Raw genomic sequence first — 57,671 nt, 5'->3', positions numbered from 1 at the left:
CCTGCTGCTTTTTCAGGGTGCCGTTGTTCCGGTCCTTGGCTGGGGCCAGCACTTTAAACACGCTGTCATCGCGCCCAAGGGTCCACGCACGCAGGGTCATGCGGCGCTCCCAGTCCGGACGGCTGATGGTCATCTCCACCGTGGAGATGGACGACTCTCCGCGCCAATAATCCATCGCGCCGGAGACCACCTCCTCAGCCGTTGGGCCGTCCTGCCCGCCCGCGCGCTGCGGAGCAAAGCACAGCGCCGCCAGCACCACCGCGCAGGCAAGCAGCGCGCACCGCCAAAAGGCGCGGGACACGCGCCGGAGTGCGGCCCGGTCCCCACCGTCCTCATCATCCATACCGCTTACAGAAAGAAGATAGAGTTTCATGATTCTTTAACGGTATGAAAGTGCGGGAGAAATGTCCACAAGGGATGCACCGCGCGCGAAGCATGCCGCACACAGTCCGCGCAGAGCAGCAGTGCGCCGCACCAACGCACGTCGGCCCAGCCGCGCTGCACATGGCGCGCGGCTGGGCCGACGGAGTCTGTTCATTCCTGCGCCGCATACGGCGCACGGCGCTACATGCTCACGGAGAAGCTCACGCCGAAGTTGCGTTCGGTTCCGGGGTAACCGTCAACGTTCTGGTACCGCTCATCAAAGGCATTGTTGACGTAGACCTTCAGCGTGCCATCGGACAGCCCCTTCCACTCGTCAAACAGTGTATGCTCCACGGCAAAATCGAAGAGGTGGAAGGCGTCGAGATGTTCAGTTCGGGAATTAACAAATTCCTTTCCTGCATCATAAATCACGATTTCCGTTTCTTGCTTGTCCTTAAACTGGTAGTTGGCGAGGAGCGTCGTCTGAGGCGTCAGCGCGTAGGAGAGGCCCGCGTTGACGCGGTGCTTGGCGCGCTGGTCCACGGCTTGCTTTCCTGCGGGTTCGCCGCCAAGGGAATCCATGTCGATATAGGCATACCCCAGCGTGAAGGACAACTCGTCCGTCAGATGCCCACCAAGGACCACCTCCACGCCCTTTTGCTCAATCTCATCAAGGTTAATTTTATAATCCGTCCAAGACGCAGTGTCTGTGCTGCCCCCTCTGTTCATCGCCATATAGTCGTAGATTTTGTAATACGAGAAATCGACTTTCATGGTGATGTCACCGGTCAGGCGGCGCTGGAGCACTAGGTCGTAGCCCATGCCATGTTCGGGATCGAGCCATGCCCCCGCAGGCATCCCCTGTGGGTTCATGTCGCCATGGTAGTCCGGTGCCCGCCAAATGCGGCTGACGCCCACAGACACGCTGGTATCACGCAGGGAGGCGTCCACATCGTCCAGTTCCCACGTCAGGAAGGACTTAGGGGTGAAGCCGTCAAAGGTGCGGTTGATCCAGTCGTCTTTACCCGCAATATAATTGTTACCGTCCTTATCGAGGTTGTCCGTCCACGTCTCCACAGACTCATACCGCGCGCCAAGACTCAGGTGCAGGCGCGGGGTGATATCCCAGTTATGCTCGGCAAAGCCCGCCAGCGTGCGCACACGTTCATGACTGGCGTAGGCGGAGTCCCAGTTCGTGCGGCCATAGCCATCCAGCAATTGGCTCCCTTCTACGCCAACGGTCAGGGTGTTCTCGCCATTGATTTCCAGCACATCCATAAGCTTTACAGCGCGCTGTTCCCACTTGGTATTCCAGGAACCATCTCGCACAGTGCCATTGTCCTTCTCATCATACTTCCGGTCCCGGTTCTCGGTGCGGTGCGAGGCGGCCACGGACACCTCGCCCATGCCCGTAGGCTTCACAAAGTACAGGTCCACGGACTGCGCGATCTTGTCGGACGCGGGATGCTGCCAGTCCTCCATCATCCCTTTATGATACTCAACATGAGGATAATCATCATCAAAATCTGCCTGCGTCGGATCATTGGCCACGGCAAGGTTCCGCTCCGCGTCCACATACAGGTAGCTGAGGGTCAGGAAGCCATCATCCTCAAACAGGTAGCCGCCGCGGCCGTAGAACGTATCAATTTCCGCGTCGGTATGGCGCAGGTAGCCGTCCGTGCTGTAGCGCTGCACGCCAAGGTCGTAGAACACGCTGTCCACACCGCCGTGGCCGTCCAGATGCGTACTGGCGGTGTTAAACGAGCCATAGGACGCGCTGAAGTTCACCTGCGCGTCTTCCAGCTCTTCGCGCGAGGGCACGCGGGGGCGGATGTTCAGCACGCCGCCAAAGCTCTTGGCCGGATACAGCGCGGAGTGCGGACCGGGCAGGATTTCAATATCGCCAATCATCCACAGCGGGATAAGTGCCCCATAGTCCACAATATTGCTGGACTTGCGCCCGCCGCTCTGGCGGATGGTCAGGCCGTTCATGGCCGTTGAAAAACGCGTGGAATCAAAGCCGCGCAGGTAGACACTGTCGTCCTCTGGAACCATGTCCGACTCCTGCCGGAAGTCCACCAGAGGCATCGTCCGCAGCACATCCACCACACTGGCGGGCGTCCCCGGCAAATCGTACTCTTCAATGTCGATGGTTTCGCGGCGCGGCTCCAGCGTCACCGGGCGCGCGCCGCGCTCCATGACGTGAACGGTGCCAATGTCCAGCACCTCGTCCTTTTGCTCCGTGTCCTCAGCCAGCGCCGGAAGGGCGCACAACACCACCAGAGCCGCTGCAACGAGTGCGGCTCTGCATGAAACAGGCACAACCATGAAAGCTCCCCCCTTGCCGCGCCGGGCGCTGCACTGCGCCCGGCGCTCTCTGTACGAATAGGAATATGTTATGAAAAGCGCCCGCTACAGGGCAGACAACGCCGAAATAACGTCCACGCCCGGACGCATCAGCGCGCGCGGCGTCTGGCCGGGGGCAAGGTCGGCGTCCTTTACCCGCGTCACAAGGCCGCGCGCCGCGTCCATGTTGTCCATGAACCACAAATCCGCGTGAAGCTTATCGAGGATGGTGACGCCATAGGGGTCGCCGCCGTAGGCCTTCTTTGCCTCGGCAAAGTCAAAGCCCAGCATGGTGGCGTGCCACGGCGCATCCCCCGTTTTGGTAAACACCACGGAGCACACGGAGGGCAGCGGCTTCGGCCACGCGGCGACCTCCTCGTCCGTGGGATACAGCACAGCGTAAGCGCGCTTGCCGGGTGTGGCGTTCAGCAGTGTGGTCAGGGCGTCTTCCTTGCACCATGGCTTCAGGCTGAGGATGAAGACCTTCGTGTCCGGCCCGGACACAAGGTGCTCGCGAATGTAGGACGCAATGGCGAGGCCAGAGGACACGCCCGGGCACAGGTGGTCGTGCACCTGTACGGCCCGCAGCAGGCTGGAGCCCGCGCCGTGGTCCGCGGCGTTGATGGCGGTGATAATGCGAAACGCGTTGCCGCCAAAGAGCGCCTTGCCTTCCGGCGCGCCCAGTTCCTCCGGATGGGCAAAAAGGTACTCCGCTTTGATGCGGCGCACCTGCACCGTGGTCGCCACAGGGCGCGCCTTGTTCTTGCCAAAGGCCTGCTGCACGTCCTGCGCGGTATACTCCAGGTATGCGCAGCGCCCGCTGCCAGCATCGTAAAAAGCGAACCACAGCGGCGCGTCAAAGCGGCTTTGCACAGTGATAAGCCGCGCCGCGCCAATGCTGGCCCCGGTGGCGCGGGTCACGCCATCAAGGCAGCCCTGCGTATCCAGCCCCTGCGGCAGGGCAAAGCCCGCGTTGGTCATGACAATGGCGGTGCGCTCCTGCCACGGCGCGCCAAGGGTTCCCGCCGCCTGCGCGCTGGCCGCAACGCCAAGGGCGACCGCTTTGTCATACTGCATGGGCTGTTTCGGCCCCGCGTAGGCAATGTGCGCAAGGCACAGCACCAACAGCGCGGCCAGCGCCGCGCCTCTGCCATAGGACGCCAAGACGCCGTCTCGTTCTTGATATCGCATTGCTTCTCCTCCGTATGGTGATGAATCAGGTCAGCAGAAACTGCACGCCAACCTGAAGGCGAACCGGCAACTCAAACAGCCCCGCCGGGGGGCAGGGAAACGGCGCGGCGCGCTCCACAGCGCGGGCCGCGGCCTCATCAAGGGCCTTGGAGCCACTGGTCTGCGCCACGGTCACCGCAGACACAGCCCCGTCCCTATGCAAAACAAACCGCACCACAACCTGCCCCTGCCGCGCCGTGGCCTTGGCCTGTTCGGGATAGACCTTGATGGCATCCACACGCATTTTGAGCAGTTCAAAGTAGTCCCGCTGGCCCATGAATCCCGCCATGGCATCGCTGGCCGTAGCGGCCACGCCAACAGGCCCGGCAAGGGCGGCCATATCGCCCACTGCGCCCGGGGCTGCGGGGATGGTCGGCGCATCGACCGACGCGGTTTTCACCGGCGCAGGCGCGGCCATGGGCGGGGCCATGGCGCGGACGGGCTGCGGCGAGACGGGCGTTGGCGCATCCATCCTGCGGCGCGGGGTGGGGATATCGCGCCCGGAGTCCGAGGGCACGTCCGCCATGTCGATTTCAATGGCGGCAAGGCGCTCCGGTCCGGGGTTCGGCGCGGCCCACAGCCCAAGGCACAGCGCAATGGCAAAGACACCCACAAGGGCGGCAAACAGGCCATCCTCGCGCAGGGCGTCCATCATTGCCCCGCGCCCTTTTCGGTGGCGAGGCACAGCTTGGACGCCCCGGCGGCCTTCACCGTGTCCATGACGTGCACCGCGTTATCCAGCACCAAATCCCTATCCGCGCGGATGATGACGGCCTTGTTCGTGCGCGCGGCAAGGCGGCCCTTCACCTCCGTAAACAGGCTGGCGTCCGGGACAGGGTCGGCGTCCACCCATGTTTTGCCCGCGGCGTCCACATAGACCACCAGCTCGCGCTCCACCTGCGGGGCCGAGGCCTGCGCCTTGGGGAGTTTGACGGTGATGCCCTCGTCCACCATGAAGTTGGTGGTCAGCAAAAAATAGATGAGCAGCAAAAAGACAATGTCGATAATGGACGTCAGGGGCACCTGCACGCCGTAGCGGGGGCGGGAATCAGGACGGACCATCATGCCTCGCGCTCCGGTCCGGTCAGGGTTTGCAGGTAGGCCACTGCCCCGCGCCGCAGTCCGGCCTCGTGCCGGGTGATGCGCGCCATCAGGTAGCTGTGCGCGGCCATGGCGGGCAACGCTACGGCAAGGCCAAGGGCCGTTGTGAGCATGGCTTCCCAGATGCCGCCCGCAAGCACGGCGGCGTTCACCTTGCCGCCCATTTCCTGAATCACCATAAAGGCCTTAATCATGCCAATAACGGTCCCCAGCAGCCCAAGGCTCGGCGCAATGTTGCCAATGGTGGCCAGCAGTTGCGTGCGGCGGGAGAGATGGCGCAATTCGTCGTTGGTGGCGCTCACAAGCACGGTTTCCATCATTTCTCTGTCCGCCGCGCTGACGGGCAGCACCTGCGCCAGCACCCGGCCAAGGGCGCTGTTGTCGCCATCGAGCATGGCGCGCGCCTCACCGCCGCGGCCGTCACGCACAAGGCGTCCCAGGCCGCTTGCCAGCTCCGCCCCGCGCACCCGCACGCGGGAAAACACCACAAGGCGCTCCACAAAAATGGCGCACACCAGCACAAAACACGCAAGAATGGGATAGACGAGAACGCCCCCCTTACCCAGCAGTTCCAACATGATCCCTCCGCGTCGTTGCCGCCGCGCTATCGGCGGCGTCCGTCACGCCAGCCCGGGGCTGGCCTTTGGTCAAATCCGGTTCGCCGTCAAAGTCCATGTCCTGCGACGTGGACACAAGGCGACCCTTGGCATCATAGGTTTCCCACACATCAGGGCGCCCATCGCCGTTGGTGTCCTCCCACACTGCGGCAACAACGCCGCCGTCGTAGGTGAAGACTTCCTCGGGCGAGCCGTCGCCGTCTCTGTCACGCTCGGCGCGCAGGGCTTCGCCGCCGGGGCCGTAGAACCACGTCAGCACGGCGCCGCTGGCTTCGCGCTCGCGGCTTCGCTCCAGCGCGCCCTTCTCGTCAAAGAACTCCGCCATCTGCACCGCACCGTCCGGCTGGCGGTACTCCTTGTGGCGCAGCAGGCCCGCGCGGTAGCACAGGCGGTATTCCGCCACGCCGTCCCCGTCGCCATCCTGCGTCAGCACCATGTCCCAGCCCTCGTGGCCGTAGCGCTGCGTAATCTCAAAACGGCCGTCACCGTCCGCATCGCGCGTCAGGCGGGTCTTGTTGCCACCAGCAAACCACGCCCGAAGGTCCACGCGTCCATTGCCGGACTCGTCGGACTCCATAAACGTCACCTCACCGCCGGTCAGGCGCTGCCATGTATCAATGCGCCCATTGCCGCTGCGGTCATGCTCCACGCGCACGCACTGGCCTGTGGCGTCGTAGGTTTCCTTATGGTCCGGGCGTCCGTCGCCGTCCGCGTCACGCGTGAGGCTGGCGCGCACGCCATCCGCAAACAGCACCACGGTTTCGCGGCGTCCGTCGTGGTCCTCGTCGCGCTCAAGGCGCTGGGGAACGCCTGCGGCGTAGGTCTGCACGGTGTCAAAGCGCCCATCGGCGTTGGTGTCCTGGCGCACCGTGGCGGGGACGCCCTCGGCGTCCAGCAGGCGAACCGTGTCACGCGCGCCGTCGCTGGTGGTGTCGGCCTCCTGCCGCACGGGGCGGCCCTTGGCAAAATATGTCGTCAGGTCCAGACGTCCATCGCCGCTTACGTCCTGCTCCTGCCGTTCGGGCAGACCCCCGCTGTACACGGTGCGGCGCGTCAAAACGCCCTGCGGCGTGCGCTCCTCCTGCAGGACGGGCTGCCCGCCCTCGTACTGGCGGATCATCTCGGCCCAGCCGTCCTCGTCCACATCGTGTTCGCTCCGGCAGACGTTGCCGTCCGCAGCAAAGGTGTACACAGCCTCGGCAATGCCGCTTTGGTCCGCGTCCACACGCCGGGTGTGCAGAACGCCGCCGTCATACTCCTGCCGGCTTTCCCACACGCCGTTTTGGTCCACGTCCACCGTCACGGCGGCGAGCACGCCATGGGCATAGGACTGCACCGTGTCCAGAACGCCGTCCCCGGTGCTGTCGCGACGGATGGTCAGGGGCTGGCCCTTGGCATCAAAGCGGGCGTCGTATTCCACCTGCCCATTTGCGGCGAGGCGCTGCTGGTGCTGGCGTACGCCGCCTGTGTAGGTTTCGGTCCACTCCCACACGCCGTCGCCGTCAGCGTCGCGCTCCACGCGGGCGATAGTGCCGCCCTCGTAGTGCTGGCGCAGTTCAAACCGGCCGTCAGCATCGGCGTCCACCTCAAGGCGCGTCAGGTGCCCGCCCGCATCAAAATGCGCCACGCGGTCCACCACGCCGTCGCCGTCGGTGTCCTTTTCCATCGTCCTTGCCTGCGCGGGGAGGGAAAACCCCGCCAGCAGCAAGACTATCGCGAGAATATGAAACCTTTTTGCACCCATAGACCCACCTCTTGAGTTCAGGTCCGTACTATCTTTTTTGAGTTAGAGCAATTTTTCGCATAATCATTTTTTTTTACTCATCGTAATTTCATATGAAATATAAAAACGTGTCACCCAGGGCTAATTTTCCGCCCCTGACCGGCCTTTGGCGCGGATTCTCCCCCTCTTGCCTCACACACCCCTTGACCTCGACACGCCCTTGCGTATCCAATGCGCGCGAACCTTCTCACCATAAGGACACCGCATGACACAACAGCATTGCGACACCATAGCCAAAAGCCTCGGTCTTTCTCAGGCCGCCATTTCCGCCACGGCGGAGCTTCTGTCCGGCGGGGCCACGGTTCCGTTTATTGCCCGCTACAGAAAGGAGCAGACCAAGGGGCTGGACGAAGTCCAAATCGCCGCCGTGCGCGAGCAGATGGACCGCCTTGCCGAATTGGACAAGCGCCGCGAGTCCATCATGTCCTCCCTCACCGAACGGGACCTGCTGACGGATGACCTGAGGCGCGCCGTGGCGGGCGCGGCCACCATGGCCGAGTTGGAGGACATCTACCTGCCCCACCGCCCCAAGCGCCGCACCCGTGCGGAAATGGCGCGGGAAAAGGGCCTTGCTCCGCTGGCCAAGGCGATTTTGGTGCAAAAGGGGCTGGACCCGGCGGACGGCGCGCGCCGCTTTGTGAATGCGGACAAGGACGTGCCGGACGTGGACGCCGCCCTTGCCGGAGCGCGCGACATCATTGCCGAGGTTGTGGCCGAGGACCGCGCCGCGCGCGAGACCCTGCGCCAGCTCTTTACCCGTCAGGGCGAACTGCGCTCGGCGGTCGTCAAGGCCAAGGCCGAGACGGACACCGCCGCAACCTTCCGCGACTATTTTGACTGGGGCGAGCGCGCGGCCAAAGCGCCGGGACACCGGGTGCTGGCCATCCTGCGCGGGGAAAGCGAAGGCATCTTGCGCGTGAGCCTGCGCCCGGACGAGGACGCCGCCCTCACCCGCCTGAGCCGCCGCTTTGTGCGCGGCAAGGGCGCAGACAGCCAGCAGGTGCTGCTGGCCGTGCAGGATGCCTACAAACGCCTGCTCACCCCCGCCATGGAGAACGAAGCCAAGGCCGCCCTCAAGCTGCGCGCCGATGACGAAGCCATCACCGTCTTCGCGGACAACCTGCGCGAGCTGCTGCTTGCCGCGCCCCTCGGACACAAGCGCGTGCTGGCCCTTGACCCGGGCTACCGCACTGGGGCCAAGCTCGTCTGCCTTGATGAGCAGGGCGCGCTGCTTACGGAGACGAAAATCTTCCCCACCCATGGCGGGCGCAAGGCCGAGGAGGCCGCGCGCACCGTCACGGACCTGTGCAGCCGCTACGCAATACAGGCCATCGCCATCGGCAACGGCACTGCCGGACGCGAGACGGAAGCCTTTGTCCGGGGCCTCACCCTGCCCGGTGCGCCCGAGGTTGTGATGGTCAACGAAGCTGGCGCGTCGGTCTACTCAGCCTCCGCCACTGCGCGCGAGGAATTCCCGGACCATGACGTCACCGTACGCGGGGCGGTCTCCATTGGCCGCCGGCTCATGGACCCGCTGGCCGAGCTTGTCAAAATCGACCCCAAAGCCATTGGCGTTGGGCAGTACCAGCATGACGTGGACCAAAAGAAACTGCGCGCCGCGCTGGACGCCGTGGTGGAGCACTGCGTCAACGCCGTGGGCGTGGACGTGAACAGCGCCAGCGTGGAGCTCTTGTCCCACGTCTCGGGCCTTGGCCCGTCGCTGGCGAAGAACATCGTGACCTACCGGGCGGAGAACGGCCCCTTTGCCTCCCGCGCGCAGCTCAAGAAAGTCCCCCGCCTTGGGCCCAAGGCCTTTGAGCAGTGCGCGGGCTTTCTGCGCGTCACCGGCGGGCGCGAACCGCTGGACGCCAGCGCCGTGCACCCGGAGCGCTACGCCCTTGTCCGCCGCATGGCCGAGGACGCCGGAAGCACCGTCCCGGACCTCCTCGCCAGCGCGGACGCGCGCTCCCGCATTGACATACACGCCTACGTGGACGGCGAGGTGGGCCTCCCCACCCTGCGCGACATCATGAGCGAGCTGGAAAAGCCCGGGCGCGACCCCCGCAGCAGCTTTGAGGTCTTCTCCTTTGCGGACGTGCACGACATCAAGGATCTGGAGCCCGGCATGCATCTGCCCGGCATTGTCACCAACGTCACCACCTTTGGCGCGTTTGTCGATATTGGCGTGCACCGCGACGGCCTTGTGCATATCAGCCAGCTGGCCGACCGCTTTGTGCGCGACCCGGCCGAGGTGGTCCGCGTGCGCCAACAGGTGCGCGTACGCGTCACCGAGGTGGACCGCGAACGCGGCCGCATTGGCCTGAGCATGAAAGACCTTGCTGACGAATAGCACACGCCTTCTCCCCCCCCCCACACTCGCACAGCCCCCCGCCCGCCGGGGGGCTTTTTTTTGGCGCGCCAAAATCCCCACCACCCGCGCCACGCGCCCGCATCCCGGGGCAAACCGCGCGCCAAGGCGCCGCGTACAACTCTGCGCCATACTTGCGCTTCCCGCAGTTTCAGGTATTTTTGATGGAATCGGTCAACCCTCTTGCCCTTGCGGGGAGGCGAGCATGGTGGAGCGCGTGGAGAATGCAGGCCGCATTCTGGCCATACTGGTGCGGGCTGGGCACAGCGTGGACGGCATCGAATTTTTCACGCCCGGGGACTTTTCACAGCAGCTGGCGTCCATGCGGCGCCCGTGCGGCCACGTCATCCCCCCGCACGCGCACAACCCCGTCCAGCGCGAGGTGCTGTTGACGCAAGAGGTCCTCTTTGTCGTCAGCGGCCGGCTGCGGGTGGACTTCTACGACGACGAATGCGCCTACCTCTCCAGCCGCATCCTCACCGCCGGGGACGTTATCCTTCTGGCCTCGGGCGGGCATGGGTTCGAGATGCTGGAGGACACCCAGCTCATTGAAGTCAAACAAGGTCCCTACGCCGGAGACCACGACAAGACGCGCTTTTGCGGTGTGGACCGCGGCCAGACCTTCATCCCTGAAACGGACGAGACGGACTAGGAGACGCCAGTGTCCGACTTTATCCCCGTATGCACCCCGGTTCTCGACGGCAACGAACTGCGCTACGTGACACAGTGCGTGGAAACGGGCTGGATTTCATCCGAGGGCGAATTTGTCCGGCGGCTGGAGGACGGCATGGCGCGCCACTGCGCCCGCCGCCACGGCATTGCCGTCTCCAGCGGCACCGCAGCACTGGAAGCCGCCATGCACGCCCTTGGCATCGGCCCCGGGGACGAAGTGATCCTGCCCACATTTTGCATTATTTCCTGCGCCGGCGCCGTAGTGCGCTGCGGCGCGCGCCCGGTGGTTGTGGACTGCCTGCCGGACACATGGTGCATGGACCCCGCCGCCGTACAGCGCGCCCTAACCGCCAAAACCCGCGCCCTGCTGGCCGTGCACACCTACGGTCTCACCGTGGACATGGCCCCGCTGGTGGACCTTGCCCGGCGTGAGGGCCTTGCCCTTATCGAAGACGCGGCAGAAGCCCACGGGCAAAGCATTGGGGACGCCCCGTGCGGCAGCTTTGGCGACATCAGCATCTTCAGCTTCTACCCCAACAAGCTGGTCACCACCGGCGAAGGGGGCTTGCTCCTTACAGATAGCGACGCCCTTGCCGAGCGCCTGCGCGAGCTGCGCAACCTGTGCTTTCAGCCCGGGCGGCGCTTTGTGCACCACAGGCTGGGGTTTAACTGGCGCATGTCCAACGTGCAGGCGGCCCTTGGCGTGGCCCAGCTGGAACGCCTGCGCCCCCACAGGCAAAAAAAGCGCGCCATCGGCCAGCGCTACGCGGAGCTTTTGGCGGACACGCCCGGCCTCATACTGCCCTGCCCCACGGGCCCCGGATGCACCAACGACTACTGGGTGTTTGGCGTTGTTCTGGATGACGACGTCCCCCTTGCCGCCGATGACGTCATGCGCCGCCTTGGCGAAGCGGGCATCGGCACGCGCCCCTTTTTCTGGCCCATGCACGAACAGCCCGTGTTCCTCAATATGGGCTTCTTCGCCGGGGAATCCCATCCCGTGGCCGAACGCCTTGCCCGGCGGGGCTTCTACATCCCAAACGGCCTCGGCATGACAGAGGACCAGCAACAGCGCGTGGCCCGCGCCGTAAAGGAGGCGCTGCGCCATGCCGCATGACCCCACCGCACCACGCCCCAATGGGTCCGCCATCTTTGACGAATACGCTACGTATTACGATTTGTTGTACCCAGAAAAGAACTCCGAGGCCGAGGCCGCATTCGTGTTGGAGCGCCTTGCCGCCCACGCAGGCCAGCCCGAAACGCTCCTTGAATTTGGCACCGGCAGTGGCCGCCACGCGGAGCACTTTGTCCGGCAGGGGGTGGCCGTCACCGGTGTGGAGCGCAGCCCGCGCATGCTCACGCTGGCCACGGCGCGCAATATGGACGTTACCTGCGCCATGGGCGAGCGCCTGACCTACGTGCAGGAGGACATCCGCACCCTGCGCCTGCCCCGCACCTTTGACGCCGTTGTCGCGCTTTTTCACGTCATCAGCTACATGACCACGCCGCAGGACCTTGCCGCGGCCATGGACGCCGCAAGCAGGCACCTGCGCCCCGGCGGCGCATTTTTGTTCGACTACTGGTACGGCCCCTGCGTCGAGGCCCAGCCCCCGCAAATAACGGAGAAGCATGTGGACGCCGAGGACGTGCGCCTGCACAGGCGCACCACGCCCACCATGGACCCCGCCGCGCACACCGTCACCGTGCACTTTGACCTCACAGTGGAGCGCGAAGGCGCCCCGGCCCGGCACATCAGCGAGGACCACATCATGCGCTATCTGTTCCAGCCCGAGGTCACCGCCGCCATGGACGCGGCAGGGCTGGACCTTGTGGAACAGGGCGAATGGCTCACCCGGCGCGAGCCTTCGCCCGAGACCTTTGGCGTCTACGCCGTGGGGGTGAAGCGGGCATGAAGGGCGCGGTCTGCATTGTTACCCCCTACGCACGTCCTGAGGTGAACCCCACCCTCGTCAATCTGGCCGAGGCCCTTGCCGCACGCTTCTACCGTGTGGACATCCTTGGTCCGGACGGCGATATGCGCGTCAGCCTGCCGGACGGGCTGACCGGCATTGTGGCGGAGCACGGCCCCTGCAACCCCATGGCCCCCTCTCCCGGCGGCCTGCGGGGGCGGCTGGTCCGGCGGCTGCGGCGCACGCGCCGCCCGCGTCAGCTGTGCGCCAGCGACTACAAGGCCATCATCGGCGTGGACCCGCGCGGACTGGAAATGGCCCACCGCCTCAACACCCACGCGCGCCTGCCCCTTGTGTATTTGTCCTTTGAGATCATGTTTGACGACGAGCTCACCCCGGCGGAGCGCCCCCTGCGCCGCGCCGAGCGTGCGGCATGCCGCAACGTGCAGCTGACGCTGGTGCAGGACGCCGGACGCGCCATCCTGCTGGCCGAACAAACAGGTCTGCCCCGTGAGGACATGGTCCTTGTGCCCAACGCGCCCCTGCGCACCCCCCTGCGCGAAACGCGCTGGCTGCGCAGCCGCCTTGGCATCCCGGACGAACGGCGCATCGTGCTGTATGCGGGCAGTCCGTCGAGCTGGGCGGGCCTGCACCTGTGGCAGGACATGCTGGCCACATGGCCCGAAGAATTCCTCTTGGTGGTGCATTGCCGCTCCGGCCTTGGCCCGCGCATGGACGCCCACCTCGGGCGGCTGACCGAGAGCGGACGCCTGCTCCTCTCCCATGGTCCAGTACCACCGGAAGTGCTCCCGCAGGTCTTTGCCTCTGCGGATTTTGGCTTTGCGCCCTACATGGCCACACCGGACGACTGGACCAGCGGCAAGAACATCACCCACATTGGCTTTTCCTCCGGCAAGGTGGGCTGGTACGCCCTGTGCGGCCTGCCCATCCTTGCCAGCGCCCTGCCCGTGTTCATGCGCGAGTTCACGCGCTACGGGTGCGGCCGCATCTACGAGCAGGCCTGCGAGACCGGACGCCTGCTCACGGAAATGGACCGCGACTACGCCTTCCACTCGCAGGAGTCCCAACGCTTTTATGACGAACGCCTCGACCCCGCGCCCGGGCTGGCCGCATTCTGCGACAGGCTGGAGGCACTGCTGGCGCAGGAGGCCGCGTGAGTACGCCCGTCATTTCCGCCGTTCTCGGCTCCTACAACCGGGCGCGCTTTTTGCGGCGCACCATCGCCAGCCTGCGGCGCGAGCTGGCCCCCCACCCGCATGAAATCATCGTGGTGGACGGCGGCTCCACGGACGGGGCCACCCGCTGGCTGTGCAGGCAAAAGGACGTGGTGACCATCGTCCAGCACAACCGCGGCTCGTGGCGGGGCGCGCCCCTGCCGCGCCGCTCGTGGGGGTGGTTTATGAATCTGGCCTTCAAGGCCGCGCACGGACGCTTCGTCCTCATGGTCAGCGACGACGCCCTCCTCGTCCCCGGCAGTGTGGACGCGGCCCTTGCCCGCTACGGCGCCCTGACCGGCGCTGGCCGCCGCGTCGGCGCGCTGGCCTTCTACTGGCGGGACAGCTTCCGAAAGCGCCCCTACATCGTCGGGCATTCCTTTGGGGGCAAAGTCTTTGTGAACCACGGCATGTATCTGCGCGAAGCCTTGGAGGAGGTGGGCTACTGCGACGAGGACGCCTACAGTTTCTATCACGCCGACGGCGACCTGTGCATGCGCCTGTGGGACCGGGGGTGGGAGGTCGCGGACGCGCCGCGCTCCTTTGTGGAGCACTTCCCCCACGCCACCAAGGCCATCCGGCAGGACAATCTGGCCCGCGCGGACGAGGACTGGGCCACCTTTTGCCGCCGCTGGAAGCCAGATGACGCCTCCACCACAGGGGCCATCACCAGCCCCCATGTGGACACTTCGCGCACGGCCCTGCGCTTTCCCGCGCGCGACATTGCGGCGCTGTACGCGCGGCGCGCCATCTCGCGCCTGCGCCGTCTTGCAAAGAAAAGGGAGGCGCCCCATGCGTGACGCCCTGCGCGCCCTGCGCGACTCCTTCCGCGAGCTGACGGGCACTGCCGACGCGGCCACGCGCTTCCGCCAGCTTCAGCGCCGCCTGCATCCCGGCACCATCGCCGCCCATGATGAACTGCTGGACTGGGCCATCGCCGCCGCAGACAAGGACGCCCCCGCGCCGCAAAGCGCCAGCCTCGCCGCAGAGGGCCTTGCCCTACGCGCCAAGGCCCTGCGCCACTTTACCGGACGCCTTGCTGGCAGCCCCTTGCGCGTGCTGGTGCATGTTCCCCCGGCTTCGGTCTCCCCCGCCGGATACTCGGCCTACACCAATCTGGCCCAGAGTCTGGACGTGCTGGGCGTGCCCACACTGACGCAGCCCTTTGGCGCGCCTTGGCAGGAAACGCTGAAGCGCTTTACCCCCAACGCGTTGCTGACCAGCGACCACCACGTCTACCTTGACGACATCGACCGAAGCGCCCTTGCGGACTACCGCCAAAGCGCGCCCCTGCACCTCTTTCTGACCGCCTCGCCCGAGGGCGAAGCCGACGCCCCCCTCAGCCAGCGCCTGACCCGCGCCGAAGAGCTTGGCGTAAGCGGCTACACGTCGTGGCATGCGCGCGAGTCCTTGGACCACGAGGCTTATGCCCCCTTCCATGACCGGGGACTGCCCATCCTGTCCGTGGAGTTTGGCGCCAACATTGTGGACTTCTACCCGGCGCCGGGTATCAGCCGGGACATTGACTACGTGTTTCTGGCCTCGTCCAACCGCTCTAAGTGGGACCGCTACGCCGACTGGCTGGCCCCCATCCTGCGCGAAAGGGCGGGATTCGTGGATGGGCCGGGATGGCGGCATGCGCGGCGGTGCCTGCTCTCCGACGCGCCCCCCGCGGCCCAGCGGAGCATCCTTGCCCGGGCGCGAGTGGGGCTGAACCTGCACCTTGCCTCGCAATTTTCACGGCCAACGGAGCTGAACGAGCGCACCTACATTCTTGCGGCCTGCGGCGTGCCCCAGCTGGTGGACCGCCCCGCCCTGCTCCCGCGCCGCTTTGATGAGGACGCCCTCTTTGTGGCCGACTCCCCGGCGGCCTACCGCGACCTGCTGCGCACCATACTCGCGCGGCCGGACGCGGCGGAAAAGCGCGCCCGCGCGGCCCTGCGCACCGTCTTTGACAGGCACACCACCTTCCACCGCGCCGAAGCCTTTGCCCGAGAGCTTGCCGCCCTTGTCTGCCCAGCCCACACCACCGCCCAAGGAGACGCCCCATGCCCATCCTGCGCCGGATAACAAACCGCCTTGTCCGGGCCGGAACGCAGGCCCTGTTTAGCGCGGTCAACCGTCCGGGCGGGCGCTTTCATCTGGTGAGCCGCCCCACGTGGCACTGGACCATGCCGGACTGGGACACCGTGCACGCCATCGCCCGGCTGGACGACCCGCGCGGGGCGGACCTGATGCGCCTGTACGCCCTGCACGCGAACATCCGCCGCGTACTGGATGCTGGCGTCCCCGGCGCGCTGGCCGAGCTTGGCGTCTACCGCGGCGTCACCGCGCGTCTTTTCCGCCATCTTGCGCCGCAGCGGCGCCTGTATCTTTTTGATACCTTCGAGGGCCTGCCCCAACGCGATATCGACGCCGACCCCGTCAACAAGGCCGGGCGCGAATGCGCCAACACCAGCCTTGATCTGGTAAAACAGCGCGTCGGCGAGGATGGCGTCACCTACTGCCCCGGCTATTTCCCCCAAACGGCCAGCGCCGTACCGGACGAAGAGCGCTTCGCCGTCGTGCATCTGGACTGCGACCTGCTGGAACCAACCCGCGCCGGGCTGGCCTTCTTTACCCCGCGCATGAGCCCGGGGGGCGTCATCATCGTGCACGACTACGCCGGAACCCGCTGGCCGGGCGTGGCCGAGGCCGTGGACGGCTTCTGCGCAGGGCGCCAAGTCCGCCCCGTTATCCTTCCCGACGCTTCCGGAACCTGCATCATCGCCATCCCCGCCGCGCAGGCGGAGTCTGAGCGCGCACGGAGTACCACATGACCACCTCCAATGACGATATCCGCCGCCTTGCAAAGCGCCTCCAACTGGACCCCAACGGCTTTGAATCGAACCTTGCTCTTGGGCTGCTGCACTTCCGGCGCGAGGAATACGCCGACGCCCTCACCCGCCTCTTGAAGGCCATTGACCAGCGCGAAACCCCGGAGCTTGTGCTTTTTGCCGGCGCCCTCGCCCATGAGACGGGGCAGGCGGACACTGCCGGGCGCCTGCTGGAGCGCGCCGTGGCCCTTGCGCCGGAGGACGCCGACGCCCACGCGCACCTTGGCCGCTACCGCGCCGCACAAAGCGACATGCCCGGCGCGCGGGAGCATCTTGAGCGCGCCCTTGCCCTGCGCCCGGACGATGCGGAACTGCACAACGACATTGGCGTGGCCGCCTATTCCCTTGGCGACCTGCCCGCCGCGCGCCGCGCCCTTGAACGCGCCACACAGCTGGCCCCCCAGCAGGATACCTTCCGCGCCAATCTTGGCTACGTGCTGGTGTCCCTTGGCGAGGTGGACGCGGCAACGGCCATTGTCACCGCGCTGGAGGGCGAAGGCGCAGAGGATGAAGCCCACCGCCTGCGTGAAGCCATCGCCACCCCCGGCGCGCCCGCAGCCAGCCCCGGCGAGCCGCCCCTGTCCTCGCGCCTTGGGCGCATCTCGCCCATGAGCATGATTGGCAACTTTGGCGAAGGGGCCGGGGATAAGCGCCCCGCGCTGTCAGTCATCGTCCCCGTCTACAACGAAGCAGGCAACATCACCTCGCTGTATAAAGAGCTGGCCGAGGTGCTGAGCGCCCTGCGCGAAACATGCGAAATCATCTTTATTGATGACGGCAGCACCGACGGCTCCGACACAGTGCTGGCGGCCACGGCGGAGAACGACCCCCGCGTCAAGGTTATTGAATTCCGCCGCAACTACGGGCAAACCGCGGCCCTGTCAGCCGGGTTCAAATACTGCCGGGGGGACATCGTCATCACCCTCGACGGCGACCTGCAAAACGACCCGCACGACATCCCCCGCCTGCTGGAAACCATGGCCGAGGGGTATGACCTCGTGAACGGCTGGCGCAAATACCGCAAGGACGCCGCCCTCACCCGCCGCCTGCCCTCGTGGGTGGCCAACCGCATCATCAACAAACTCATTGAGGGCACGGGCGTGCAACTGCGCGACTACGGCTGCACCCTCAAGGCCTACAAGCGCGGCATTATCAAAAACATCCGCCTCTACGGCGAGATGCACCGCTTCATTCCCGTGTTTGCCGCGTGGCTGGGCGTGCGGGTGGCGGAGATTGAAGTCCATCACCGCCCGCGCATCCATGGCGAGGCCAAGTACGGCCTCTCCCGCGTTTTGCGCGTGGTGCTGGACCTCATCGTGGTGCGGTTCTTTTCGGATTATATGACCCGGCCCATTCATTTCTTTGGCAAAATCGCGTGGCTGACTACCGGGGCGGGCCTTGGGGGCGTGGCGCTTTTGGCGCTACTTAAGGGAACTATAGGGCTTGGCGTGTCGTGGGGGATACTGCTGGTGCTGGCGGCCCTTGCGCTTATTTCGGGGGTTCATATCGTCTTCATGGGCCTTATCGGCGAGCTGCTTATCCGCTCGTACTTTGAGGGCCAGCACAAGGACCAGTTCGTGGTCCGCAGGGTGCGGGGAGAATAGCGTATGTGCGGCATTGCCGGAATACTGCATGCGGACGCCCGCCCGGTGGACGACGCCGTCCTTGACGCCATGACCGACGCCCTCGCCCACCGGGGGCCGGACGGACGCGGCACACGGATTCTGCCCGGTGGCGGCGGCCGCGCCAGCGCGGGCCTCGGGCACCGCCGCCTTGCCATTGTGGACCTGTCCGAACGCGGCGCACAGCCCATGTGCAACGAAGACGGCACCATCTGGCTCACCTTCAACGGCGAAATCTACAACCACCGCTCCATCCGCCCCATCCTTGAGGACCGGGGGCATGAGTTTGCCTCACGCACGGACTCGGAAGTCATCATCCACGCCTACGAGGAATGGGGGAAGGACTGCGTGCGCCGCCTTGACGGCATGTTCGCCTTTGCGGTGTGGGACTGCGCGCGCGGGGAGCTTCTTCTCGCCCGTGACCGATGGGGCAAGAAGCCGCTCCACTACTGGGCGGATAACCAATCGCTGGCCTTTGCTTCCGAGCTTGGCGCACTGCTCCTCGCCCCCCAGATTCCCCGCCGGGTTAACGTGCATTCCCTGTCCCGGTTCCTCCTGCACGAGTACATCCCGGCGCCACACTCCATCATCGAAGGCGCGGCCAAGGTTCCGGCGGGGCATATGCTCCTCTGGTCCGGCGGCGCGCCGCGCATTGAACGCTATTTTGAGCCGCCCTTTGTGGACGCCTACGCGGACCTCTCCCTGCCGGAAGCCACCGCGCGCCTTGAGGGCCTGCTGAAAGCCGCCGTGGAAAAGCGCCTGATGAGTGACGTGCCCCTTGGCATCTTCCTCTCCGGGGGGCTGGACTCCAGCGCCATCACCTCGCTGATGGCCGAATGCCTGCCGCCGCAGGACATCCGCACCTTTTCCATCGGCTTCAAGGAGCAGAGCTTTGACGAGTCCCCCCATGCACGGGCCGTGGCCTCAGCCATAGGCACCCGGCATCACGAGCGTCTGCTCACGCCGCAGGCCATGCTGGACATTCTGCCCGGCGTGCTGGACAGCCTGTCCGAGCCCATGGCCGACCCCAGCATCCTGCCCACGTCGCTGCTCTCCGCCTTCACGCGAGAGCATGTCACCGTGGCCCTTGGCGGCGACGGCGGCGACGAACTCCTCGCCGGGTACGACCCCTTCCGCGCCCTGACCCCGGCGCGGCTTCTGGACGCCCTGCCGCGCGGCCTCATGCGCCTTGCCACGCGCGCGGCCTATGTCGTCCCGGCTTCGGAGCGGAATATGGGACTGGTCTTCAAGGTGCAGCGCTTTTTGCGGGGCATGGGCTACACCGGGTGTCAGCGCCAGCAGGCGTGGCTTTCCGCCTTTCTGCGCGAGGAACAACAGCCCCTGCTGCACCCGGACGCACTGGACGCCGTGGCGGGCTTTGACCCGCTGGATGACCTCGCCGCGGACTGCGGCGCACGCCACTTTGCCAGCGACATCGACATGGCCTCGTATTTCTACCTGCGCTACTACATGGCCGGGCACATCCTCGCCAAAGTGGACCAAGCCTCCATGAGCCATTCGCTGGAGGTACGTGCGCCGTTTTTGGATACGGACCTTGCCGCCTTTGCCTGCGCCCTGCCCCCGCGCCACCGCCTGCGCGGCATGACCAGCAAGGTCATCCTGCGTCGCCTGCTGCGTGACCGTGTACCCCGCAGCATTGCGGCGCGCGGCAAAAAGGGGTTCGGCATTCCGCTGGCCGCATGGCTTCGCGGCCCCCTGCGCCCGCTGGTGGAGGACACCCTTTCCCCCCGCGCCCTCGCGGCGGAGCCACTCTTTAACACCAAGGCCGTCCGCGCCATCGTGGACGAGCACATGTCCGGGCGCCGCGACAGGCGCAAGGAGCTGTGGACCCTTATATGTTTTCAGTCATGGAAGCGCCGCTTCTGCCCCTAGCCGCCCCTGCTCCCTCAGAAAACGCGCGCAGATTCTCCCGCTCGCCCCCTCAAAACACGCAAACAGCCCCGGCTCCCAAATGGGAACCGGGGCTGTCCTTCACAGCGGGCCGCGTGCGGCCTACTCGTCGTCTTCCGTCTTTGCGGAGCGGGTTTTGCCATACTCGACGCGCGCTTCCCAGACCTTTTTGCCAATGCGGCGGCCAAGGTCGGCCTGCCGGGAGCGGATGAGCGCTTCGGCGGCCTCGCGGTTGCCTTCTACCTTGAGCATGGTCGCGGATTCGAGATCCCGCAGATATTTCTCGCACTCCCGGACAAGTCCGGACAGGTCGAGTGTGCCGAGTTCCTCAGGAACCCGCACAGAACGTACTTTGCGCGGCATTGCGTTATCCTCCGATACCATGAAATACGATATGATTACATTTTGTCAACGCCGCGTCTGGTGCCAGCTGGCGCCTCTATGCCGGTTCGCTGGCGGACCGGGGCGCGTCCTGCGCCGCCAGCCGCCGCAAAGCGCGGATGCGGTCCAGCACCGGCGGGTGCGAATAGTTGACGAACACATACGCCGGATGCGGCGTTAAATTCGACAGGTTGGACACGGACAGCGTCTTCAGCGCAGTGACAAGGGCCTCCGGGTCGCCCGTGGTGCGCGCGGCAAAGCGGTCCGCCTCGTACTCATGACGGCGCGACACCGCCTGCGCCACAACGGACAGGACAAGGGACACCGGCGTATACAGCAGCATAAAAAACACCAGCCCGGCATACACCGTCGGCTGGGCCATGCCGAACGCTCCGGCAAGCTCCGCGTCCGTCAGGAAAAAGGACATCAGCCAAAACACCACGCCCGTCTTGATGATGGACACCACAAGAAAGCGGCGCACATGCCCAAGGGAGCTGTGCCCCACCTCGTGCGCCACAATGGCGACAATCTCACGCGGGGTGTGCTTGTCGATGAGGGTGTCGAACAGCGCAATGCGCTTGCGCTTGCCGAAGCCCGTAAAAAAAGCGTTGGATTTGGCCGAGCGACGCGAGCCGTCTATCACGAACAGGCCCGACAACTCAAAGCCTACCTTGTCGATGTAGGATTCAATGGCGTCGCGCAGCTGGCCCGGCCCCAGCGGGGTAAAGGTATTGAACAGCGGCAGGATAAACGTTGGCGCAATGTACTGCAGGCCAACCATCACACAGACCAGCGCGCCCCACGCCCACAGCCACGCCAGCTCGCCCGCCGTGGTAAAGAACCACAACAGCATCGCCAGAATGGGCCCGCCAATGGCGACGGTCAACAGCCATGACTTGGCCCTGTCCATGGCGAACGTCGCAAAGGTTGTGGTATTGAATCCAAAACGTTCTTCAAGGACAAAGGTACGGTACAGGGCAAAAGGAACAAACAGCACCTCATTCAGGGCCAGCAGGATGCCCATGAACACCAGCCCCGTCACAAGAGGCCCCCCGCTCACGGCGCGGGCGACGGCGTCCACCGCCGGAAAGCCCCCAAGCAGGATAAAGGCAACCATGGCCGCCAGCCCAACAGTATCCGCCACCAGCGAATACCGCGACGTGGCGCGTGTATATTCCTGCGACGACGCATAGGCCTTCGCATCAAAAACGTCCGCAAACTCCTGCGGCACCGCGGGGTCCAGCGCGGCGGCATTCAGGCGGGAGACCGTAGTATTCACGGCCCAGCCAAGGACCATGGACCCAATAATGACAATGAGATAAATATTCATGGCAGGCTCTACTCGAATGTTTGACGACAACAAACGGGGATGAAGTGGTACACCCAGTCGCAGTCTTTCGGTTCCACGGTGACATACGGCAATTCCTGAAACCCGGCAACACGCGCCGCGCCTTGTCCGGACTCTCCAGCCTGCGCGAAGCCCGCTCGCGCGGCGAAATCACCGTCCCAGCGGCCCGAAGCGCCGCCATCAAAGATGAGATTGAAGCCATCGGCGTGCCGCACACCGAGGTGGGCCGCATCCTCATGAACAGCGCGCCCTGCGGTTTTGACACGCCCCTCGCGCCGGGAGCCGTCTACGACGTGCATCCCCTCGCCCCGCCCGTGGACGTCACCACGCCCCATCCGCTCCGCCCCACGCCCTTTCCGGGGGTGCGCTTTATCGTGGACGTCAACGTCCGCCAGCTGGGCACACTCCTGCGCCTGCTTGGCTGCGACGCGGCCTTTGACAACGCCTGGGAGGACGACGAAATCGCCCACCGCGCAGAAAAGGAACGCCGCATCGTCCTCACACGCGACCGCGCCCTGCTCCACCGCTCCGCCATCATCTGGGGCCGTCTCATTCGCAGCGCCGCGCCGGACGATCAACTGCTGGAGGTACTCCGCCTTTTTGGCCTCACCGGTCCCTTTTCCCCGTTTACCCGCTGCCTGCGCTGCAACACGCCGCTTGAGCGCGTCCCCAAGGCGGACATCATCCACAGGCTTCAGCCGCTCACCAAAAAACACCATACCACCTTTCACATCTGCCCAACATGTCAGCGCATCTACTGGCCGGGCACCCACAGGGACGCCATGCTGGAGCGGCTGGAACGGTTGGGGATTCGTGTTGACGGGGATGATGGTTGAGGGGAGAGAGGGAGAAAGCAAAGAAAAAGCGGCCGACGCAGAATGCGTCGGCCGCTATGGTATCGAAGTGGCGTCCCCAAAAACGCATCGGCACGATGCTCAATAGCAATTCCTGTACGACACGGGGCCCTCACGCGGACGACGCATCGTCCTCCTCGGGACGAATGTCGACACTCTCCAGCGCCGCGATAAGTTTTCCACCTGCCGTTTTTATATGTGCCCGCATCGCCGCCTGTGCAGCTTGGACGTCATGGGCCACAATGGCGTCTATCACGGCTTGGTGCTCTTCCTCGACGTGTGCAAAGCCCCAATCATACTTCGCTTTTTGTTCCATCCACCGACGCATGGGATGGTGCAACTCAGAAAAGAAGCGCATAAAAATATCGTTATGGCTTGCTACGGCAAGAGCCTTGTGGAAATCGAGGTCTGCCTTGATAAGGCTATGATTATTCTTTTTCGACTGGATAAGCAGGGTCTGCTGTTTTTGGATTTCTGCGATATCAGCATCCGTAGCCCTTTCGGCGGCAAAGCGGACAATGGTCTCTTCAAGCTCCGCACGTGCTTCAACGAGTTCCCGCACTTTTTCCTGCCGCAAGGTAATGAGCGACAATCCCGCAGAGCTTGGAATCTCCGAGGCATCCGTTATTCGAGTTCCTTGCCCTGGGCGGACAGACACAAGACCCAAAATTTCCAAAGCCCCAATGGCCTCGCGAATGGAGCTTCTGCCCACGCCAAACTGCTCCATGAGTTGTGGCTCCGGCGGCAGTTTGTCTCCAGACCGCATTTCCCCACGGGCAATCCGGTCGACCAGCTCTTCTATGATCTGGTCTGAAAGGCTTTTTCGTTTCAGTCTAGGCTGGGTACGCTTCATGCTGCCTACTTTATTCAGTCCGGGTGCCCGGTTAAAAATGACTTCGCTTTCATATCAAGCACGTGCCGGGGGCTACCATATTGACAATTCTGGGAGGAAGCAATATCCACAAGTCAGAACATCAGATGTTCTGACTTTGTTCTTTCAAGCCTCCACATCGTGTGGAACTCATTTGAGCAACAGTTCGCCCCCAAAAGGCACACTCCCGTCAGACGATGGGGATGCCCGGCGCGAGGTGCTTGCAGAAAAAAAGGAGCTGGACGTATGGGCAAAAAAATAGGCTGGATCGGCACCGGTGTCATGGGCGCATCCATGTGCATGCACCTTCTCAGAGCCGGGCATGACGTCTTCGTTTACAACCGCACCCAGTCAAAAGCCGAAGGCCTCGTAGCCGAGGGTGCCACCTGGTGCGACACCCCCGCCGAAGTCGCTCAAAACGCGGACGTCATCTTCACCATTGTCGGATACCCTGCAGATGTTGAGGGAACCATCCTTGGTCCAAACGGTGTTCTCGCCAATGCCGATTCTGGAAAAATTATCATTGATATGACCACATCCGAGCCCGCCTTGGCTCAACGGATTGCCCAAGAGGCCTCAGCCAAAGGTGTTGAAGCGCTGGACGCCCCTGTGTCCGGCGGCGATGTGGGAGCACGCGAAGCAACCTTGGCCATCATGGTCGGCGGAGAACAGGCAACGTTCGAGAAGGTCAAAGGCCTCCTGGATATCATGGGGGACAACGTTCGGTATCGTGGCAAGGCCGGAGCCGGACAGCACACCAAAATGTGCAACCAGATTCTCATCACTGGAAACATCGTCGGTGCCGTGGAATCCTTGTTCTACGCGCATAAGGCAGGCATGGATCTGCATGAGGTCATCGACGTTATTGGTACTGGCGCGGCCGCATCCGCCTGTATCAACGGATTGGGGCGCCGCATAGCCGATGGCGACTACGCCCCCGGTTTTTATATCAAACATTTCGTCAAAGACATGAGAATAGCCTTGGCTGAAGCGGAACGGATGCAAATAAGCCTTCCGGGACTCTCCTTAACCAATCGCTTTTATACCTTTGCTATGGATCTCGGTTACGAAAACCTCGGCATTCAAGCACTGTACAAAATATTCGAAAAAATGGGCAACGAAGAGTGCGCCTGCACATCAGCTTGACCCTCAGCCACAAACTCTTTGTCCCAGCCCCTTAGCCCTCGAATGAGACCAAACAAAAAAGCGGCCGACGCAGAATGCGTCGGCCGCTTTGGTATCGAAGTGGCGTCCCCAAGGGGATTTGAACCCCTGTTATCGGCGTGAGAGGCCGACGTCCTAGGCCAGCTAGACGATGGGGACGCGCTGGCGGTCCGGGTTGTCCGGATGCCGAGTGGTTATGAAGGAGGGGGTGGGGGAAGTCAAGTGGTTTTTCTCCATCCACCGGCAGCACAAGCGCACCGCGCTCTTGGGTCCGGCGGGGCTGACGTTGTTCTCTCTGTCAGGCGTGGACTTTTTCGCCCGTCTGGGGCTTAATATGAAGGATTGGTGTGCTGCAACAAGCAGCCCGACCAACACGCAACGCATAAGCCAAGGAGAGCGCAATGGGGATACGTGTAAAAATGCTGGCTCCCCTCTTGATGGTGGCCTTACTTATGGCAATTTCCGGTTATCTGGTGTTGAGCAGTCAGTTCAACAAACTGGAGAAATCCTTCGTTTCGCTGACGCTCCAAGGCAAAATGGATGACGCACAACAATCCATCGCCCAAATGTCCCACAACGCCCTTCAGCAAGCCGCCCTCTTCAGCCAAATGCCCGCGGTGGTGCGTGCCTTCGAAATTGCCCATCAAGGGAATATGGACGCGCCCAAGGACCCATTTGCGCAACAAGCGCGTGAAGAACTCCGCCGCTCTCTCGCCTCCATACTTAATGGCTACAAATCCATCGTCGGCACCTCCTTTCGCGCGCACTTTCACTTACCGACGGCACGCAGTCTTGTACGCGTCTGGCGCGACAAACAGGCCAAACAAAACGGCCAATGGGTAGACATTTCGGATGATTTGTCCACATTCCGCAACACGGTCATCGACGTCAACACAACAAAGGCCCCTCTTCAAGGCATTGAGCCTGGTCGCGGCGGCTTCACCATTCGCGGCCTTGCGCCCGTCACCTCACCAGACGGCACCCACCTTGGCTCCGTGGAAGTGCTTATTGGTTTTGCCAGCGTTTTGCAGGCTCTTGAATCCTCCAAGCACATCCGCACCCAACTCTATATGGACGCCGCCCTTCTGCCCATCACCACAAGACTCCAGGATCCGGAACGCAACCCCCTGCGCGACGGCAAATACGTTCTCGTCTACGGCAAGGACAACACCGAGGTGCAAAACCTGACAACCGCCGACTTTCTCGCTCAGGGCATGAAAACGACCCACGTCGCGCTCAAGGGCGCGTCCGCCCTCGGGGCCCTTCCTGTCAAAGACTACCGCGGCAACGTTATAGGCTCCATCGTCATGGCCATGGATATTTCGACCCAGCTCGCCATGGTCAGCACCGTTATGTGGGCCATGGCCGGAATTATCGCCATTCTGGTCGCGGTGCCCATCGTCATCATTCTCTTTGTGCTCCAACGCGCAGTCATGCTCCCCGTGCGCGACTGCGCCCACATCGCCACACAGATTGCCTCCGGCAACCTGCAATCCGCCCGCGTCGCGGAACGTTCGGACGAAATGGGAACCATCTTCAGGGCCATGCACACCATGCAAGACAAACTGACCGACACCATCAGCGACGCCCAAGACGTCGCAGCAGACGTCGCCGACGAGTGCAGCACGCTTGCCTCTTCCAGCGAAACTCTGTCGCAAGGGGCAACACGACAAGCCGCCGGACTTCAGGAGGTTTCCGCCAGCATGGAGGAAATGTCCGGCTCGCTCAAGCAATCTGCCGAGATTGCGGGCAAGACAGAGACCATTGCTTCACAGGCCGCCCAAAATGCGCAGACAGGCGGCGATACGGTCAAGCGCACCGTAGAAGCCATGAAGAAAATTGCGGAGGAAATCACCATCATTGAAGACATCGCGAGGCAAACCAACCTGCTCGCCCTCAACGCCGCCATTGAGGCCGCCCGAGCGGGTGAGGCAGGCAAGGGCTTCGCCGTGGTCGCCGCAGAAGTTCGCAAACTCGCCGAACGTTCCGGCACAGCCGCCGCAGGCATCTCCGAGCTGTCCAGCAGTAGCGTCAGCGTCGCGGAAGAGGCCGGGCGGCTCCTCGAACAAATGGTCCCCGACATCCAAAGCACCGCCGACCTCATTCAGGAGATATCTGCCGCCGCCACAGAACAAAGCGCAGGGGTCACTCAAGTCACTGATACGCTCCATGATCTCGACGCCGTCATCCAAGAGAACGCCTCCGCCTCGGAACGACTGGCCACAACCGCCGCTTCTCTTTCGTCCAAAGCCACAATCCTGAAACGCTCCATGAGTTATTTTCATGTGAATGGCGCAAGGAACAACACGCTTGAAGCAGGGCGCGTGGCATCGTTGGAACAAGGGGAGAAGGCTGGCGAATTTGAACGGTATTAAGGTTTTTGGTTGAAGTGGGGTTGTAAGGAGGGGGTGGAGAGGGGAAGAGAGGGAATGCGGAAATCAGGAAGAGAAAGAAGAGGAAGAAGAGAGGAGGACGAGGAAAAGGTCTTGGTGGTGTGGCGTTGTGGTGGCGGGGCCGAGGAAAGGCGGCCTTGGTGGTGTGGAGTTGTGGTGGCGGGGCCGAGAGGTGCTTTCGTCGGTATTTCTGTATGTTGTCGCCGTGTCTCCGACGGCCAAAGGGTGATGGGGGAACCTTGCAGGATTTGTACAACCCGGAACATGGGTAACACTTCTGTCCGGGAACATAGGTAACAGGTTCTGGCGGTACAGGTTGCCCCTAGGGCCTGACTAAGCCTTTTGTGTCTGAATCATTCAGTACTCCTAAAAAGATTGATCCAGCATAGATATTCATACCGCCCTTTTGGTTTGGCAAAAGGCCCACTGTGCATCGGTGCAGGCTTTGACTGATAAATCTGTGATGTCCCCTCCATTGTATGGAGCCGCTTCGCTTCACTCGCCTCAGAATATACTCAGGGGGGTATACGAAATCTGGAAGGATTCTTGGTGGGCGTCTGCTTGATGGCGCATAAAGAGCAGCAGGCGTTCGCATGCCTAAAGCTTCATGACCGCGGCTATGGTTGTAAATCCTCCGCCATGTCTGACACCTGCGTCTTTGGCGGCGAAGAGTGTCTGCTCTACGAAGTTCTCGCTTTAAAGAGCGGTGCATTCGTTCGTGCGCACCATTTTGTTGAGGCTTTCCCGGTTCAATGAATTCCACGGTTATTCCGAGGCGAAGCCACTGGGCGCTAAGGCGCGATATTCCTCCGGCCGCACAGCTCGCAAAGGGAATTCCATTATCCACCCTGATAATTTGAGGTAAGCCGAAGTAGGAAAAAACACGGTCACAGGCTTCTTGTGTTGGGGCCAAGGCTGGTTGGGCAAGTGGATCACAAGCCAAAACGTAACGGCTGTGCAGATCCATTACAGTGAAGGGCCAGCATTTCTTACGATTGGGCAACTCAAACCAACCTTTATAGTCCATTGTCCATACATGATTAGGATGCCTTGCTTCAGTGAGCTTGTTGGGCCAGTTGCGGATAACAACATTACGGCGTCTGCGGGGCTTGCTAAGTCCTTCCTTTTGGAAAATCAAAGCAATCGTACTTGGCGCCGGAGGCCTTAGGCCAAAGCGATCGCTTACTTCAGATGCTATTTTCTTTGGCCCCCAACTTGGATTTGCTTTGCGCAAAGCAATGAGGGCCTCTCGCATCTCGATTGGCGTGCGATGCGGACAATTTCGCGGAGCTCGACTGTGTTCGCTTAAAGCAAATATTCCATGCATTTGTGCGCGATTGAGCCATTTATAGCCAGTTTTTCGGCTAATGCCATATTTTCTACAAAGCCAAGACATGTTCTCAGCTCCTGACCCAGCCTCTACAACAAATCGAATCCGTTCATCCATAGGTCTTACCTCTGTCCAGGGCATACGCTACCTCCAGGCAGACTATGCCTGAAGTGTTACCCATGTTCCCGGACTAATCTGTTACCTATGTACCCGGACTGTACCATTCCCCCCACACCCTCTGGACACCCGCCCCCCTCCGGCCGGAGCCGGATGAATGGAGGTGGTGTGCGCGAGGCAGTCTCGGGCGTGGTTTTCTGGCTGTGGTTGGGCGGGCCGGCCGGGTGCTTTGCGCGGATGTTTGTGGTGGGTTTGTGGAGGAGCGCAGCACGGGCTGGGCCGCTCTGGACGCTTGGAAGCGTCCGAATGCTTTGGTGCTTCTGTGCTTCGCGCGGAGGGATGGTGGTTGTGGAGTGTTGGGACTGTGGGAGGAGAGGGCGATGGATGATGGCGGGCAGGCCGTGTGCTGTACGCGTGTGTTGGTGGTGGGCGTGTGGCGGAGCGCGGCACGGGCTGGGCCGCTCTGGACGCTTGGAAGCGTCCGAATGCTTTGGTGTTTCTGTGCTTCGCGCGGAGGGATGGGGGTTGGGGAGTGTTGGGACTGTGGAGGGGGAGGAATTCTACATGATGGCGGGCTGGCCGGGTGCTGTGCGCGGATGTTCGCGGTGGGCGCGTGGCGGCGTACGGCACGGGCTAGGCCGCTCTGAACGCTTGGAAGCGTTCGAATGCTTTGAGATTCCGTGCTTCGCGCTGGGGAATGGACCCACTTAGTCCGGCGAACTCTTTTACGGAGCGCACATTCCTCACCTCGGCTCCTTCTCTCCGGGAATCATAGAAAAAACAAAGCCGTATTACAGTCGTAATACGGCCCCATCTTTTCCCAAACAGGGATTCTCACCGCCGCGCCCAAGGCGCAACGCCCCCCCCAAAAACTCTTCCCCTCCACACGGACGAGAGCCGTCAGGGGTGACGATCGTCTTTCTCACGGCACCCGGTCTGTGCGCACATGGGATTCTTAAGGGCCCGCGGCCCTTAAGCCTGCGGAGCACAAAACCGTGTGCGCCTCCGCCTCATCCAGCCACGCACCACCGCCCCCGCAACACACCGCCTTTCACCACCACACACCGCACCACACTGCAACACGGCGCAATGCGCCGCCTTACTTCTGCCCCGTGATGCCGTACTTCTTGAGCTTGTACTGCAGAAGCGACTTGGAAACGCCAAGGGCTTCGGCGGCTTTGACTTTGACGAAGTCGTTGCGGGCGAGGGCGCGACGGACGAGGGCGGCCTCAATCTTTTCGAGGGTGTCGCTGAGGTTCAGACGCGAGGGGAGCAGGTCGACGGCGCCTTTGAACTGCGATTCCTCGTCGCGCACTTCTGCGGGGAGGTCGTCCACAGCGATGGTGTCGCCGGAGGTGAGGACGACGCAGCGCTCAATGACGTTTTGCAGCTGGCGCACGTTGCCGGGCCACTCGTAGCCGGAGATGTAGTTGAGGGCTTCGGAGGAGAAGCCCTGCAAATCCTTCTCATTTTCCGAGGCATATTTGTGCAGAAAATGGGCGGCGAGGAGCGGAATGTCCTCGCGGCGCTCGCGCAGGGGGGGCATCTGAATGCGCACAACGTTGAGGCGATAATAGAGATCCTCGCGAAAGGAGCCATCCTGCACGGCTTTGGCAAGGTCGACGTTGGTGGCGGCCACAATGCGGATATCCACTTCTATCTCGGCGGAACCGCCGACGCGCTCGAACTTGCGTTCCTGGAGCACGCGAAGCAGTTTGACCTGTAATTCAGGAGTGAGTTCGCCTATTTCGTCGAGGAACAGGGTGCCGCCGTTGGCGAGCTCGAAACGGCCGCGGCGGCTGGCAACGGCGCCGGAGAAGGAGCCTTTTTCATGGCCGAAAAGCTCGCTTTCCAAAACACCGGGAGCGAGGGCCATGCAGTTGACGGAGACGAAGGGCGCGTCCTTTCGCGGCGAGGCGAAATGGATGGCGCGGGCGACAAGCTCCTTACCGGTGCCGGATTCGCCTTCGATGAGTACGGTGCTGCGTGTGGGCGCGGCTTTGTCCACCATATCCAGCACTTGGTGCATGGCCTTGGACTTGCCGATGATGTTGTGCAGGCCGTAGCGCTCTTCGAGGTTTTCACGCAGCAGGCGGTTGCTGCGGTGCATGTCCGCAAGCTGTGTGGCCTTGGCGATGGAGAGAAGCAGCTCCTCGTTGGAAAAGGGCTTGGTGATGTAGTCGAAGGCGCCGATGCGCATGGCCTCCACGGCGGACTCAATACTGCCAAAGGCGGTCATGATCAGCACGGGAATATGGGGATAATTCCGGTGCACGTGCTCCAGAACCTCGTTGCCGGAGAGCTTGGGCATCTTCATATCTGTAATGAGGACGTCCACTTCGGACTCCTCCAGATAGGTCAGAGCCAGTTCCGGATCGGAGAGCGCGGTGACGTTGTACCCCGCCTCGTCGAGGAGGGCTTCGAGTACGACAAGATAGTTCCGTTCATCGTCGAGTACGAGAATATTATGCGCCATTGTTGCCTGTCACCTTGCTGAACTGAAACGTGAATGAAATCTGTCTGCTGCCGGACGCACTGCGTTAGGCGGCGGGAAAAACGATGACCACCCGGGCTCCGCCGCTTTCGGCGTTTTCAAGCTGGAAGTCGGCGTTGTGGCTGGCCAGAATGTTGGTCACGATGGCCAGCCCGAGTCCGGTGCCGTTGTGCTTGGTGGTGTAGAAGGGGTCTGTGGCCTTCTCCAGCACTTCTTCCGAGAATCCGGGGCCGTTGTCGGTAATGGCGACGCGTACGCCGCGCTGAATGGGACGCGCCACAACGGAGACCTTGCCGCCGTCGGCCACGGCCTGCAGCGCGTTGCCGATGATGTTGTACACGGCGCGGTAGAGCAGGTCCTTGTCGCCGCGTACGAGAAGCCCCTCGGGCACGTCCTTTACCACGGCAACGCCGCGCTCGCGGCATTCGTGCTCCAAAAAGGCCACGGCCTGCCCAAGCACACTGCCGATATCCACCTTTTCCATGCGCGGATTCTTGGGGCGCGCGTAGTCGAGGAAGTCGTTGACGGTCTGGCCGAGGCGGCGGATTTCGTCGTTCATGACCTCCAGCATGCGCTTGGATGAGGAATTTTGTTCGGTGCCGGCCTTTTTGAGCAAAAATTCCGCGCTGGACTGGATGATGCCGAGGGGGTTGCGGATTTCGTGGGCAATGCCCGCCACAACGCGGCCCATGCTGGCGAGCTTTTCGGCTTGGTGGAGTTCGCGCTCCAGCTTTTCACGCTCGGCCACGCGCTGGGCGTTGAGCTCGTCGGCCTTGTGAATCATCGCCAGCAGCACAAGGAACAGGACAAGGGACGACACAATGGCCGTGAAAATAATCAGCCACTGAAAGCTGATGACGGTCTTGTAATCGTCAGTGATATCCTGTGTGAATTCAAGGATGCCCATGGTCTGCCCCGATGGCCCACCCGGAAAGAGACTGCGCTCGGTCCGCAGGGGATAGACCATGCGCAGCACCACGCTCTTGGGCTGCATGTCAAAGTCGAACATGGCCTGCCACGGAGGCACGCGGCTGATGACCTCAAAGCTGTGCTCCAGCTTGTTGAAGGCCTGACGCACAGCGGCCCCGGCCAAATCCCGCCGCCCCACAACGTCCTTGTTCAGGGAGAAGGAGACGACCTCCTCGTTGTCGTAGATGCGGAACTCAAAAACGTGCTGACCGTGGATGGTCTCCTTGATGACGTTCTCAAGCTGTCGGTATTGCTCGGGATTGGAAAGCTCAATATGCCGAAAACGCAGAAGCGTCGGCACGGTGAACCGCTGAAAAACTTGGTGGTTGATGTTTTCGGCGAGCAGATGGGCAAATTCCTGCTGCTTGGTGAGCAGGGTCTGGCGCGCGTAGTTGGCCATGATGACGGACAAAAAGAGCCCAGACGCAAGAATAAGCGCCAGCGAGCCCCATGACAGGAACTTCGCCAGTTTGAACGGCGCGGCGCCGATATCGGTACGTTGGGCGTTCACTCGTTTTCCTCCGCCGGGGTTGCCCCGAATCGCAGGCCTGAACCGTCAGGCCCATACACATAACATGCGTAAAAGCACGGCCACCTGGCCCCACTTACAAGCGCAGACAGATGCGGCCACCATACGCCGCGGCCATACATCCGCACACGCCCCACTCACTTCTGGCGGCAGGCGCGGCCCTGCCACAGGCACAGGCCGCGCCGCACGCCAAAACATCAACGGTCCCGCCGGGGGCCGAAACCACACGCGCCGCCAAGGGGCGCGCCTGCAATCTATTGTCCCGTCAGCACGCGCCCCACGCGGGTGAGGGCGTCCACGACGGTGTCGTCGTCAAGAGCGTAGGAGAAGCGCACGCAGGCGTCGTCGCCAAAGGCCGCACCGGGCACGGCGGCAACACCAGCCTCTTCCAGAAGCAAGGTGCACAGCTCCGTGGAATTCTTGAACCTGTCGCAGTACAGCGCGCTCACGTCCGGGAAGATGTAGAACGCGCCATCCGGACGCGGGCACACAACGCCGGGCCACGATGCCACAACGTCCATGGCCTTGTCGCGGCGGCGGGCAAAGGCGTCGCACATATCCCCAAGCATTTCGCGCGGTCCGGTGAGCGCCGCAAGGGCCGCATGCTGGGCAATGGAGCACACGTTGGACGTGCTTTGGCTCTGCACCTTGGACATGGCCTTGACGAGGTCAGGATGCGCAAGGGTGAAGCCCACGCGCCAGCCCGTCATGGCAAAGCTCTTGGACAGGCCGTTCACCACGGCCACGGATTCGGGATGCTGCTCCCAGAAGGGGGCAAGGCTCACCGGCTCTGCCGGGGCGTACACGAGGCGGTCGTAGATTTCGTCGGAAATGACGAACACCCCGCGGGACACGGCCCACTGCGCAATGGCGGTGAGCTCGGCCTCGGTGTACGCAACGCCCGTGGGATTGGACGGCGAGTTCAAGATGAGCGCGCGCGTGCGGGGCGTGGCCGCCCGGTCCAAATCCTCGGGCGTCAGCTTAAAGCCCTGCGCGGCCGGAGCGCCCACCACAACGGGCACGCCGTCGGCCAGCTCCACCATAGCGGGATAGCTGACCCAGTACGGCCCGGGGATGAGCACCTCGTCGCCGGGATCAAGCAGGCATTGCAGCAGGTTATAGAGCGCCTGCTTGCCGCCGTTGGTCACGATGGTGCTGTCCGCCCCTGCGGACGTTCCGTAGTACGAATTGAAATACTCTGCGACAGCTTCGCGCAGGGCCGGGATGCCCGGAACCTGCGTATAGCGCGTCATCCCGTCGTCCACGGCCTTCTTGGCGGCGTCGCAAATATGCTGCGGCGTCGCGAAGTCCGGTTCCCCAACGGACAGGCTGACAATCTCGCGCCCCTGAGCGCGCAGTTCCATGGCCTTACTGCTCACGGCCAGCGTCGCGGACGGCTTGACCTGTGCAATTTTCTTCGAAAGTCTCATAACCCACCTGTATCACAACAAAAGAGAATACCAACTCCCCTCAGCCGCTGTTCGTCTCCCCGGTTGTAGTGGAATTTCCCATGAAATGAAAGCCGTCAGCCCGCCCCGGGCGCGCCTTGACCTTTGCCATGGCGCGGAGCACAAGGGCCTGTATGCCAACATCACACCCCCCTCTTCTCCCCTTTCCTAAGGACTGCCTCACCGGCCGGTTCATCCGCCGCGTCAAACGCTTTAGCGTGGAGGCGGACGTGGACGGCGCGTCTGTGTGGGCACACACCAACAATTCCGGCAGCATGCTGGGCCTGCTGCGACAGGGGGCGGAGGTTTTGCTGTCCCCTGCGGCCAACCCGAACCGCAAGCTCAAGTACACGCTGGAGACCATGGACTTTCACGGCACACGTGTGGGCGTGAACACCCTGACGCCAAACCGCCTGCTCAAGGCGGCATTCCATGCGGGCGTTTTGCCGGAAACGGCGGGATATACCGAGTTCCGCGCGGAATCGACCATTGGGGACTCGCGCCTTGATGCGCGCCTTGATGGGCCGCAGGGCGCGCTGTACGTGGAGGCCAAAAACGTCACCCTCGTGGAGGACGACGTGGCGGTGTTCCCGGATGCCGTGACCACTCGCGGGCAAAAGCACCTGCGCGAGCTGATGTCCCTTGCCGGGCAAGGCATCCGTGTGGCGTGCTTTTATCTCATCCAGCGCGATGACGCCTCGTGCTTTGGCCCGGCGGACTTCATTGACCCGGAATTTGCGCGGCTGCTGCATATGGCGGCGGAGCGCGGCGTGGAAATTTGGCCCTATGTGGCAACGGTCACCCCGCGCGGGATTGGCCTTGGGCGCCGCCTGCCCTATGTGGGGGACGCCTAACCCTCCGGCATTACAGCTTGGCTTTATAGGCCTCGTACTGCGTACACAGGCCAAGCTCGCACGCGCGGCGCAGGTCCGCCATGCCCTTATCCCGCGCGCCGCCGCCAATGCGCAGCACCCCGCGGTTCACATAGGCTTCGCCCAGCTCCGGCATGCGGGCCACGGCGCGGGTGTAGTCGTTTTCCGCTCCCGCCATGTCGCCTGCCGCTTCGCGGATTCGGGCGCGGTTGTAGTAGTACCGCGCCACGCCCGGCTCAAGGATGATGGCGCGCGTCAGCGCGGCGTCGGCCTGCGCCACACGGCCACAACGCAAGAGTGCCACCCCAAGGTTATTCCACGTCCCGCTCTGGTCCGGCGCGCGGTCCGTTGCGGCGCGCAGGTCGCGGCAGGCGTCGGTATTGAGGGCAAGGGCAAGGTTGGCCCGGCCACGGCTGGCGTACCCCGCCGCTGCATCCGGCGCATGGGTAATGGCGGCGCTGAAATCCTCGGCCGCAAGGCCTGCTTCACCAGCCGCCAGCCACGCCCGGCCTCGGATAAGCAGCGCGGAGGCGCTGTGCGGATTCTGCGTAAGGGCGGCGTCGCACGCATCGCGGCACTCGTCAAAGCGGCGGAGGCCAAACAGGGCAAGAGCGCGGTTGATGTGGTAGCCCGCGACGTTCGGCTGCGCGCGGCACGCGGCGGCGGCGTCATGCAGGGCGGCTTTGGCGCGGCCAAGGCGCAGCAGCAGCGCCGCGCGGGTATTCATATCCCGCGCAGTGGCGTGACCGCTCGCCACAAGGGCGTCAGCGCGCCGCAGGGCCTGCTCAACGTCCCCAAGCATAACGGCGTCCAGCAGGGCCACCCGCTGGGCCATGGGCGCTGACGACTCCTCCCCCACGTGGGACCGCGACGCACACGAACACACCACACAAGCGCACAACACCACGGCGCAACACCGGAACACTCTGCCCATATCATCCCCCATCTGCTCTCGTATCAATTCATTCCACGGGCGTGCGGCTCACCGTCACACGCTGGCTGAGGGCCTTTACCCGCGCCCAAACGCGCGCCTGGCCATCCCCAACGCACAGGACCACAGGCTCCACCAGCCCAGAGGGCTGCGCCACAAGCACCACCCGTCCGGCATCCTGCCGCCCCAAAGTATCTCCCCCGGAAACCGCTGTGCGCGCCCAGAGAATGCGGCGCGGTTCCCGCACGGTTACACGCCCAGCGCGGCGCTGCGGGCTCTCCGGCGCGCCGAGAGGACGGGCCGACACCGTTTGGGCGTCCAAATCCACAACCACCTGCCATGGCTGGCCCGTCAGCATGGCCTGCGTGCGGGCGCGTTGCACCACGGCGGCGCACCGGCGGGCCGTCGCATGCAGCGCCTCCGCGCTACCGCCCCCGCGCCACGGCGCAAAGGCCAGCCCAGCGGCGCAGGACGCGATGACCAGCACCACCAGCACCTCAAGAAGCGTAAAGGCGCTATTCGATGGTCCAGCTGCCGATGTCCGCATCATCGTCCACGCCGCCCCGCTGACCGTCCGCGCCATAAGAAAGCACATCAAAGGGCCCATGCTCGCCCGGGCTGAGGTACACATAGCGCGTACCCCATGGGTCGCGCGGCACCTTGGCGATATAGCCGTCCTTTGGATACTCCCGCGGGACGCGGCCTGTACGCGGCTTGGTCACAAGGGCGTCCAGCCCCTGCTCCGTTGTGGGATAGGCCCCGCTGTCGAGGGCGTACTTGTGCAAGGCGGTGGCGAGGCTTTCCATCTGGAGCTTGGCCTTCACCACGCGCGCCTTGTGCGGCTCGCCCATAAGACGCGGCGTCACCAGCCCGGCCAGCACGCCAAGAATCACTATGACCACCATGAGTTCCAACAGCGTAAAGCCGCCGCGCCCTCTCCGGCGCGGCGGTGTGGTGCGCGATTTCACTGCGCGTCCTCCCTGTGCATGGTTGCGCCGCCCGGTGCGGCGCGGGATAGGGTCGCCGTTACGTAAGCGGCGCGCCCCGACGTGTCTATTTCCAGCGCGGTGAGCGCCCCGCCACTCGCCTGCTCCGCCCGCCACAAACAGCCGAGCACTGCCCCAAGGGGGGCGCCCGCCTCCTGCCCCTTGGGGGCAAAATGCACGGTCATGGCCTGCTGCGCGCCAGCATCAAGCCGCATACCGCTGACGACGCCGGATGCCTTGGCCGCCCACAGCAGGATGTCTCGCAGGCTCTCCTGCGGCCCCGGAACGGCGGCGGAATCCTGCGCCGGCGCCAATGCGCTTTGGGCGGGCCTTGCGGCAATTTCGGCGCGGTACTGCGCGGCCTCGCGCCGCACATGCTGCGTGGTGGCGACGGTGGCGGCGTAGTGAGCGCGCGCCTGCTCCCGCTGCTGGGCCAGCAGGGCCACCCCGGCGCCCGCCGCCAGCAGGGCCGCAGCAATGGCCCACCGGCGCAGCGGCCAGTCCTGCACCGCACGCAGTCCAGCACGCACGCTCATGGCGCGCCCCGCAACTGCGCGGTCAGGCGGTAGCCAGCGCCGCGTCCGTCAGGCGCGGCCTCGCAGCGCACGACGGCAAAATCTGGCGACGCCTCAAGAGCGCGGGCGACATCCTTCGCGCTGGCCGCGCCTTCCACCCGCACCGTGCACCGCACCGCTTCGCCATCACAGAAAAACTGCTCCAGACGCACCTGCGCGCCCGGGACGGCGCACCGCGACAGCGCCACCAGCGCGCCAAGAACGCGCCCCTGCTCCGTCGCCCCTCCCGCGCGCAGGCCCGCACGGCGGGCGCGAAGGATAGCCGCATATTCCTGCGCGCTGCGTCTGCCGGAAAGGCGGGGCAGCGCCTCATGAACGGCGGCGTGCATGGCCTCCACCTGCGCCGCCGCCCCCCGGTGGTGAACGGCAATATCCGCCCCCAGCATTCCGGCAAGGCTGACGCAGGCAAACCCCGCACACGCGGCCACCAAAGTGGGCGACCAGCCGCGCCGCGCCCCGCCGCGGAGCGACGCAAAGCACAATCCCGGTCCACGCTGCCGCGCCACGGCGGCAAGGCCCACCGCCGCGCAAAACATTGACGCATCCGCGCCGTCCCCCTGTTCCGGCACCTTGGGGGGCGGTGCGGGCGAGACTTCAAGCCCGCACAGACGCGCCGCGTCCTCGGCAATGGCCCTCGCGCGGCCTTTATCGCGCCCCGCCCACACAATCCGCGTGGGCGCGCAGATGCCGCGCTCCCGGCACCACACAGCCCACATGGCAATGCGGCGCGGCGCTTCTTGCGGCGGCGCGTCATCACCCACACATTCCGACCGGACAAACACGCCTTCCCCGCCCGCCACGGCCACAAGGTCCACCACCGCGCCCCGCAGGTCCATGACCAGCGCGTCTGCGCCGCCCAGCGCGGCCATCGGCGCAAGGCCAAGCTGCGCCGGCCATATAGAGCATGGCGCAAGCCCCACGCGGCAAAATGCGTCCGCTGTCGCGCGCACGCGCTCCCGGTCCACCGCAGCGGCCAGCACCTTGTGCTGCGCGCCAATGCGCCACGTGCGCCGCCACGCGGTGGCAAGGCCATCAAGAGACGTAGGGAGTTCCTGCTCCAGCGCCAGTTCCACCGCCTGCGCAAGCCGCCCCCCGGCGCGGCGGGGGAAGGAGAGGGGGCGCCACAACATTCCCTCCGCGCCAAGGCCCACGGCGCAGGTGCTCCACGTCATGCCGCGCTCGCGCGCCACGTCCGCAATGCGGGCCGCCACAGCGTCCAGAGGACCGCTGGGGGCCTCCACAAGCGCGGCGGCGCGAACGCGCCCACGCGCGCCGACACAAACCACCGGCACAGGACGCCGGGAAAGGTCCACACACAGTCTGCCGCCCATCATGCCGCGTTTGTTCCTTGCTGTTGCACCGTCCAAACCTGCGACCACACGGCCTGCGAAGGGCCGCCGCCAACGCGCCGCACCGCCATGCGCATGCGCCGCGTCACCCGCCCACAACGGGCCTCGGCGTCCACCACCGCCACCCGCGCCCGTACATCCACGCACCGAACCACCACCGCCGCGAAGGATGCGCCGCCCGGCCCGCCGGGATGCAAGTACCACCCCGGCGTCACGCTACGCCGCGCATTGCGCCGCCCGGCCTCCACGGCCTGCCAAAAGGCTTCACCCCGCTCCGGCGCCGTCACCAGCGCCATGACCACCTCGCGCGGGGCGGTGTTCATATTGATGCGCCCGCCCGTGTCCTCCACCGTCAACAGCCTGCGCGCCTTCTCCGGCGGGAGGACGTCGCCCACCGTCATCCCCGGTCCCACAGGCATCATAAGGGCTTCGGCGAGGGTCTTGAGTGGGCGGTTTGGCGCGCCGGACCCGCCCGGCGCAGTCTCAAACCCTTCACTTTGCCCGGTCCCCCCTCCAGCCATGCACGCGGCGTCGTCCGCGTCTATCCAGTCCCGCATGCGGCCAAGAACCCGCCGCGCCTGCGTTGGAGACAGCGGACGGCCTGCCTCTTGCGCGGCCAACCGCACCAGCCGCGCGAACACCCCGGCAAGGCCGCTTGCCTCCCGCACCTCCTGCGCGCGCAGCCGCGCCAGTGCGTTGAGGGGAAATTTGCCCGTCTCGTCTTGGATGCTCACGCGCAGCGCGCCCGTTGTGTAGCCCGGCACTGCCGCGCCCCCTGCCGCCCCCTGCGCCGCAAAGGGCGACAGATGCAGGCGCTCCGGCGCCGCGCGCTCAAAGGCCGCGCGCCCGGTGGCGATGCCCGCCTCAGCCAGCGCCGTTGCCCCGGCCCTGTCCCGCAGCCACGCGGAACCCGCCTGCTCCACCCGCACGCTGTGGGCGAGTTCCAGCGCCCACCACGAGCCAAGCGCCAGCACCACCAGCACAATGAGCACCACGCCCCCGCGCTGTTCCTGCCCGCGCGCCGTCATGGCCGCCCCCCGCCTGCGGGACGAAGGGCCGCTTCGCGCACCGGCGCGGCAATGGTAAACACCCGCCCATGTCCTTGCCCCGTGGCAAGGCCAAGGCGCACCCGCACGACGCGCAGCCCACGCGCCGCGCCGCCGTCCTCCACGGCAATGTCCATGCTGGTCACCGCGTCAAAGACTTCCGCACGCGCCCATGGGGCGCCAGCACCCCGCCCGCCCGCAGCGCACTCCTGACGGAGAAGTGTGGCGCGGCCGTCCCGGCCCTCACCCGGATGCAGAATGTACCGGACACGCTGCACCGCATCCGGCTCCAGCGCCCTCCCCTCAAGGGGCAGCGCCCGGGTTGTCAGGTCCAGAACGGTCCGCGCCGTCCGGGCGGGCAGCTGCACCTGCCGACCCGCTGCCCGCGGCTCCTCAATCCCGCGGAGCAGGGTCCGCACACCTTCGGCGGACCGTAAATCATCCTCCACAAGCGCAAGGCCCACCCGCGCCGCATGGCGCGCCGCCTGCGCATCACGCGCGTTCTGCGTTCCGCGCATCAGTCCGCGAAGCGCGCCCAGCACGCCAACACTCAGCGCCGCCGCCACAGCCAGCGCCACCAGCATCTCCACCAGCGTAAAACCACGGCCCGCGCGCGCCGAAGCACAAGACGTCATGTCCGGCGCTCCATGGTGCCGTCCTCCGCCCCCCGCAGCACTTTGGCGGTTTCAATGGTGTAGCTGTGCTCGCCACCCTGCCCCCACCGGGCGGTAAGGCGCAGGGCCAACACTCCCGGCGCCTGCCGCCACGTGGTTGTGGTCCACGTTACGCCCGGCGTCGCTGTCTGCGTCTGGTCATCAGCGCCGGGGGCAAAACGGCGACCGGGGGGCAAGGCGCGCCATCGCGCCAGCTGGGCCGCGGCCTCACGCACCACGGCGTCACGCCGGGACAGGGCGGCAACCTCGGCCTGACTGCGCTGCACGCCATGCAGCACGGCCACAAGACCAAGCCCCGCCAGCGCCAACGCCACAAGCGACTCCACCAAGGTAATGCCCCGCTGCGCCGCGCGCCGTGTGCCTTTCACGTTCCCCTCCACGCCTAGGCCGTCCGCGTCACGCGCAGCACTTCGGCAACGCTGGTCTTTCCGGCCACCACATCCCGGCAGGCGGAGCGCGCCAAGGGGCGCATGCCCCCTGCCACAGCGTGGCGGCGCAGGGCGTCGGCGTCGGGCGTCTGCGCCACAAGCCGCCGGAAGGATTCATCCACGCACAGCACCTCCATCACGGCCTTGCGGCCCCGGTAGCCTGTGCCCCGGCATGCCTCGCACCCGCCAGCGCGGTACAGCCCCGCCCCGCCAAAGGGGTGGGACAACCCAAGGTCCCGCAATTCCTCCGCCTGCGGCTCATATGCCTGCGCGCAGGACGGACACAGCCGCCGCACCAGCCGCTGCGCCACAATCCCGCCCAGTACGGACGACAGCAAAAACGGCTCAATGCCCATATCCACAAGGCGCGTCACCGCACTGGCCGCGTCGTTGGTATGCAGCGTGGCAAACACAAGGTGCCCTGTCAGCGCGGCCTGCACCGCAATCTCCGCCGTTTCCCGGTCGCGGATTTCGCCAATAAGGATAACGTCCGGGTCCTGCCGCACAATGGACCGCAGCCCAGCCGCAAAGGTGAGGCCGATGTTCTCCTGCACCTGCATCTGGCCGATGCCGTCCAGTTGATACTCCACCGGGTCTTCAATGGTCAGGATATTTCGCGCTGGCGTATTGATGTGCCGCAGCAGGGCGTAGAGCGTGGTGGTCTTGCCGCTGCCCGTCGGCCCGGTAATAAGCACCACCCCGTGGGACAGCGCCGCCAACCCCGTGATGCGCCGGATGTCCTCCGGCGGGGCGCCCAATTCATCAAGGCAGAGCACCCGCGCGCTCTTCTCCAGCACGCGCAGGACCACGCGTTCGCCATAGCCCGTTGGCAGGGTTGCCACGCGCAGGTCCACCTTGCGCCCCCCAAGGGCGAGGGAGATGCGCCCGTCCTGCGGCAAACGGCGCTGGGCAATGTCCAGCTTGGCTAAAATCTTCATGCGCGAAACCATGGCCGCATGCAGCCCCGCAGCAAGGTGGCACCTGTCATACAGCACGCCATCAAGGCGAAAGCGCACCCGCAGGGACTCCGGAAAAGGCTCAATGTGCACATCGCTCGCCCCCTCGCGGATGGCGCGGGCGATGATGGCGTTCACCAGCCGGATAAACGGCGCGTCGCTGGTTTCATCCAGCAAATCCCTCGCCGACGCCTCAATGTCCGCCTCCGCGTCCAGCCCCGCACCGGCCTCGCCAGCGCCCGGCATGGCAATGCCGCCAATGTCATCGCCGCCCGCCTCGCCGTACGCCGCGCCAAGCAGCGCCACAATGCGCGAGCGCGGCGCCACCGCCACCCGCACATCCGCGCCAAACACCGCCGCCGCGTCCGCGGCCACCAGCAGCCCTTCCGACCCGGCCACAGCCAGCACACGCCCGCCGCCATCGCGGCACAGCGCCGCGCCGTGGTCCTTCATGTACAAATAAGGCACAGCCCCAAGGGCGTCCGTATCCGCCGTAGCATCGGCAAGGTCCGTCACCGGCAGGCCATAGTGCCCGGCAAGAATCTGCGCGGCGTCCATCTCCGCCATATGCCCCCCGCGCACAAGGCCGCGCAGCAGCGCCTCGCCCGCCGCGCCCCCCTCGCGCCGCAGGGCCTGCGCCGCCTGTTGCGGCACCAAGGGATGCGTTTGCAGCATGTCATCAAGAGACTGGTCCAGCATGGAGGGCGGCGCGTTGACCTCGGCCCTTCCCTGCGCTTGGGGCGATGCCTGCGGCGGGGAGCCTTGCCCGGCTTGCCCCTGCGTCTTGTGGGGGTGAAGGGCGCTCATGGTTCCAGCACCGGTTGCGGCAAGGGCGGCGGCGCAATCCATGCCTCGCCAAGGCCGTCATCATCCACACCCACGCGCTCCAGTTCGCGCCGCTTTTCGCGCGCAATGCGCGCGGCGTGCTCCGGGCTGTCGATGATGCGCGGCGTTAAAAAGAGCAAAAGATTCGTGTCGCTCTGCCGGGTGCTTTTGGATTTAAACAGCCACCCAAGCCCCGGCACGTCCCCAAGGCCCGGCACCTGATTACGGTCGCGCGATTCGTCGCGGCTCAGCAGGCCCGCTATGACAATAGTTTGCCCGTCGCGCACCTGCACCGTGGTTTCCACCTCGCGCTTTTTTGTGGTGGGGGCGAGGAGCAATGGCTCGCTTTCGCCAACGGATACCGTCTTGTTCACCACGCGGCTGACCTCCTGATGCAGGCGCAGGCGCAGCATGTCGTGCGTTCCAATCTGCGGGGTGACCGTCAGCTTCACGCCCACGTCCTTGTAGGTAATGCTCTGGGTGGACTCGGTATCCTTGCTCTCCGTGGTCACGCGCTCCACAAAGGGGATGGTATCCACCACATCCACCCGCGCTTCCTCATTATCCAAGGTCAGGAGCTGGGGCGTTGCCAGCACCTTGAAGCCCGTATCCACCTTAGACGCAGAAATGAGCGACTCCACGGAGTTGAAGCGCTGGTCGCCAATGGTGAAGGGAAACAGCACCAGTCCCGCCGAAAATCCGGACGGCATGGAAAACGTCTCGCGCGCGCCATCCACCACGCCGGGCGCGCCCCCGGGGTTGGAGCCGCCAAAGACCAGCGCGTCCGTGCCGTCGATGCGCGTTGTGCCGCCAGCGGACCAATTCACCCCAAAGCTCAGCCCCTTATCCGCGGAGACCTCCATAATCAGCGCCTCCACGTACACCTGCCGCCGCGCCACATCGAGACGGCGGATCATCTGCGACAGCACCGCGAACTCCTCCTGCGGCGCGGCAATGGCAAGGGCGTTGGTCGCCGTATCCGCCACCACACTGATATGCCGCCGCGTGGCGTCTGCGGACGCCTCGCCCGCGCGCTCCTCCATCAGCTTGCGCAGCACCTCCGCCGCGCTCGCCGCGTCCGCATTCTCCAAATACACAAGGTGCACCGTGCCCGTATGCTCCGGCGTTGGCACGTCCATGGCGCGTACCAGCCGCCGCACAAGCTCCACGTCCTCCTGCACGCCCACCACGATGACCGTATTCGTCCGCGCCAGCCCCGCCACCGTGTGCGACACGCTCTCGCCCCGCCTCAGGCGCGCCTCGCGCCGCTCCGCCAGCAGGCGGGTCACCACCTCCGCCGTGGCCGGGGCGCTCCCGTGGCGCATGGCAAACACGCCCACATGCCCATCGCGCGCCGCCGTGTCCGCGCGCCGGACAATGCCCGCAATGCGGTCCACATTGGAGCGGTAATCCGTCACAATCAGCATGTTTCCTGCCGGATAGTCCGTCATCAGCCCAGCCGCAGACACAAGGCCAGAGAGGGCCTTGCGCAAATCCAAACTGCTGGCGTGCGTGAGGGGCAGCACCTGCGTCATCACCGCTTCGCCGCCGTCCGAGGGCCGTAACCCCGCACGGGTCGGTACGCTCATGCTCTGCGCCTCGGCAGAGGGAACAATCTTCGTCACCGCGCCCTGCTCCACCGTGGTAAAGCCGTGCACCTCCAGCACCGACGCAAACACCCCATACGCCTCATCCGCCGTAATCGCGCGCGGAGACAGCACCGTCACCCGCCCCTTCACCCGGCGGTCCACAATAAAATTCCGGCCCGTGACATCACTGATGTACTTAATGAGCGAGCGGATATCCGCGTCCTCAAAATCCATACGCACACCATCAGCCCCAGCGTCCTCGCCGCCGTCCGCCGCCGCAACGCCGCCAACCAGCAGACACACCAGCGCCGCAAGCACCATGGCCCCAACACATGCCCTGCGCGCCCACATCATCGGATGTCCACCACCAAAGCGCGGCGCGCTCCGTTCCGCAACAGCTCCACCTCGAAATGCTCCCGCCCCAGCTCATCCATCAGGCCCAGCGCCTCAGGGAGGCCCGTCACCTGCCGTCCATTCACCGCCGTAATAAAATCACCCTGCCGCAAGCCAAGACGGGCAAAGAAGCCCCCGTCCTGCACCCACTGCACACGAAAGCCCCCGCGGCCCTTCTCGCGCCCCGGGGTCATCGCCGCCTGCCGCAACACCGCAGACGGACTGCACACAATCTTCTGAAATTCTTCCCGCTCCAGCGTGTATGACATAACGTCATACGCAGATTGTTGCCGGTGCGCCGCCGGTTTTCCGGAGCGCTCCGCGCCATCAAACAGTAGCGCCACACGCCGCCCGGCACGCTCCAGCACCGCCCCGCGACGGTACACGGACACAAGCCGCGCCCCGCCAACAGCGCCGCCCACACGCACCGCTGCCTCCTCGCCGCCACACGCAATCACCGCCCGGCACAGCCGCGCATCATGCGACACAATGGTGCCCCGAAGCGACACCCCCGGCCCCGCAAGCGGCAAGGCATCAAGCACACTGTCATCAGGCCGCGCCGCCTGTCCCCGCGAAGGCGCAAGGACGTCACTCCCCGCCGCAACCTCACAGTCCCGCAGGCTTGGCGCCCGCCAGCCCTGGTGCGCGCCCAAGGGCGCACGCACCGGCGCCGCCTCCAGCACAGGAGAGCGCCACATCTGCACAGCTTCGACAAGCCAATACAGACCGGCGCACACAAGCACAAACGCGACAAACCACGACACACAGCGCATCATCATCCTCTCAGCATCGCGAGAGCGCCGCACAACTGGCCAAGACAGCGCAGCAAATACGGACCATCTGTAACGATGTCCCTATTGCCACTACTTGACACCCATTTTTCAGTCAACGCCAAAGGAGACATGGCACAGGGGGCTGCATCAGGGGAGGCGCTTTATGCTGGGAGTGGGTGGGGGCGACACGCGTTGTGTGCTCCGCAGGCTCAAGGGCGTAGCCCTTGAGAATCCCAAATGCGCACAGGCCGGGTGCGTGTGGATAGGACGGTCGTCACCCCTGACATGCTCTCGGCCGTGTGGAGACAAATAAAAACGCCCCCGTCATCTCTGACGGAGGCGTTCTCAGATCGTTTTTTATCGAGTTACAAAGCCGTCTTCTCGCTCACCGGCCTTTGTTTACTTCCCATGATGCGCGTTGTGCCAGCGACAGGCGGTGCCGACGATGTCATCGAGGTTGGTATAGCGCGGGGTCCAGCTGAGTTCGGTTTTGGCGCGGGTGGCGTCCGCCACGAGCATGGGCGGGTCTCCGGCGCGGCGGGGGGCGTTTTCGGCTGGGACGGGGGAGCCGAGGGAGCGTCCCACGGCGTCGACGACTTCACGAACGCTGGCGCCGTGCCCGGTACCGAGGTTGATCATACGGCTTTCGCCACCGTCCAGCAGCACCCCAAGGCCGAGCACGTGGGCGTCGGCAAGGTCGGTGACGTGAATGTAGTCGCGGATGGCCGTGCCGTCGGGGGTGGGGTAGTCCTGCCCAAAAATCTTGATGGGACCACGACGGCCAAGACCGGCCAGCACGGTGAGGGGGATGAGATGGGTTTCGGGATCGTGGTCCTCGCCAATCTCGCCGTCGGGGTCGGCGCCTGCGGCGTTAAAGTAGCGCAGGGCCATGTGCTTTATGCCGTGGGCGTGTTCAAAGTCGCGCAGGACCTGTTCAATCATGAGCTTGGTCCAGCCGTAGGGATTGATGGGGCGCTGGGGGAGCTGCTCGGTCATGGGCATGGTCTCGGGCACGCCGTAGGTCGCGCAGGTACTGGAAAAAATAATGTTGCCGCAATTGTGGTCGCGCATGGCTTCAAGCAGGTTCACGGTACCGTACACGTTGTTGCGGTAGTACTTGCCCGGATCCTCCACGGATTCGCCCACATAGGTGTAGGCGGCGAAATGGATCACCGCGGCGGGGGCGTACTTTGCGAAGGCGGCGTCCAGCGCGGCGCGGTCCTGAATATCACCTATGACGAGGGGGCCCCATTTCACGGCCCATTCGTGCCCATAGACCATATTATCAAACGTGACGGGCGTGTAGCCTGCGGCCTTGAGTTGCTTGCAGGTGTGACTGCCAATGTATCCGGCGCCGCCGGTAACGAGAATATTCGTGCTCATCGCGTGCTCTCTTGCGTGCGTTGAAGGTCCGCGAAAAAAGCCCCGGGCGGGGCGTACTGGTCTAAGGGTACGGTTTCCCGTGGATTTTGTCACCACCGGGAACACGGATGGGCGTCAGCCGGTCAGAAGGCTGCCCATCTCGAAAAGCGGAAGCATGATGGCCAAAACGATGCTGCCAACGATGGAGCCGAGTACGAGAATAAGGACCGGCTCCAACAGCGCCATCCCGCGCGAGAGGGCGCCCTGCACGTCCGCTTCGCAGGCGCGGGCCACGGTGCGGAACATGGCGGCAAGGGCGCCGGACTCCTCCCCAGCGGCAATCATCTGCATGTCGCCAGCGTCGAAAAGCTTTTGGCGGCGTAGCGCTGCGGCCAGCGTTCCCCCGGCGATGACATCTGGACGAACGCTGAGGCTCTTGCGGTGGAGGGCGGCGTTACTCAGGACGCCCTGCGTGATGGTTAAGGCCTGGTGCAGGGGCACCCCATGTTTCAGGAGCAAATAAAGCGTCCGCGCGTAGCGTCCCGCGTCGAAACGCCGCCAGAGCGTGCCGAAGAACGGCGTGCGCAGCACCGCGGAATGAAGGGCGCGGCGGCCAGCCTCGGTGCGCAGCCATAGCCGGAGAGCAAGGGCGACGGCGAGGACGATCCCCAGAAGCCATGGCCACCACGCGCTCAAGGCGTGGCTGAGTGTGACCAGCACCTGCGTCGGTACGGGCAGCGCATGACCAAAGTCCGCAAATATCGCCGTGAGGCGGGGGACAACAAAGGCGAGAAGAAAGACGACCACCCCAGTACCAACGCAGCACAGAAAGGCGGGATAGGTCAGCGCGCTTCGGATGCGGCGGCGCAGGGCGTCGTAGCGGGTGGTTGCCGCCCCGATTTCCCCAAGCACGGTGCCAAGCATTCCGGAGGCCTCTCCGGCGCGGACCATGGCGAGGACCATGGGGGAAAACTGCGGCGGCGTGCGCTGCATGGCCTCGGCAAGTGAGGCCCCGGCCCGAACCTGCTCGCGAATGCTGGCGAGGATGCGCTCCGGGCGCGCGCCAACGCCGTGCTGCAGCATGCTGGTGAGCGCGGCGTCGAGGGGAAGCCCTGCATCCAGCAGCGTGGCAAGGCGAGTGGTCATGGACGCAAAGTCGCGCGGGGCAAGAGGAGAGCGCATCCGGGCGGCAAGGGCCCTGCGCAGTGGAGAGGGCGTGCTCGGTGCGCCACGGCCAACGTCCTCCAGCCACAGGGGAACAAGGTGGCGCTCGCGCAGGATGCGCCCGGCCTCAAAGCGGCTGGCGGCATCCACGGTGTCCTTCAGCACCTTGCCCTCTGGTGTGGCGGCTTCAAATCGAAAGACTGGCATGTGCCTCAAGTTCCTCACTTGCCTGAAGGTCTTCGCGCATCCGGTACAGAAGGTTCTGTATCTCGGCTTGGCAAGAAAGGAAAGGGCCGACGCTACGTTGCGGGGACGGGTGGCCGGGTTTCGGCCTGCCGCTGGGCGCGGGCCTTGGCCTGCTCCATAAAGGCCTCAACGTGCAGACGGTTTGCCGGGGACTCGGTGCCGTCAAAGGCAAGAGTGATGCAGGGAACACCATAATGATGGCTAACGGTGCGCAAAAGCGCTGTGACCACCGTCCCGGGCATGCAGCCAAAGGGCATGACGTTGATGATGCCGTGACACCCGGCATGAATCATATTCACAGCCGCGCCAACGCTGAGCACGGCCTCACCGCGTAGGCTGTCGCTGATGTAGGGCGCGGCGGCACGCAGGGTGGCGGCGGTGTTTGGTTCGTGAATGGTGCGCAGGTGTCCGTCAAAGACGTGCTCAAGGCGGCGCTGAATGCCCCCCTGCACCCGCCGGGTCATCCCGAGGGTGAGCAGGGCCCGCAAGTCGCGTTGGCGGCAGGCGTCCTGCACGGACATGGCGTTGACGTAGGCAATCCATTCGCCGATGGGGGCGAGCCATGGTTCCCCGCCAAGGTCCATAACCTTGCGGCAAATATCCTCGTTGCAAAAGGCGTTGGAGCGGACGTAAATCTCCCCGACGATGCCGATGCGGGGCACCTGCGGGCTATGGCCGCAGTGCAAGGCGGTGAAATCGTCACGCGCGGCGGCAAGGGCGCGCGGCGCGGCATCAAGCGGCCCGCGTAGCGCCTGCCGCAGGCGGCGACAGTGCTCGCGGTGGCAGGCGTCCACCTGTTCGGGCTCTGCCGCGTTAGGGCGCGTCTCGTGCAGGCATTTGGTTAAGAGGTCGTAGGCGACGATGCCGTACCAACAGCGGCGGGCGAGGTCGCGCCCGGCAATGCCCATATCATCATACAGGCGGGCGGATTGCTCCGGGGCGTACAGGGGAACATCCGCGTAGCCGAGGGAATCCAGCACCATGCTTTGGGCGTGGTTGTATTGCCCAAAGCGGCACGGGCCGGTGCCCCCGGGCATGAAAAAGGCCGAGCGCTGGGGCTGAAAGCCCGGCTCGGCGCATTTTGCCAGTACATCACCAAGGGTGGTGGCGTAGGGGTAGCACTCCTTGCCGGAGCACTCCCGCTGCGCGAGGGACACGGCGTCTGGCGTGGTGCGCGGGAGCACTTCGGCCTCGACTCCGCAGGCCCGAAACGCGGATTCCAGTCCGTACGCGCCGTCGGACATCCGCGGCAGGTACACGGTGCGCCCACGTCCTGTATACGCGGCTGGGCGCGGCAGTCGGGGGCGCGTGGCGCGCTGCTCGCGCCCGGCCTTGCGCCGCGCGCCGATGCTGTCCCAAAAGGCCTCCACCCGGGTGATGATGCCTGCGTCCGCGCTGTGCTCGTCAATTTCCAGAAAGAGGGCGGGCGTTCCCGCCAACTCACGTTCGGCCAGTGTGTTGATGAACGCGTCCGGCCCGCAGGAAAAACTGCCAATGCAGATGGGATACAGCCGCGCATCGCCGCGCACGGCGCGAAGCGCGCGCAAAATGCGCTGCCCGGAGCGCCAGTACATGGTGCCCCACGTGTCGCTGACGTCCTCTGCCGGTAAAAAGTCCATGGGGATGGCCGGGATGCCAAGGCCCGCCAGCTTCCGCGGCAGGTCGAGGTTCATGCCGGAATCAAAGGCGTTGTAGGGGCGCCCCACCACCACGGCGGCCTCGGTGTCGAGGTGCTCCAGCACTTCGCGGCCCTTGGCGCGCAGGCGGTCTTCAAACTTACGCTGCGCTGTCCACGCGCGGGAGAGCGCCGTACGGACTTCGCGGCGCGTGACGCGCCATGGCCGGAGCGCGGCGTGCAGTTCACGTTCCACGGCCCGGTCACCGCGCCGCAGGTTAAGGGCAGGGGCCACCACTGCCGCGCGCGGGGCAAGCTGGCGGACCTGAAAGGGATAGCTCTGCGTCAGCGGGCACGAGAGGCCGTCACCGTGCGGGTCGTCCGGTGTGTTCATATTGATGAAGGACGGGACAAACAGCGCCTCGCACCCCTCCCCGGCATCGAACTGCGAGTGCAGCAGATGCAGGGCGTGCCCGAGGGCGGCCTTGACCGGGAAACAGGTGTCAGCAAGGACGGCCTCGGACCCGAGGCGCGTTACTGCCGCGCGTGTTGCAGGAGAGAGGACGGGTTCAAACCCACACTCCCAGAGCAAGGTCGTCACAAAGGGCAGCATGTCGTGCAGGAAGAACGCCTGCGGCACCCCCATGCGCCCGCGCCGCGCCCGTTCGCCTGCTTCACGGAAGAGCCCCTTGCGCCGTGCATGCTCGGCCATGAGGGCGCTGTGGCGGAAGGCAAACAGGTCCTCTCCGGGCGGCTCACTGCTCCGGCGGATGTCGTACTTTTCGCACCGCCCTCCGTAATACAAACTGTCCGCCTCGCCCTCGATGCGCACGGCGCGGATTTCGCAGTGGTTCTCGCATCCCTTGCAGGTAAAGGATTTTTGCTCGTAGCGGCGTTTGCCAAGGTGGAAGCCGCGAAAGGCCGAGGGGCACTCACCTTCGGCGATGGCGTCGCGCGCGGACAGGGCCATGCCGATGGCCCCGGTGACGTCGTGGTGCTGGGGGATAACGATGGGCGTTTCAAGGATGCGCTCAAAGGCGGCGATGACAGCGCGGTTAAAGGCCGTGCCGCCCTGAAAGAAAATCCGCGAGCCAATGCGGCCCTTGCCCACAACGCGGCCCAGATAATTTTCAACGATGGAATAGGCCAGCCCGGCCAGCAGGTCGTCCATGTCCGCGCCCTGCGCAAGGGCGGAGAGCAGGCTATTTTCCATAAACACCGTGCAGCGCTCGCCAAGGCGGCAGGGGGCTTCGGCGCCAAGGGCGCGCTGGGCGAATTCGCCCGTGATATCAATGCCGAGCTTCTCGGCCTGTTCTTCAAGGAAGGAGCCTGTGCCAGCGGCGCAGGCTTTGTTCATGGCAAAGTCGGCAATGACGCCGTCGTCAATGCTGATAAATTTGGAGTCCTGCCCGCCTATTTCGAAGATGGTGTCCACGGCGGGATCAAGAAAAACTGCCGCCCGCGCCTGCGCTGTGATTTCATTGAGCACAACGTCCGCGCCGATAAAGTCCGCAATCATATAGCGCCCGGACCCTGTGGTGCCAACACCGCAGATGCGCACGCGCCCGCCAAGCTCATGCCCAATTTCGCGCAGGCCGCGCCGGACGGCCTCGATGGGGCGGCTGGCCGTACGCAAATAGCGCCGCGCAAGCACGCGTCCTGCCGCGTCCACAACGGCAAGGTTGGTGCTGATGGACCCCACGTCCACACCAAGGTAGCCGTCGCACCCTTCCGGCGGGAGGGGGGCGACATCACAGGTCATGCATTCTGGATGGCGCGCGGCAAATGCGGCGGCATCATCCACAAGTGGAGCGCGTTTGTCGCGTCCGGTGCGGCGGGCTTCGCACCGCTGGCGCAGGGCTGCAAGGACGGCCGTATCCAGCCTTGCCCCGCGCCCTTCGCGCTGACCGATAAGGGCCGCGCCATGCGCGCCCGTGGTGGTGGGCTGCGGCGGCACATGCAGGGCGTCCAGCCCCAAAACTTCCCGCAATGCCCGGCGCATTCCGGCGCTGAGCGCGACGCCGCCCACAAAGGCCACGGGCTGGCGCACCGCCCGGCCACGGACAATGGCGCCCTTGAAGTTGCGTGCTACGGCAAAGCACAGTCCCGCGACAATATCCGGCACGGACGCGCCAACCTGCTGCAGGTGAATCATGTCCGATTTGGCAAAGACGCTACACCGCCCCGCCACACGTGGCGGCTCCGGGCATTCGAGGGCCACGGCGCTAAAATCCTGAATGCTGAGGCCCATACGTTCGGCCTGCTGGTCCAAAAAGGCCCCGGTCCCGGCCGCGCACACGGAGTTGAGGGAAAAGTCGTCCAACACGCCGTCAGCAAGGGTAATAAGTTTGGAATCCTCACCGCCTATTTCAATAATGGTGGCGGTATCCGGCACGGCGGCCAAAACACCTGCCGCATGGGCCGCCAGCTCCGAAATATGTTCGGCTTTCGCCTCGTCGGCCAGCCGCCGGGCGCCGGAGCCCGTCATGGTCAGGGCAAAGCCGCCGTGGGCGTCCAAGGCATCAGCCAAGAGGCGCAGGGCGACTGCTTCCGGCTCTCCCTTATGCCGCTCATAACGCTGGACAAGGGGAGCGCCATCCGCATCAAGGACCACCAGCTTAACACTGACCGACCCGACATCCAGCCCGCCCCAACGCTCCGCCCTCAGTGCCGCTTCGTCATTTTCCGCGCGTTGTGACCGCATGGCTTACTCCGCCGCCGTGGTTGATGGTTCCGCCGCATCCCGCAGACGCCGTAAAAATTCGCGCAGGAATGCCGCATCCATATCGCGGCCTCCAAGGCGGAGCCGCTCCACATGCGCCACACGGTTGCCCCGGGGCGTTGTCACCAGCGTCATGCGGACTTCGTGAGTTTGCGCGCCGGAGCCGAGGGTGCCCTCCCACGTCCCCTCTTCCGTCTGCCGCCACGCGCGTGTGGGCCCCTGTTTGGCGGTGACAGCCTGTTCCAACACCGCGGGGGTCACTGCCGCGCCAGAACCAAGGGACATGCCGAGGAAATCCCCCGTCGCGGAACGCACCACCAGTGGCAACGCGGCGACATCCGCGGGAAGTTCCGCGGCACGTTCTGCAGAGGCTGATGCGCCGGGCGGGGCGGATGTCTCCTGCTCCTCCGGCGCGTGCGGGGCCCCGCGCGGTTGTTCGCGCGTTTGTTCGGGCGGTGGTCCGGACGGTTCGCTTTGCGGGGCGGTTTCGTGGGCGGGGGTGGCCTTCGCATCCACGCGCCCCACGCTCCAGCGCTCAGCCCGGCCGTCCTTGCCGCGAATCGTCACCACGCGCGCCTTTGGCGCCTCGCCAGCGTCGCAGCCGCGGCGCAGGGCCGAGACGTCCTCCCGCAGGCGCGCAAGTTCTTCCAACATTTCCGGGCTGTCAGCGCCGCCTGCGCCCACACCGCCCGAAGCCTGTGCGCGGCCGAGGATGGCGTCTATACGCTGCTCCAGCGAGGCGACACGCTCCATAACGGCGGACTGGGCGGACTCCAATTGCGTCAGGCTGCGTTCAATGCCGCCCAGCACGTCCGCGCCCGTTCCCCGAACCCGCCGGATACCCGGAGCGCGCCCCTTTTCGCGGCATGATGGGAACTGCTCGTACAGGCGCTGGCGGATATGTTCCACAGAAAGGCCCTCGCCAAAGCCCTTGCGGATGGCGCGGCACACGGCAAGGCATTCCGGCGCCAACCCAAGGGGTTTGCCCGCCCGCGCTATGGGCAGACACTCCGGAAACTTGGAGCGGTAGTTCTTTACTGTGGAGACGGAAACGCCTAGAGACTCCGCAATATCGGCATGCGTCAGTACGTCGTCAGGCATCGACACTCCCGGGCTCTTAGGATTACAGGGTTTCCCGATGACGATACGACGTTTTGAGCCCTTGAGCAAGGCGCTATGGAAATCACTTTGCGTCCTTTTCAAATGCCGCTAGCATACACCGCAAAGCACTCACCCAAGACCAACAGGACAGCCGCCGTGACGACACAGGCCAGCCAGTACACCTACGCCGAACGCATCCACAAGGCGCTCCTTTACATTGAACAGCACCTTGCCGAAGACCTCTCCCTGGACGCCATAGCCGAACAGGCCTGCCTGTCGCCGTTCCATTTTCATCGGCTGTTTACAGGCATGGTGGGACAAAGCGTGAAGGCCTATCAGCGCCGCCTGCGCCTTGACCGCGCGGCGTCGTGGCTTCTGTATTCCTCCCGCAGTATTGCGGACATTGCCCTTGAGGCTGGGTACGAATCGCAAGAAGCCTTCACCCGCGCCTTCAAGACGCATTTCGGTACGCCGCCCAAGCGTTTTCGTCTTCATGGTTCCCCTGAACTGCTTGGCCGCGGCGGAAGCCCGCGCGAAACGTTGTGCGCGCATCCAGACTATGCTTTGGACCGCTTTGGCCTCAGCATCACCATCAGGACCATCCCCGACGCCGCTGTGCTTTCGGTCCGGCATGTTGGCTCCTATTACGACTGCGGCTGGGCGTGGGAGACCCTGTGCGGCTGGGCCGGAGCGCAAGGGCTTCTTACTCCGCAAACACGCTTTTTCGGCGTCAGCCACGATGATCCCGCCATCACGCAGGATAATTTTATCCGCTATGACGCCTGCTTGAGCGTCAACGGCGAGGTGCCCCCACCGCCGGCTCCCATCACGCCCATCACCATTCAGGGCGGCGATTACGCCTGCTGCACCTACACCGGGCCATACGACAACCTCCAAGCCGTGTACGCCGCCATCTGCGGGCAGGGCATTCCGCCCCTTGGCCGTGAATTCCGCAACGCCCCCAGTGTGGAGTGCTATCTCAACACCCCGGAGCAGACCGCCCCGGAGGACCTCCGGACCGAGGTTCGCATCCCCCTTGTTGCCCGCTAGGCAAAACAGCAAAAACGGTCAGGATTCCCTCCCCCCGCACGCGCTATAAGGGCAGGACAGCAACACCTACACACCAAGGAGGTTCTCCATGCCTGAAAAAACGTTTTCCCTCGAAGCCTTTGGCGCGACCGCAGAGGTCAAGACCCTTGCCCCCATGCATGTTGCCAAGGTGCGCCACGTTGGCCCGTATGAGGAGTGCGAGCAGGTTTGGACCACGCTTATGGAATGGGCCATCCCTGCCGGTGCCGCGACCGAGGACGCCCTCTACCTTGGCGTCGGGCACGACGACCCCGCCGTCACCCCGCCGAACCAGATTCGTTACGACGCGTGCGTCACCGTGGCCGACTCCATCGCCCCGGCGCCCCCCGTGGAACTGATGGACATCGACGGCGGCGACTATGTGTGCGCCGTGGTTAAAGGCCCGTACTCCGAGCTGAAGCACGTTTACATCGCTCTCATGGATGAAGCGCTGCCCGCCCTTGGCCGGGAGTTCGATCCCAAGCCCTGCGTGGAAATATACCTGAATGACCCCCGTCACGTGCCGCCGCAGGAGCTATTGACGGAGGTTCGCCTTGCCGTGAAGTAACGGCACCACACCCATGAGAAGGGATGATAAAGCCCGCCGCGTGTTGGTCCACGGGGCGGGCTTTTGTGTTGGTGGAGGGGGGAAGTGGGGTGACGAAGGAACGCGCTTCCATGACCGCGAAGGCCGGGGCGTGGCGGACGCGAGGGGTTATTCGCTCCAGTACTCCAGCTTGTCGAGCTCATTCGCGCATGTGATGGTGCCCTGCACTGTGCCTAGCTCTATGCCCAGCGATTGGACCATCCACCCGTCCTGCATCTCTTTCGGGATTGGATACGGCGGGTACAGGCCAAAGGGGTGGGCAGGAACAAAGCCGTGCTTGGGATAGTATTCAATGTGACCGAGCACGAAGACGAAACCGAAGTTCATGTCCTTCAAGTGGTGCAGCCCGGTCTGGATCAACTGGCCGCCTATTCCCTGTCGCTGGGCCTGTGGCAGAACCGCTAGCGGAGCGAGAATCGCCGCGCGGGCGTCATCACTGCCAGAGATCGTAACCTTCGTAAACAGAATGTGCCCCACAGCCCTGTCACCATCGAAGGCCAGCAGCGAACACCGCGGCGCCGCACTGGGATCACGTAAGAGGTTCAGCGTCAGCCGCGCTTCGTCCTCTTGCCCAAACGCCGCCGAATGGATGGCAAAAATAGTTTTGAAATCAGCGTCAGTTGTCGGGCGTATGGTGATGTGTTGCGCGTGCACCTTTTTCTCCGGTGTTGTTTTGTCAGTGAGGGATTTGTTGCCTGTAAGGACGTTAACGCAGGGAGATGGTTGGAAGTCAATATTTGAATTGAGGGTGGAGGAATGGTGAGGCGCCGCGTTGTGGGGCCGAGGAGAAAGCGGCTTTGGTGGTGGGCGGATGGTAGCGGCAAGTGAATGGCGGAGCACGGCACGGTCGAGGCCGCTCTGAACGCTTAGAAGCGTTCGACTGCTTTGGTGTTTCTTTGCTACGCGCGGGGGTGTGGTGGTTGGGGAGGTTTGGGCTGAGGTGGTGAGGTGTGGGGGAAAAAATGAAGAAGGAGGCGGAAAGAGGGGACGGGCGAATGGTTGGGTATTGTGTTGGCGGGGCCGAGAGGTGCTTTCGATGGGATTTCTGTATGTTGTCGCCGTGTCTCCGACGGCCAAAGGGTGTTGGGGGAACCTTGCAGGATTCCCCCCGCACCCTCTGGACACCCGTCCCCCTCCGGCCGGAGCCGGATGGGAGGAGGTGGTGGGTGCGGAGCAGTCTCGGGCATGGTTTCTAGGCTGTGGCTGGGCGGGCTGGCCGGGTGCTTTGCGCGGATGTTCGTGGTGGGCAGATGGTGGAACGCGGCACGGTCTAGGCCGCTCTGGACGCTTGGAAGCGTCCGAAGGCTCTGGGATTCGGTGCTTCGCGCGTGCGGCTGGTGGTTGGGGAGGTTTGGGCTCGGGTGGTTGGGTTTTATTGATCGTGGCAGGCTGACCGGGTGCTGTGCGCAGGTGTTGGCGGTAAGTGAATGGCGGAGCACGGTACGGACTTGGCCGCTCTGGACGCTTAGAAGCGTCCGAATGCTTTGGTATTTCTGTGCTTCGCGCGAGGGTGTGGTGGTTGGGAGTTCTTGGGTTGGGTGGTGAGGTTTTATTGATCGCGGCGGGCTGCTCAACTCGAAATAATGTTGTGGTGCAGATCAAGGATTCTCACCGCTCTTCCAACGCGCCACGGCCCCCAAAAATACTTTTCCCTTCGTACCTGTCTACTCGGGCGAGAGCTTCACAGGGGTGACGGCTGTTATCTCCACTCGCACCCGGCATGTGCGCACTCGGGATTCTCAAGGGCGGAGTCCTTGAGCCGCCGGAGGCAGGAGTGTGTGGCATAGGCAGACAGTGGAGCGCAGGAGATACGTGAGGCGTATGGGTTGCGATGGTGTTGTGTGGGCAGCGCTTGGGGGTTGGGGCTGGGGGGGAGGTTTGGAGTTGGTGAGGGTGGTGGATTTTTGGCGCAAAAAAAGCGCCGACGGCGTGGTGTGCTGTTGGCGCTTTTTGGGCAAAAAAAAGTCCTGGCGACGGGCTACTTTCCCACAGACTCCTCTGCAGTATCATCGCCGATGAGGTGCTTAACTTCCGTGTTCGGAATGGGAACGGGTGTAGCCACCTCTCTCTGGTCGCCAGGACAAATATGTAAATATATGAGTAAAATAGGGAGAGATTTGTGATCAGTTAAGACGCACGACCGATTAGTACTGGTTAGCTCAACACATTGCTGTGCGTACACACCCAGCCTATCAACCTCGTAGTCTTCGAGGGGTCTTTAGGGACAAAAAGTCCAGGGAGACCTAATCTTGAAGCAGGCTTCCCGCTTAGATGCCTTCAGCGGTTATCCTTTCCGAACATAGCTACTCAGCAGTGCCACTGGCGTGACAACTGAAACACCAGAGGTTCGTTCACCCCGGTCCTCTCGTACTAGGGGCAACCCTCCTCAAGTCTCCTACGCCCACAGCAGATAGGGACCAAACTGTCTCACGACGTTTTAAACCCAGCTCGCGTACC

Annotated in this window: 46 protein-coding genes, 1 tRNA gene and 2 rRNA genes (2 of these 49 cut by a window edge); 16 read left to right on the top strand and 33 right to left on the bottom strand. The window is 64.3% G+C overall.

The window, feature by feature from the left end; all coding sequences use genetic code 11:
* The 7 genes from ACYQ2T_RS00260 to ACYQ2T_RS00230 form a co-directional block, all read right to left on the bottom strand.
* Nucleotides 1–373: the beginning of an outer membrane lipoprotein-sorting protein gene (locus tag ACYQ2T_RS00260; RefSeq protein WP_459897517.1), read on the bottom strand. It extends 488 nt beyond the left edge of the window; only the first 373 of its 861 coding nucleotides appear in the window; its start codon is at nt 371–373; the stop codon falls past the left edge of the window.
* 191 nt (nt 374–564) lie between these two features.
* Nucleotides 565–2,691, bottom strand: a complete 2,127-nt coding sequence (locus tag ACYQ2T_RS00255) for a TonB-dependent receptor (RefSeq protein WP_459897516.1) — start codon at nt 2,689–2,691, stop codon at nt 565–567.
* Nucleotides 2,692–2,775: 84 nt separating this feature from the next.
* Complete coding sequence (locus ACYQ2T_RS00250) at nt 2,776–3,900, bottom strand: FmdE family protein (protein ID WP_459897515.1); 1,125 nt, start codon at nt 3,898–3,900, stop codon at nt 2,776–2,778.
* A gap of 25 nt (nt 3,901–3,925) precedes the next feature.
* Nucleotides 3,926–4,594: a TonB family protein gene (locus tag ACYQ2T_RS00245; RefSeq protein ID WP_459897514.1), complete on the bottom strand. Its 669-nt coding sequence runs from the start codon at nt 4,592–4,594 to the stop codon at nt 3,926–3,928.
* Nucleotides 4,591–5,004, bottom strand: coding sequence for an ExbD/TolR family protein (locus ACYQ2T_RS00240; RefSeq protein ID WP_459897513.1), 414 nt, complete (start codon nt 5,002–5,004; stop codon nt 4,591–4,593). Before ACYQ2T_RS00240 ends, ACYQ2T_RS00245 begins: the two co-directional genes overlap by 4 nt.
* Nucleotides 5,001–5,618 carry a MotA/TolQ/ExbB proton channel family protein gene (locus ACYQ2T_RS00235; protein ID WP_459897512.1) on the bottom strand — a complete coding sequence of 206 codons (618 nt, stop codon included), beginning with the start codon at nt 5,616–5,618 and terminating at the stop codon, nt 5,001–5,003. The genes ACYQ2T_RS00240 and ACYQ2T_RS00235 overlap by 4 nt, the downstream gene beginning before the upstream one ends.
* Complete coding sequence (locus tag ACYQ2T_RS00230; protein WP_459897511.1) at nt 5,599–7,323, bottom strand: hypothetical protein; 1,725 nt, start codon at nt 7,321–7,323, stop codon at nt 5,599–5,601. The genes ACYQ2T_RS00235 and ACYQ2T_RS00230 overlap by 20 nt, the downstream gene beginning before the upstream one ends.
* A 322-nt stretch (nt 7,324–7,645) precedes the next feature.
* On the opposite strand from ACYQ2T_RS00230, the gene ACYQ2T_RS00225 reads away from it, so the two are divergent.
* The 10 genes from ACYQ2T_RS00225 to asnB all read left to right on the top strand — a co-directional run bounded on the left by ACYQ2T_RS00225 (nt 7,646) and on the right by asnB (nt 20,016).
* Nucleotides 7,646–9,790 (top strand): Tex family protein, encoded by a 2,145-nt coding sequence (locus ACYQ2T_RS00225; protein WP_459897510.1) that lies wholly within the window; start codon nt 7,646–7,648, stop codon nt 9,788–9,790.
* A 223-nt stretch (nt 9,791–10,013) separates the two neighbouring features.
* Nucleotides 10,014–10,460: a cupin domain-containing protein gene (locus tag ACYQ2T_RS00220; RefSeq protein WP_459897509.1), complete on the top strand. Its 447-nt coding sequence runs from the start codon at nt 10,014–10,016 to the stop codon at nt 10,458–10,460.
* Between the two features lie 9 nt (nt 10,461–10,469).
* Nucleotides 10,470–11,597 carry a DegT/DnrJ/EryC1/StrS family aminotransferase gene (locus tag ACYQ2T_RS00215; protein WP_459897508.1) on the top strand — a complete coding sequence of 376 codons (1,128 nt, stop codon included), beginning with the start codon at nt 10,470–10,472 and terminating at the stop codon, nt 11,595–11,597.
* Nucleotides 11,587–12,393, top strand: a complete 807-nt coding sequence (locus tag ACYQ2T_RS00210; RefSeq protein ID WP_459897507.1) for a class I SAM-dependent DNA methyltransferase — start codon at nt 11,587–11,589, stop codon at nt 12,391–12,393. Before ACYQ2T_RS00215 ends, ACYQ2T_RS00210 begins: the two co-directional genes overlap by 11 nt.
* Nucleotides 12,390–13,568, top strand: a complete 1,179-nt coding sequence (locus ACYQ2T_RS00205) for a glycosyltransferase (RefSeq protein WP_459897506.1) — start codon at nt 12,390–12,392, stop codon at nt 13,566–13,568. Before ACYQ2T_RS00210 ends, ACYQ2T_RS00205 begins: the two co-directional genes overlap by 4 nt.
* Entirely contained in the window at nt 13,565–14,425 is an 861-nt protein-coding gene (locus ACYQ2T_RS00200; RefSeq protein ID WP_459897505.1) for a glycosyltransferase family 2 protein, read from the top strand. Before ACYQ2T_RS00205 ends, ACYQ2T_RS00200 begins: the two co-directional genes overlap by 4 nt.
* Nucleotides 14,418–15,695 (top strand): glycosyltransferase family protein, encoded by a 1,278-nt coding sequence (locus ACYQ2T_RS00195; protein ID WP_459897504.1) that lies wholly within the window; start codon nt 14,418–14,420, stop codon nt 15,693–15,695. The genes ACYQ2T_RS00200 and ACYQ2T_RS00195 overlap by 8 nt, the downstream gene beginning before the upstream one ends.
* On the top strand, nt 15,674–16,444 hold the full coding sequence (locus ACYQ2T_RS00190) for a TylF/MycF/NovP-related O-methyltransferase (RefSeq protein WP_459897503.1): 771 nt from the start codon (nt 15,674–15,676) through the stop codon (nt 16,442–16,444). The genes ACYQ2T_RS00195 and ACYQ2T_RS00190 overlap by 22 nt, the downstream gene beginning before the upstream one ends.
* Complete coding sequence (locus ACYQ2T_RS00185; protein ID WP_459897502.1) at nt 16,441–18,105, top strand: glycosyltransferase; 1,665 nt, start codon at nt 16,441–16,443, stop codon at nt 18,103–18,105. The genes ACYQ2T_RS00190 and ACYQ2T_RS00185 overlap by 4 nt, the downstream gene beginning before the upstream one ends.
* Nucleotides 18,106–18,108: 3 nt before the next feature.
* Nucleotides 18,109–20,016 (top strand): asparagine synthase (glutamine-hydrolyzing), encoded by a 1,908-nt coding sequence (asnB, locus tag ACYQ2T_RS00180; RefSeq protein ID WP_459897501.1) that lies wholly within the window; start codon nt 18,109–18,111, stop codon nt 20,014–20,016.
* Between the two features lie 120 nt (nt 20,017–20,136).
* Here asnB and ACYQ2T_RS00175 read toward each other — a convergent pair whose 3' ends face one another.
* Nucleotides 20,137–20,397: a hypothetical protein gene (locus ACYQ2T_RS00175; RefSeq protein WP_404846178.1), complete on the bottom strand. Its 261-nt coding sequence runs from the start codon at nt 20,395–20,397 to the stop codon at nt 20,137–20,139.
* Between the two features lie 76 nt (nt 20,398–20,473).
* A complete protein-coding gene (locus tag ACYQ2T_RS00170; RefSeq protein ID WP_459897500.1) occupies nt 20,474–21,745 on the bottom strand; it encodes a M48 family metallopeptidase in 1,272 nt (423 codons plus the stop codon).
* 44 nt (nt 21,746–21,789) lie between these two features.
* On the opposite strand from ACYQ2T_RS00170, the gene ACYQ2T_RS00165 reads away from it, so the two are divergent.
* Nucleotides 21,790–22,599, top strand: coding sequence for a Mut7-C RNAse domain-containing protein (locus tag ACYQ2T_RS00165; RefSeq protein ID WP_459897499.1), 810 nt, complete (start codon nt 21,790–21,792; stop codon nt 22,597–22,599).
* 130 nt (nt 22,600–22,729) lie between these two features.
* Here the strand turns inward: ACYQ2T_RS00165 and ACYQ2T_RS00160 are convergent, their stop codons facing one another.
* Nucleotides 22,730–23,470 (bottom strand): FadR/GntR family transcriptional regulator, encoded by a 741-nt coding sequence (locus ACYQ2T_RS00160; protein WP_459897498.1) that lies wholly within the window; start codon nt 23,468–23,470, stop codon nt 22,730–22,732.
* Nucleotides 23,471–23,629: 159 nt separating this feature from the next.
* Here ACYQ2T_RS00160 and ACYQ2T_RS00155 point away from each other — a divergent pair, with 159 nt between their 5' ends.
* Nucleotides 23,630–24,634 (top strand): NAD(P)-dependent oxidoreductase, encoded by a 1,005-nt coding sequence (locus ACYQ2T_RS00155; RefSeq protein WP_459897497.1) that lies wholly within the window; start codon nt 23,630–23,632, stop codon nt 24,632–24,634.
* A 100-nt stretch (nt 24,635–24,734) separates the two neighbouring features.
* Here ACYQ2T_RS00155 and ACYQ2T_RS00150 read toward each other — a convergent pair.
* Nucleotides 24,735–24,811: transfer RNA gene (locus tag ACYQ2T_RS00150), tRNA-Glu, on the bottom strand.
* A gap of 260 nt (nt 24,812–25,071) precedes the next feature.
* Between ACYQ2T_RS00150 and ACYQ2T_RS00145 the strand changes: the two genes are divergently transcribed.
* A complete protein-coding gene (locus tag ACYQ2T_RS00145) occupies nt 25,072–27,027 on the top strand; it encodes a methyl-accepting chemotaxis protein (protein ID WP_459897496.1) in 1,956 nt (651 codons plus the stop codon).
* Between the two features lie 340 nt (nt 27,028–27,367).
* On the opposite strand, the gene ACYQ2T_RS00140 is transcribed toward ACYQ2T_RS00145, so the two are convergent.
* From ACYQ2T_RS00140 to ACYQ2T_RS00125, 4 genes are all read right to left on the bottom strand, one after another.
* Nucleotides 27,368–28,492, bottom strand: a complete 1,125-nt coding sequence (locus tag ACYQ2T_RS00140; RefSeq protein WP_459897495.1) for an integrase core domain-containing protein — start codon at nt 28,490–28,492, stop codon at nt 27,368–27,370.
* A gap of 1,099 nt (nt 28,493–29,591) precedes the next feature.
* Nucleotides 29,592–30,968, bottom strand: a complete 1,377-nt coding sequence (locus ACYQ2T_RS00135) for a sigma-54-dependent transcriptional regulator (RefSeq protein WP_459897494.1) — start codon at nt 30,966–30,968, stop codon at nt 29,592–29,594.
* 64 nt (nt 30,969–31,032) lie between these two features.
* Nucleotides 31,033–32,466: an ATP-binding protein gene (locus tag ACYQ2T_RS00130; protein ID WP_459897493.1), complete on the bottom strand. Its 1,434-nt coding sequence runs from the start codon at nt 32,464–32,466 to the stop codon at nt 31,033–31,035.
* Nucleotides 32,467–32,738: 272 nt separating this feature from the next.
* Entirely contained in the window at nt 32,739–33,914 is a 1,176-nt protein-coding gene (locus ACYQ2T_RS00125) for a pyridoxal phosphate-dependent aminotransferase (RefSeq protein ID WP_459897492.1), read from the bottom strand.
* A 152-nt stretch (nt 33,915–34,066) separates the two neighbouring features.
* Here ACYQ2T_RS00125 and sfsA point away from each other — a divergent pair, with 152 nt between their 5' ends.
* Nucleotides 34,067–34,786 carry a DNA/RNA nuclease SfsA gene (sfsA, locus tag ACYQ2T_RS00120; RefSeq protein ID WP_459897491.1) on the top strand — a complete coding sequence of 240 codons (720 nt, stop codon included), beginning with the start codon at nt 34,067–34,069 and terminating at the stop codon, nt 34,784–34,786.
* Between the two features lie 10 nt (nt 34,787–34,796).
* Here sfsA and ACYQ2T_RS00115 read toward each other — a convergent pair whose 3' ends face one another.
* The 15 genes from ACYQ2T_RS00115 to ACYQ2T_RS00045 all read right to left on the bottom strand — a co-directional run bounded on the left by ACYQ2T_RS00115 (nt 34,797) and on the right by ACYQ2T_RS00045 (nt 53,539).
* On the bottom strand, nt 34,797–35,639 hold the full coding sequence (locus ACYQ2T_RS00115; RefSeq protein WP_459897490.1) for a tetratricopeptide repeat protein: 843 nt from the start codon (nt 35,637–35,639) through the stop codon (nt 34,797–34,799).
* 127 nt (nt 35,640–35,766) lie between these two features.
* Nucleotides 35,767–36,285, bottom strand: coding sequence for a prepilin-type N-terminal cleavage/methylation domain-containing protein (locus tag ACYQ2T_RS00110; RefSeq protein ID WP_459897489.1), 519 nt, complete (start codon nt 36,283–36,285; stop codon nt 35,767–35,769).
* On the bottom strand, nt 36,251–36,703 hold the full coding sequence (gene gspG, locus ACYQ2T_RS00105) for a type II secretion system major pseudopilin GspG (RefSeq protein WP_459897488.1): 453 nt from the start codon (nt 36,701–36,703) through the stop codon (nt 36,251–36,253). Before gspG ends, ACYQ2T_RS00110 begins: the two co-directional genes overlap by 35 nt.
* Nucleotides 36,700–37,257: a hypothetical protein gene (locus ACYQ2T_RS00100; protein ID WP_459897487.1), complete on the bottom strand. Its 558-nt coding sequence runs from the start codon at nt 37,255–37,257 to the stop codon at nt 36,700–36,702. The genes gspG and ACYQ2T_RS00100 overlap by 4 nt, the downstream gene beginning before the upstream one ends.
* Nucleotides 37,254–38,630, bottom strand: a complete 1,377-nt coding sequence (locus ACYQ2T_RS00095) for a hypothetical protein (RefSeq protein WP_459897486.1) — start codon at nt 38,628–38,630, stop codon at nt 37,254–37,256. The genes ACYQ2T_RS00100 and ACYQ2T_RS00095 overlap by 4 nt, the downstream gene beginning before the upstream one ends.
* A complete protein-coding gene (locus tag ACYQ2T_RS00090; protein WP_459897485.1) occupies nt 38,627–39,673 on the bottom strand; it encodes a hypothetical protein in 1,047 nt (348 codons plus the stop codon). The genes ACYQ2T_RS00095 and ACYQ2T_RS00090 overlap by 4 nt, the downstream gene beginning before the upstream one ends.
* Nucleotides 39,670–40,326 carry a prepilin-type N-terminal cleavage/methylation domain-containing protein gene (locus ACYQ2T_RS00085; RefSeq protein ID WP_459897484.1) on the bottom strand — a complete coding sequence of 219 codons (657 nt, stop codon included), beginning with the start codon at nt 40,324–40,326 and terminating at the stop codon, nt 39,670–39,672. The genes ACYQ2T_RS00090 and ACYQ2T_RS00085 overlap by 4 nt, the downstream gene beginning before the upstream one ends.
* Nucleotides 40,323–40,733, bottom strand: coding sequence for a type IV pilus modification PilV family protein (locus ACYQ2T_RS00080; RefSeq protein ID WP_459897483.1), 411 nt, complete (start codon nt 40,731–40,733; stop codon nt 40,323–40,325). The genes ACYQ2T_RS00085 and ACYQ2T_RS00080 overlap by 4 nt, the downstream gene beginning before the upstream one ends.
* Before the next feature lie 14 nt (nt 40,734–40,747).
* Nucleotides 40,748–42,556: a GspE/PulE family protein gene (locus ACYQ2T_RS00075; RefSeq protein WP_459897482.1), complete on the bottom strand. Its 1,809-nt coding sequence runs from the start codon at nt 42,554–42,556 to the stop codon at nt 40,748–40,750.
* The gene (gspD, locus tag ACYQ2T_RS00070) at nt 42,553–44,517 is read right to left on the bottom strand and encodes a type II secretion system secretin GspD (RefSeq protein ID WP_459897481.1); all 1,965 of its coding nucleotides are present in this window, start codon (nt 44,515–44,517) and stop codon (nt 42,553–42,555) included. The genes ACYQ2T_RS00075 and gspD overlap by 4 nt, the downstream gene beginning before the upstream one ends.
* Nucleotides 44,514–45,335, bottom strand: coding sequence for a PDZ domain-containing protein (locus tag ACYQ2T_RS00065; RefSeq protein WP_459897480.1), 822 nt, complete (start codon nt 45,333–45,335; stop codon nt 44,514–44,516). Before ACYQ2T_RS00065 ends, gspD begins: the two co-directional genes overlap by 4 nt.
* Before the next feature lie 393 nt (nt 45,336–45,728).
* On the bottom strand, nt 45,729–46,712 hold the full coding sequence (gene galE, locus ACYQ2T_RS00060; protein ID WP_459897479.1) for a UDP-glucose 4-epimerase GalE: 984 nt from the start codon (nt 46,710–46,712) through the stop codon (nt 45,729–45,731).
* A 114-nt stretch (nt 46,713–46,826) separates the two neighbouring features.
* Nucleotides 46,827–48,062, bottom strand: a complete 1,236-nt coding sequence (locus ACYQ2T_RS00055; protein ID WP_459897478.1) for a type II secretion system F family protein — start codon at nt 48,060–48,062, stop codon at nt 46,827–46,829.
* Between the two features lie 92 nt (nt 48,063–48,154).
* Nucleotides 48,155–52,420 carry an acyl-CoA dehydratase activase gene (locus ACYQ2T_RS00050; RefSeq protein WP_459897477.1) on the bottom strand — a complete coding sequence of 1,422 codons (4,266 nt, stop codon included), beginning with the start codon at nt 52,418–52,420 and terminating at the stop codon, nt 48,155–48,157.
* A 3-nt stretch (nt 52,421–52,423) separates the two neighbouring features.
* Nucleotides 52,424–53,539 carry a hypothetical protein gene (locus ACYQ2T_RS00045; RefSeq protein ID WP_459897476.1) on the bottom strand — a complete coding sequence of 372 codons (1,116 nt, stop codon included), beginning with the start codon at nt 53,537–53,539 and terminating at the stop codon, nt 52,424–52,426.
* A gap of 156 nt (nt 53,540–53,695) precedes the next feature.
* Between ACYQ2T_RS00045 and ACYQ2T_RS00040 the strand changes: the two genes are divergently transcribed.
* Together ACYQ2T_RS00040 and ACYQ2T_RS00035 are read left to right on the top strand one after the other, a co-directional pair.
* Nucleotides 53,696–54,589, top strand: a complete 894-nt coding sequence (locus ACYQ2T_RS00040; protein WP_459897475.1) for an AraC family transcriptional regulator — start codon at nt 53,696–53,698, stop codon at nt 54,587–54,589.
* Nucleotides 54,590–54,677: 88 nt separating this feature from the next.
* Nucleotides 54,678–55,175, top strand: coding sequence for an AraC family transcriptional regulator (locus ACYQ2T_RS00035; RefSeq protein WP_459897474.1), 498 nt, complete (start codon nt 54,678–54,680; stop codon nt 55,173–55,175).
* A 147-nt stretch (nt 55,176–55,322) separates the two neighbouring features.
* On the opposite strand, the gene ACYQ2T_RS00030 is transcribed toward ACYQ2T_RS00035, so the two are convergent.
* The 3 genes from ACYQ2T_RS00030 to ACYQ2T_RS00020 all read right to left on the bottom strand — a co-directional run.
* A complete protein-coding gene (locus ACYQ2T_RS00030) occupies nt 55,323–55,868 on the bottom strand; it encodes a GNAT family N-acetyltransferase (RefSeq protein WP_459897473.1) in 546 nt (181 codons plus the stop codon).
* A 1,311-nt stretch (nt 55,869–57,179) separates the two neighbouring features.
* Nucleotides 57,180–57,294, bottom strand: a 5S ribosomal RNA gene (rrf, locus tag ACYQ2T_RS00025).
* A gap of 43 nt (nt 57,295–57,337) precedes the next feature.
* A 23S ribosomal RNA gene (locus ACYQ2T_RS00020) occupies nt 57,338–57,671 on the bottom strand; it runs 2,607 nt beyond the window's last position.

It is taken from the genome of Desulfobaculum senezii (assembly GCF_054657395.1).
This window is presented reverse-complemented; position numbering and strand designations above follow the sequence as displayed.

Bases quoted from the DNA above. Each gene is read 5' to 3' on its own strand.
- ACYQ2T_RS00140 (WP_459897495.1), bottom strand. From the start codon at position 28,492: ATGGATGAACGGATTCGATTTGTTGTAGAGGCTGGGTCAGGAGCTGAG.
- ACYQ2T_RS00160 (WP_459897498.1), bottom strand. From the start codon at position 23,470: ATGAAGCGTACCCAGCCTAGACTGAAACGAAAAAGCCTTTCAGACCAG.
- ACYQ2T_RS00220 (WP_459897509.1), top strand. From the start codon at position 10,014: ATGGTGGAGCGCGTGGAGAATGCAGGCCGCATTCTGGCCATACTGGTG.
- ACYQ2T_RS00125 (WP_459897492.1), bottom strand. From the start codon at position 33,914: ATGAGACTTTCGAAGAAAATTGCACAGGTCAAGCCGTCCGCGACGCTG.
- ACYQ2T_RS00245 (WP_459897514.1), bottom strand. From the start codon at position 4,594: ATGATGGACGCCCTGCGCGAGGATGGCCTGTTTGCCGCCCTTGTGGGT.
- ACYQ2T_RS00230 (WP_459897511.1), bottom strand. From the start codon at position 7,323: ATGGAAAAGGACACCGACGGCGACGGCGTGGTGGACCGCGTGGCGCAT.
- ACYQ2T_RS00135 (WP_459897494.1), bottom strand. From the start codon at position 30,968: ATGGCGCATAATATTCTCGTACTCGACGATGAACGGAACTATCTTGTC.
- ACYQ2T_RS00090 (WP_459897485.1), bottom strand. From the start codon at position 39,673: ATGACGGCGCGCGGGCAGGAACAGCGCGGGGGCGTGGTGCTCATTGTG.
- ACYQ2T_RS00175 (WP_404846178.1), bottom strand. From the start codon at position 20,397: ATGCCGCGCAAAGTACGTTCTGTGCGGGTTCCTGAGGAACTCGGCACA.
- ACYQ2T_RS00250 (WP_459897515.1), bottom strand. From the start codon at position 3,900: ATGCGATATCAAGAACGAGACGGCGTCTTGGCGTCCTATGGCAGAGGC.
- ACYQ2T_RS00050 (WP_459897477.1), bottom strand. From the start codon at position 52,420: ATGCGGTCACAACGCGCGGAAAATGACGAAGCGGCACTGAGGGCGGAG.
- ACYQ2T_RS00240 (WP_459897513.1), bottom strand. From the start codon at position 5,004: ATGATGGTCCGTCCTGATTCCCGCCCCCGCTACGGCGTGCAGGTGCCC.
- ACYQ2T_RS00095 (WP_459897486.1), bottom strand. From the start codon at position 38,630: ATGATGGGCGGCAGACTGTGTGTGGACCTTTCCCGGCGTCCTGTGCCG.
- ACYQ2T_RS00045 (WP_459897476.1), bottom strand. From the start codon at position 53,539: ATGCCTGACGACGTACTGACGCATGCCGATATTGCGGAGTCTCTAGGC.
- ACYQ2T_RS00225 (WP_459897510.1), top strand. From the start codon at position 7,646: ATGACACAACAGCATTGCGACACCATAGCCAAAAGCCTCGGTCTTTCT.
- ACYQ2T_RS00195 (WP_459897504.1), top strand. From the start codon at position 14,418: ATGCGTGACGCCCTGCGCGCCCTGCGCGACTCCTTCCGCGAGCTGACG.
- ACYQ2T_RS00185 (WP_459897502.1), top strand. From the start codon at position 16,441: ATGACCACCTCCAATGACGATATCCGCCGCCTTGCAAAGCGCCTCCAA.
- galE (WP_459897479.1), bottom strand. From the start codon at position 46,712: ATGAGCACGAATATTCTCGTTACCGGCGGCGCCGGATACATTGGCAGT.
- ACYQ2T_RS00085 (WP_459897484.1), bottom strand. From the start codon at position 40,326: ATGACGTCTTGTGCTTCGGCGCGCGCGGGCCGTGGTTTTACGCTGGTG.
- ACYQ2T_RS00255 (WP_459897516.1), bottom strand. From the start codon at position 2,691: ATGGTTGTGCCTGTTTCATGCAGAGCCGCACTCGTTGCAGCGGCTCTG.
- ACYQ2T_RS00115 (WP_459897490.1), bottom strand. From the start codon at position 35,639: ATGGCCCAGCGGGTGGCCCTGCTGGACGCCGTTATGCTTGGGGACGTT.
- ACYQ2T_RS00210 (WP_459897507.1), top strand. From the start codon at position 11,587: ATGCCGCATGACCCCACCGCACCACGCCCCAATGGGTCCGCCATCTTT.
- ACYQ2T_RS00205 (WP_459897506.1), top strand. From the start codon at position 12,390: ATGAAGGGCGCGGTCTGCATTGTTACCCCCTACGCACGTCCTGAGGTG.
- ACYQ2T_RS00035 (WP_459897474.1), top strand. From the start codon at position 54,678: ATGCCTGAAAAAACGTTTTCCCTCGAAGCCTTTGGCGCGACCGCAGAG.
- ACYQ2T_RS00100 (WP_459897487.1), bottom strand. From the start codon at position 37,257: ATGAGCGTGCGTGCTGGACTGCGTGCGGTGCAGGACTGGCCGCTGCGC.
- sfsA (WP_459897491.1), top strand. From the start codon at position 34,067: ATGCCAACATCACACCCCCCTCTTCTCCCCTTTCCTAAGGACTGCCTC.
- ACYQ2T_RS00235 (WP_459897512.1), bottom strand. From the start codon at position 5,618: ATGTTGGAACTGCTGGGTAAGGGGGGCGTTCTCGTCTATCCCATTCTT.
- asnB (WP_459897501.1), top strand. From the start codon at position 18,109: ATGTGCGGCATTGCCGGAATACTGCATGCGGACGCCCGCCCGGTGGAC.
- ACYQ2T_RS00190 (WP_459897503.1), top strand. From the start codon at position 15,674: ATGCCCATCCTGCGCCGGATAACAAACCGCCTTGTCCGGGCCGGAACG.
- gspD (WP_459897481.1), bottom strand. From the start codon at position 44,517: ATGATGTGGGCGCGCAGGGCATGTGTTGGGGCCATGGTGCTTGCGGCG.
- ACYQ2T_RS00075 (WP_459897482.1), bottom strand. From the start codon at position 42,556: ATGAGCGCCCTTCACCCCCACAAGACGCAGGGGCAAGCCGGGCAAGGC.
- ACYQ2T_RS00110 (WP_459897489.1), bottom strand. From the start codon at position 36,285: ATGATGCGGACATCGGCAGCTGGACCATCGAATAGCGCCTTTACGCTT.
- ACYQ2T_RS00065 (WP_459897480.1), bottom strand. From the start codon at position 45,335: ATGATGATGCGCTGTGTGTCGTGGTTTGTCGCGTTTGTGCTTGTGTGC.
- ACYQ2T_RS00145 (WP_459897496.1), top strand. From the start codon at position 25,072: ATGCTGGCTCCCCTCTTGATGGTGGCCTTACTTATGGCAATTTCCGGT.
- ACYQ2T_RS00055 (WP_459897478.1), bottom strand. From the start codon at position 48,062: ATGCCAGTCTTTCGATTTGAAGCCGCCACACCAGAGGGCAAGGTGCTG.
- ACYQ2T_RS00170 (WP_459897500.1), bottom strand. From the start codon at position 21,745: ATGAATATTTATCTCATTGTCATTATTGGGTCCATGGTCCTTGGCTGG.